This window comes from Clostridium aciditolerans, from assembly GCF_016316925.1.
GTDB classification, from domain to species: Bacteria; Bacillota; Clostridia; order Clostridiales; family Clostridiaceae; genus Clostridium_AM; species Clostridium_AM aciditolerans.
Genome location: NZ_JAEEGB010000009.1, coordinates 57,672 through 115,342, shown reverse-complemented (window position 1 = coordinate 115,342; position 57,671 = coordinate 57,672). Strand labels below are relative to the sequence as shown.

The 57,671-nt window shown below is 32.4% G+C and carries 55 protein-coding genes and 1 other annotated feature (2 of these 56 cut by a window edge); of the genes, 27 read left to right on the top strand and 28 right to left on the bottom strand.

What is annotated here, in order from left to right; genetic code table 11:
- Together I6U51_RS09460 and I6U51_RS09455 are read left to right on the top strand one after the other, a co-directional pair.
- Window positions 1-111 carry the end of a YkvI family membrane protein gene (locus tag I6U51_RS09460; RefSeq protein ID WP_211142413.1) on the top strand. Its footprint begins 936 nt before the window's first position, so the window shows 111 of its 1,047 coding nt (coding positions 937-1,047); its start codon lies beyond the left edge, outside the window; the stop codon is at window positions 109-111.
- 143 nt (window positions 112-254) lie between these two features.
- Window positions 255-1,154: a radical SAM protein gene (locus I6U51_RS09455; protein ID WP_211142412.1), complete on the top strand. Its 900-nt coding sequence runs from the start codon at window positions 255-257 to the stop codon at window positions 1,152-1,154.
- A 114-nt stretch (window positions 1,155-1,268) separates the two neighbouring features.
- Here I6U51_RS09455 and I6U51_RS09450 read toward each other — a convergent pair whose 3' ends face one another.
- From I6U51_RS09450 to murI, 5 genes are all read right to left on the bottom strand, one after another.
- On the bottom strand, window positions 1,269-3,068 hold the full coding sequence (locus I6U51_RS09450) for a heme NO-binding domain-containing protein (RefSeq protein WP_211142411.1): 1,800 nt from the start codon (window positions 3,066-3,068) through the stop codon (window positions 1,269-1,271).
- Between the two features lie 169 nt (window positions 3,069-3,237).
- Window positions 3,238-3,906 (bottom strand): helix-turn-helix domain-containing protein, encoded by a 669-nt coding sequence (locus I6U51_RS09445; RefSeq protein ID WP_211142410.1) that lies wholly within the window; start codon window positions 3,904-3,906, stop codon window positions 3,238-3,240.
- A 14-nt stretch (window positions 3,907-3,920) separates the two neighbouring features.
- Window positions 3,921-4,295: a DUF3783 domain-containing protein gene (locus tag I6U51_RS09440; protein ID WP_246517206.1), complete on the bottom strand. Its 375-nt coding sequence runs from the start codon at window positions 4,293-4,295 to the stop codon at window positions 3,921-3,923.
- Between the two features lie 27 nt (window positions 4,296-4,322).
- On the bottom strand, window positions 4,323-4,838 hold the full coding sequence (locus tag I6U51_RS09435; RefSeq protein ID WP_211142409.1) for a peptidylprolyl isomerase: 516 nt from the start codon (window positions 4,836-4,838) through the stop codon (window positions 4,323-4,325).
- 124 nt (window positions 4,839-4,962) lie between these two features.
- Window positions 4,963-5,745 carry a glutamate racemase gene (gene murI / locus I6U51_RS09430; RefSeq protein WP_211142408.1) on the bottom strand — a complete coding sequence of 261 codons (783 nt, stop codon included), beginning with the start codon at window positions 5,743-5,745 and terminating at the stop codon, window positions 4,963-4,965.
- 436 nt (window positions 5,746-6,181) lie between these two features.
- On the opposite strand from murI, the gene I6U51_RS09425 reads away from it, so the two are divergent.
- The gene (locus I6U51_RS09425; RefSeq protein WP_211142407.1) at window positions 6,182-8,083 is read left to right on the top strand and encodes a type I glutamate--ammonia ligase; all 1,902 of its coding nucleotides are present in this window, start codon (window positions 6,182-6,184) and stop codon (window positions 8,081-8,083) included.
- A gap of 34 nt (window positions 8,084-8,117) precedes the next feature.
- On the opposite strand, the gene I6U51_RS09420 is transcribed toward I6U51_RS09425, so the two are convergent.
- From I6U51_RS09420 to I6U51_RS09390, 7 genes are all read right to left on the bottom strand, one after another.
- Complete coding sequence (locus I6U51_RS09420) at window positions 8,118-9,113, bottom strand: LacI family DNA-binding transcriptional regulator (RefSeq protein WP_211142406.1); 996 nt, start codon at window positions 9,111-9,113, stop codon at window positions 8,118-8,120.
- Window positions 9,114-9,212: 99 nt separating this feature from the next.
- Complete coding sequence (gene rbsB, locus I6U51_RS09415) at window positions 9,213-10,130, bottom strand: ribose ABC transporter substrate-binding protein RbsB (RefSeq protein ID WP_211142405.1); 918 nt, start codon at window positions 10,128-10,130, stop codon at window positions 9,213-9,215.
- Between the two features lie 44 nt (window positions 10,131-10,174).
- Window positions 10,175-11,104: a ribose ABC transporter permease gene (rbsC, locus tag I6U51_RS09410; protein ID WP_211142404.1), complete on the bottom strand. Its 930-nt coding sequence runs from the start codon at window positions 11,102-11,104 to the stop codon at window positions 10,175-10,177.
- A 31-nt stretch (window positions 11,105-11,135) separates the two neighbouring features.
- Window positions 11,136-12,635 carry a sugar ABC transporter ATP-binding protein gene (locus tag I6U51_RS09405; RefSeq protein WP_211142403.1) on the bottom strand — a complete coding sequence of 500 codons (1,500 nt, stop codon included), beginning with the start codon at window positions 12,633-12,635 and terminating at the stop codon, window positions 11,136-11,138.
- Between the two features lie 22 nt (window positions 12,636-12,657).
- Window positions 12,658-13,053, bottom strand: a complete 396-nt coding sequence (gene rbsD / locus I6U51_RS09400) for a D-ribose pyranase (protein WP_211142402.1) — start codon at window positions 13,051-13,053, stop codon at window positions 12,658-12,660.
- A 3-nt stretch (window positions 13,054-13,056) separates the two neighbouring features.
- Window positions 13,057-13,989: a ribokinase gene (gene rbsK / locus I6U51_RS09395; protein WP_211142401.1), complete on the bottom strand. Its 933-nt coding sequence runs from the start codon at window positions 13,987-13,989 to the stop codon at window positions 13,057-13,059.
- A 189-nt stretch (window positions 13,990-14,178) separates the two neighbouring features.
- A complete protein-coding gene (locus tag I6U51_RS09390) occupies window positions 14,179-14,727 on the bottom strand; it encodes a 2'-5' RNA ligase family protein (protein WP_178907225.1) in 549 nt (182 codons plus the stop codon).
- 281 nt (window positions 14,728-15,008) lie between these two features.
- Between I6U51_RS09390 and I6U51_RS09385 the strand changes: the two genes are divergently transcribed.
- The 8 genes from I6U51_RS09385 (at window position 15,009) to I6U51_RS09350 (ending at window position 19,879) form a co-directional block, all read left to right on the top strand.
- Window positions 15,009-15,173, top strand: a complete 165-nt coding sequence (locus I6U51_RS09385) for a DUF1540 domain-containing protein (protein WP_178907226.1) — start codon at window positions 15,009-15,011, stop codon at window positions 15,171-15,173.
- 189 nt (window positions 15,174-15,362) lie between these two features.
- Window positions 15,363-16,625 carry a UDP-N-acetylglucosamine 1-carboxyvinyltransferase gene (locus tag I6U51_RS09380; RefSeq protein ID WP_211142400.1) on the top strand — a complete coding sequence of 421 codons (1,263 nt, stop codon included), beginning with the start codon at window positions 15,363-15,365 and terminating at the stop codon, window positions 16,623-16,625.
- Between the two features lie 27 nt (window positions 16,626-16,652).
- The gene (locus tag I6U51_RS09375; RefSeq protein WP_211142399.1) at window positions 16,653-17,438 is read left to right on the top strand and encodes an MBL fold metallo-hydrolase; all 786 of its coding nucleotides are present in this window, start codon (window positions 16,653-16,655) and stop codon (window positions 17,436-17,438) included.
- A 17-nt stretch (window positions 17,439-17,455) separates the two neighbouring features.
- A complete protein-coding gene (locus I6U51_RS09370) occupies window positions 17,456-18,022 on the top strand; it encodes a GerMN domain-containing protein (RefSeq protein ID WP_211142454.1) in 567 nt (188 codons plus the stop codon).
- The gene (locus I6U51_RS09365) at window positions 18,006-18,158 is read left to right on the top strand and encodes a CxxH/CxxC protein (protein ID WP_211142398.1); all 153 of its coding nucleotides are present in this window, start codon (window positions 18,006-18,008) and stop codon (window positions 18,156-18,158) included. The genes I6U51_RS09370 and I6U51_RS09365 overlap by 17 nt, the downstream gene beginning before the upstream one ends.
- 120 nt (window positions 18,159-18,278) lie before the next feature.
- On the top strand, window positions 18,279-18,776 hold the full coding sequence (locus I6U51_RS09360) for an SEC-C metal-binding domain-containing protein (RefSeq protein WP_211142397.1): 498 nt from the start codon (window positions 18,279-18,281) through the stop codon (window positions 18,774-18,776).
- Between the two features lie 163 nt (window positions 18,777-18,939).
- Complete coding sequence (gene rlmH, locus I6U51_RS09355; protein WP_211142396.1) at window positions 18,940-19,419, top strand: 23S rRNA (pseudouridine(1915)-N(3))-methyltransferase RlmH; 480 nt, start codon at window positions 18,940-18,942, stop codon at window positions 19,417-19,419.
- A 139-nt stretch (window positions 19,420-19,558) separates the two neighbouring features.
- A complete protein-coding gene (locus I6U51_RS09350) occupies window positions 19,559-19,879 on the top strand; it encodes a CGGC domain-containing protein (RefSeq protein WP_211142395.1) in 321 nt (106 codons plus the stop codon).
- A 203-nt stretch (window positions 19,880-20,082) separates the two neighbouring features.
- On the opposite strand, the gene I6U51_RS09345 is transcribed toward I6U51_RS09350, so the two are convergent.
- The 10 genes from I6U51_RS09345 to I6U51_RS09300 form a co-directional block, all read right to left on the bottom strand.
- On the bottom strand, window positions 20,083-21,921 hold the full coding sequence (locus I6U51_RS09345) for an acyltransferase family protein (RefSeq protein WP_211142394.1): 1,839 nt from the start codon (window positions 21,919-21,921) through the stop codon (window positions 20,083-20,085).
- Window positions 21,922-22,185: 264 nt separating this feature from the next.
- Window positions 22,186-23,406: an amidohydrolase gene (locus tag I6U51_RS09340; RefSeq protein WP_211142393.1), complete on the bottom strand. Its 1,221-nt coding sequence runs from the start codon at window positions 23,404-23,406 to the stop codon at window positions 22,186-22,188.
- 107 nt (window positions 23,407-23,513) lie between these two features.
- Window positions 23,514-26,126, bottom strand: coding sequence for a selenium-dependent xanthine dehydrogenase (gene xdh, locus I6U51_RS09335; protein ID WP_211142392.1), 2,613 nt, complete (start codon window positions 26,124-26,126; stop codon window positions 23,514-23,516).
- 91 nt (window positions 26,127-26,217) lie between these two features.
- Window positions 26,218-27,609 carry a dihydropyrimidinase gene (gene hydA, locus I6U51_RS09330; protein WP_211142391.1) on the bottom strand — a complete coding sequence of 464 codons (1,392 nt, stop codon included), beginning with the start codon at window positions 27,607-27,609 and terminating at the stop codon, window positions 26,218-26,220.
- 39 nt (window positions 27,610-27,648) lie between these two features.
- A complete protein-coding gene (locus tag I6U51_RS09325) occupies window positions 27,649-28,998 on the bottom strand; it encodes a nucleobase:cation symporter-2 family protein (RefSeq protein WP_211142390.1) in 1,350 nt (449 codons plus the stop codon).
- A 20-nt stretch (window positions 28,999-29,018) separates the two neighbouring features.
- On the bottom strand, window positions 29,019-30,341 hold the full coding sequence (ssnA, locus tag I6U51_RS09320) for a putative aminohydrolase SsnA (protein WP_211142389.1): 1,323 nt from the start codon (window positions 30,339-30,341) through the stop codon (window positions 29,019-29,021).
- Window positions 30,342-30,377: 36 nt separating this feature from the next.
- The gene (locus tag I6U51_RS09315) at window positions 30,378-31,970 is read right to left on the bottom strand and encodes an N-acyl-D-amino-acid deacylase family protein (RefSeq protein WP_211142388.1); all 1,593 of its coding nucleotides are present in this window, start codon (window positions 31,968-31,970) and stop codon (window positions 30,378-30,380) included.
- Window positions 31,971-31,985: 15 nt separating this feature from the next.
- Window positions 31,986-33,194, bottom strand: coding sequence for a YgeY family selenium metabolism-linked hydrolase (locus tag I6U51_RS09310; protein ID WP_281395946.1), 1,209 nt, complete (start codon window positions 33,192-33,194; stop codon window positions 31,986-31,988).
- Window positions 33,195-33,221: 27 nt separating this feature from the next.
- Complete coding sequence (gene dpaL / locus I6U51_RS09305; protein WP_211142387.1) at window positions 33,222-34,436, bottom strand: diaminopropionate ammonia-lyase; 1,215 nt, start codon at window positions 34,434-34,436, stop codon at window positions 33,222-33,224.
- Window positions 34,437-34,675: 239 nt separating this feature from the next.
- Window positions 34,676-36,430: a sigma-54 interaction domain-containing protein gene (locus I6U51_RS09300; RefSeq protein ID WP_211142386.1), complete on the bottom strand. Its 1,755-nt coding sequence runs from the start codon at window positions 36,428-36,430 to the stop codon at window positions 34,676-34,678.
- Window positions 36,431-36,820: 390 nt separating this feature from the next.
- Here I6U51_RS09300 and yqeC point away from each other — a divergent pair, with 390 nt between their 5' ends.
- The 7 genes from yqeC to I6U51_RS09265 all read left to right on the top strand — a co-directional run bounded on the left by yqeC (window position 36,821) and on the right by I6U51_RS09265 (window position 43,277).
- Window positions 36,821-37,555: a selenium cofactor biosynthesis protein YqeC gene (gene yqeC, locus I6U51_RS09295; RefSeq protein WP_211142385.1), complete on the top strand. Its 735-nt coding sequence runs from the start codon at window positions 36,821-36,823 to the stop codon at window positions 37,553-37,555.
- Window positions 37,556-37,581: 26 nt separating this feature from the next.
- Complete coding sequence (gene mocA, locus I6U51_RS09290; RefSeq protein WP_211142384.1) at window positions 37,582-38,181, top strand: molybdenum cofactor cytidylyltransferase; 600 nt, start codon at window positions 37,582-37,584, stop codon at window positions 38,179-38,181.
- Window positions 38,174-39,022: a selenium-dependent molybdenum cofactor biosynthesis protein YqeB gene (yqeB, locus tag I6U51_RS09285; protein ID WP_211142383.1), complete on the top strand. Its 849-nt coding sequence runs from the start codon at window positions 38,174-38,176 to the stop codon at window positions 39,020-39,022. The genes mocA and yqeB overlap by 8 nt, the downstream gene beginning before the upstream one ends.
- Complete coding sequence (locus I6U51_RS09280) at window positions 38,991-39,800, top strand: XdhC family protein (RefSeq protein ID WP_211142382.1); 810 nt, start codon at window positions 38,991-38,993, stop codon at window positions 39,798-39,800. The genes yqeB and I6U51_RS09280 overlap by 32 nt, the downstream gene beginning before the upstream one ends.
- A gap of 66 nt (window positions 39,801-39,866) precedes the next feature.
- Entirely contained in the window at window positions 39,867-40,838 is a 972-nt protein-coding gene (moaA, locus tag I6U51_RS09275; RefSeq protein ID WP_211142381.1) for a GTP 3',8-cyclase MoaA, read from the top strand.
- Window positions 40,839-40,909: 71 nt separating this feature from the next.
- On the top strand, window positions 40,910-41,287 hold the full coding sequence (locus I6U51_RS09270) for a RidA family protein (protein WP_178907253.1): 378 nt from the start codon (window positions 40,910-40,912) through the stop codon (window positions 41,285-41,287).
- A 166-nt stretch (window positions 41,288-41,453) separates the two neighbouring features.
- Entirely contained in the window at window positions 41,454-43,277 is a 1,824-nt protein-coding gene (locus I6U51_RS09265) for a DUF4434 domain-containing protein (protein ID WP_211142380.1), read from the top strand.
- Between the two features lie 41 nt (window positions 43,278-43,318).
- Here I6U51_RS09265 and I6U51_RS09260 read toward each other — a convergent pair whose 3' ends face one another.
- Both I6U51_RS09260 and I6U51_RS09255 read right to left on the bottom strand, forming a co-directional pair.
- Window positions 43,319-43,888 (bottom strand): indolepyruvate oxidoreductase subunit beta, encoded by a 570-nt coding sequence (locus tag I6U51_RS09260; protein WP_178907255.1) that lies wholly within the window; start codon window positions 43,886-43,888, stop codon window positions 43,319-43,321.
- A 12-nt stretch (window positions 43,889-43,900) separates the two neighbouring features.
- Entirely contained in the window at window positions 43,901-45,691 is a 1,791-nt protein-coding gene (locus I6U51_RS09255; RefSeq protein WP_211142379.1) for a thiamine pyrophosphate-dependent enzyme, read from the bottom strand.
- A 208-nt stretch (window positions 45,692-45,899) separates the two neighbouring features.
- On the opposite strand from I6U51_RS09255, the gene I6U51_RS09250 reads away from it, so the two are divergent.
- The 9 genes from I6U51_RS09250 to I6U51_RS09210 all read left to right on the top strand — a co-directional run bounded on the left by I6U51_RS09250 (window position 45,900) and on the right by I6U51_RS09210 (window position 54,193).
- On the top strand, window positions 45,900-46,373 hold the full coding sequence (locus I6U51_RS09250; protein WP_211142378.1) for a methylated-DNA--[protein]-cysteine S-methyltransferase: 474 nt from the start codon (window positions 45,900-45,902) through the stop codon (window positions 46,371-46,373).
- 76 nt (window positions 46,374-46,449) lie between these two features.
- Window positions 46,450-46,701: a binding site (T-box leader), on the top strand.
- A 77-nt stretch (window positions 46,702-46,778) separates the two neighbouring features.
- Window positions 46,779-48,170 (top strand): asparagine--tRNA ligase, encoded by a 1,392-nt coding sequence (gene asnS / locus I6U51_RS09245; RefSeq protein WP_211142377.1) that lies wholly within the window; start codon window positions 46,779-46,781, stop codon window positions 48,168-48,170.
- 248 nt (window positions 48,171-48,418) lie between these two features.
- Entirely contained in the window at window positions 48,419-48,664 is a 246-nt protein-coding gene (locus I6U51_RS09240; protein WP_178907259.1) for a TM1266 family iron-only hydrogenase system putative regulator, read from the top strand.
- A gap of 18 nt (window positions 48,665-48,682) precedes the next feature.
- Window positions 48,683-49,873: a [FeFe] hydrogenase H-cluster maturation GTPase HydF gene (gene hydF, locus I6U51_RS09235; protein ID WP_211142376.1), complete on the top strand. Its 1,191-nt coding sequence runs from the start codon at window positions 48,683-48,685 to the stop codon at window positions 49,871-49,873.
- A 271-nt stretch (window positions 49,874-50,144) separates the two neighbouring features.
- Window positions 50,145-50,630, top strand: a complete 486-nt coding sequence (locus I6U51_RS09230) for a dUTP diphosphatase (protein ID WP_211142375.1) — start codon at window positions 50,145-50,147, stop codon at window positions 50,628-50,630.
- Between the two features lie 100 nt (window positions 50,631-50,730).
- Window positions 50,731-51,162: a DMT family transporter gene (locus tag I6U51_RS09225; protein WP_211142374.1), complete on the top strand. Its 432-nt coding sequence runs from the start codon at window positions 50,731-50,733 to the stop codon at window positions 51,160-51,162.
- Between the two features lie 198 nt (window positions 51,163-51,360).
- Entirely contained in the window at window positions 51,361-52,251 is an 891-nt protein-coding gene (locus I6U51_RS09220) for a selenium metabolism-associated LysR family transcriptional regulator (RefSeq protein WP_211142373.1), read from the top strand.
- Between the two features lie 102 nt (window positions 52,252-52,353).
- Entirely contained in the window at window positions 52,354-53,550 is a 1,197-nt protein-coding gene (locus I6U51_RS09215; RefSeq protein ID WP_211142372.1) for a S8 family serine peptidase, read from the top strand.
- Between the two features lie 133 nt (window positions 53,551-53,683).
- Window positions 53,684-54,193 (top strand): ferritin, encoded by a 510-nt coding sequence (locus tag I6U51_RS09210; RefSeq protein ID WP_211142371.1) that lies wholly within the window; start codon window positions 53,684-53,686, stop codon window positions 54,191-54,193.
- Window positions 54,194-54,248: 55 nt separating this feature from the next.
- Here I6U51_RS09210 and I6U51_RS09205 read toward each other — a convergent pair whose 3' ends face one another.
- The 4 genes from I6U51_RS09205 to I6U51_RS09190 form a co-directional block, all read right to left on the bottom strand.
- Window positions 54,249-55,196 carry a phosphoglycerate dehydrogenase gene (locus I6U51_RS09205; protein WP_211142370.1) on the bottom strand — a complete coding sequence of 316 codons (948 nt, stop codon included), beginning with the start codon at window positions 55,194-55,196 and terminating at the stop codon, window positions 54,249-54,251.
- A 150-nt stretch (window positions 55,197-55,346) separates the two neighbouring features.
- Window positions 55,347-56,192 (bottom strand): acetyl-CoA carboxylase carboxyltransferase subunit alpha, encoded by an 846-nt coding sequence (locus I6U51_RS09200; protein WP_211142369.1) that lies wholly within the window; start codon window positions 56,190-56,192, stop codon window positions 55,347-55,349.
- Window positions 56,193-56,236: 44 nt separating this feature from the next.
- A complete protein-coding gene (gene accD, locus I6U51_RS09195; RefSeq protein ID WP_211142368.1) occupies window positions 56,237-57,112 on the bottom strand; it encodes an acetyl-CoA carboxylase, carboxyltransferase subunit beta in 876 nt (291 codons plus the stop codon).
- 119 nt (window positions 57,113-57,231) lie between these two features.
- Window positions 57,232-57,671, bottom strand: partial view of an acetyl-CoA carboxylase biotin carboxylase subunit gene (locus tag I6U51_RS09190; RefSeq protein ID WP_211142367.1) — the 3' end only. Its footprint extends 907 nt past the window's final position; the window shows 440 of its 1,347 coding nt (coding positions 908-1,347); its start codon lies off the right edge, out of view; the stop codon is at window positions 57,232-57,234.

The following is a 57,671-nucleotide window of genomic DNA, read 5'->3' as shown; positions in this document are numbered from 1 at the left end:
TCCCAAATAGGATTTGTAAATCTTATATCTGTTTTATACCCGGCTTTTGCTGTAGTAGGCTTTATTTTCATAATTCAATGCTTAATTTTTTATGTTAGGAAAAAAATATAACCTATACAGATATTTATATATAACTGTATAATTATTTAAGGCATATGAAAAGAAATAAGAGACCAAATATGCGAGAATACTGGTCTATTATTTCTTTGATTATGCCTAAGGTAATATTTTTACTTTAGATAGAGGTGTTAATAATGTTTGACTTGCTTAAAAGCTGCAGATTATGTCCAAGAAATTGTAATGTAAATAGATTAGATGGTAAAATAGGTTTTTGTAATTCAGGTAATACTGTTAAGGTTGCATTAGCATCCCTTCATTATTGGGAAGAGCCCTGTATATCTGGCAAAAATGGTTCCGGAACTGTATTTTTTTCAAATTGTAATTTAAAATGTGTATTCTGTCAAAATCACAGGATAAGTGCTGAGGGAATAGGAAAAGCTATCTCCATTGAAAGATTAAGCGAAATCTTTTTAGAGCAGCAACAAAGAGGAGCTCATAATATAAACTTAGTTACTCCAACGCATTATGTTCCGCAGATTATAAAATCACTGGACTTAGCAAAATCTAATGGACTCAATATACCAATTTTATTTAATACCAATGGCTATGAAAATGTTGAGACTATAAAAGCCTTAAAGGGATACGTAGATGTATATCTTCCGGACTTAAAATATTTTGACAACAAATATTCTACTAAATACTCTAACGCACCAGATTATTTCGAAAAAGCTTCTAAAGCTATAAAAGAAATGTTTCTTCAAGTTGGAGAACCAAAATTTGATGACAATGGACTAATACAAAAGGGATTAATTATACGACACATGATGTTACCTGGTTTATTGTTTGATTCAAAAAAAGTTATAGACTACATATATAAGAACTATGGTCACTCCGTTTATATAAGCATAATGAATCAGTATACTCCTATGCATGATGTTAAATTATTCCCTGAAATTAACAGGCCCCTTAATCCTAAACATTATGACAGTCTCATAGATTATTGTTTATATTTAGGAGTAAAAAATGCTTTTATTCAAGATTCTGGTACTTCTTCAGAAAGCTTCGTACCAGAATTTGATTTAAAAGGAATATAAAAAAACTAGCAAGAAGCCATTAGGTAGCTTCCTGCTAGTTTTTTATATTCCTCAAGTTATTTACATTCATTATTCTAAACTTTATCTCTTAACTAGGTTAATTTCGTATAAATATTATATTTTATATTTGCCTAATTCTGTTTTAAATGTTTCAGCTATATTTTTAAAATCATGAATATTTACTATGAGCTTTCTAATTTCGTTAGTGTAGTTTGAAACACTTGCACTTACTTCTTCAGAGGAAGCAGAGTTCTCCTGAGCTATAGCAGCAAGAGATTCTATGTTATCGTAAATACTTGCAATAGAGTCAGCCTCTTTGCTCAATTCGTTTATTGTTTGTATCATGGATGATGCTACAATCTGTACTGATGTTGTCGCTTCATAGCTTATATCTCTCACACTCTCTAAACTTTTAGTTTCCTCTTGAAGAACATAATATTGAGAGTCTATTTTTTCTACTAGCCCTCGGATCTCTTCTACAAATTGAATTAAATTTGTATTTATCTCTTCCACTGCATTCTTTGATTGTTCCGCTAATTTTCGTACCTCTTCTGCAACTACAGCAAAACCCCTTCCTTGTTCTCCTGCACGAGCAGCTTCAATAGATGCATTTAATGCTAATAAGTTTGTCTGCTCAGAAATACCAGATACTATGGAAACAATATGTGTAATATCCTTTGCTTTACCTTGAAGTTCAAGACCCTTATCTTTAACCTGTTGAAACTTGTCCAAAGTATCGAGTATATTTTTACTTGTATTATTTACGTTTTCATAACTATTATTTATTTTTCCTAGAGCTTTTTCTAATTCAGTTTTATTACTGTTTTCACTTTCAACGATGCTTTTAAGATTTTGAATATTATCATTAAGTACCGAAACCGCTCTTTCAGTATTTTGAGCTTGGTCTACTGCACAATTAGCTACTTGCTCAACTACATCGGATATTTCCGCAGATGTATGATTCATAGAATCAGATATTGTATTTATATTACTTACAAATGTATTCATTTCGTCTGTAACACCTTTGAATCCTACAAAATCTGCTCTGACGCTTTTTTTATGATTCTTAAGTAACCTATATATATCTTCAAAAAAGTCTCCTGTTTCTATATCTCCATCTTCAATAAAACTGCTGTTAATAATTTTATTTAAATCATCCATTATAATGGATTTAGGCCCCATAAGAGCAGATGCAGCTATCCATGAAGCTATTGCTGGTATAACTGAAACTATTATAGCCTTAACTACATTGTTAACTCCAATAATAGGAATGGATGTAGCTAGAGAAAGTATGAATGTGAACAATCCTACTTTTGCGCCTATATCTTTTAAAAATCCCAATGAAAGAAGCTTGTTAAATCTATATACTTTTTTATAATATATATCCTTTTCAAAAGTAAACTTAAATTTTACCGATTCATTAGTTTTCTCTATTTCTTCTACTTTAATCTTCTCATTAAAAAATCTAGAGGCCCCTTCAATTAATCCTGCAAGATAGTCAAACATACCTCTTTGAGATCTATAATCAAAAATAGCTACCCTATCCGATATAGGAGTTATTGTTACTAGTGGCGGCTTAGCTCCTGGGAATTTCTTCGTCATAACAACATGTATATCAAATAGTGACTTTAGGAATGAATATAGATTTTCATGCTCGAAAAATGCTGGAAAATCACTATGAAACGCACTTATATTATCTATTCCTATTTCCCTCCATAAGCTTTTAGTGTCAACCTTATTATCTTGTGCTATTAGATTAATTGCTTCCTTAACTTTTGTATCTTCTATATTTTCTGCAGGTGAAAATATTTTATTTGATCCCCAACCTACAGCTTCCATAGCCTTATCTACTGTGTCATTACCATGTAACTTTCTACAGGTTCTCATCCATGTAGCAACTACAGTCCCTTTCATATACTCCCTCCTAAACATTTACAAATTTTCATCAAAAACTACTACTTATACAAATAGTTTATATTAAAATAAATTATACAACATTAGTATTATTTTGACAAAGGTATTTATAATAGATTAATAAAAGTCTCTATTACTTAACCCAGTAATAGAGACTTTTATTAATTTATTATAATTTTATCTCGAGTCTATCAAGCTTAGCTATAACCTTGATATCTTTTACCCCAATTGTTTCTGTTTTTAAACTACCTCTATTGCTTAAAAGCAATAACTTACTATTATCTAACTTCTTTATTTGCCTCACCGTTCTCTTGTTATCATATTCTACAAGGCATACTGCATTATTTTCTACTTCATGTGTGATATGAGCAAAAGCTAAATCTCCTTTTGATATTCTAAATCCTATCATGTCATCATCTTCAATTTCCAAATATAATACCTTATCCTGAGCATAGCCATCAACCTTATTGTTTATTAATGGAAGCTGCTTAAAACTAATCGGTCTTTCCATATTATATGTATAAACAGGAACTTTTTTTAATACTGAGCCAAAGGCTTCATTCCACACATCCTTTACCTCTTCCTGTTTCTTTTTACTAGAAAACTTCTCAGTCTTTTCTTCTTTATATACTTGCTCTTCAAAGGACATTGTAATATCATTAATATCTTTCCCTAATACCTTTGATAGTCTATCAATTAAACTTTGGTTTATGACTTTTCTTCCTGATTCTATTTCACTAATAAAGCTTTCAGATACACCTAACTTTTTAGCTAATTGTTTTTGGCTCATACCAATACTAGTTCTTATATTTTTTACTTTTTCTCCAACTCTACTCATTTTTCCCCCAACTTTTACTTTCTGTAATTTTTAGCCCATTCTCTTTCTTCTATTAAGTGTTCCAATAAATTTTCAAAAGTCCACTCTATAGATGTTTCTGTAACTACAGCTAAAATAGGCTTACTTATCAAGTTAGCTCTTAAATCTTTTATGACTTTCTCTAATTCCTCATCATTAAAGTTATTTAATAATATAACCTTCTCTTGTGGAAGTCTACAATTATATATATCTAATTTTAGCCCATTCAGTATATCTTTTATTTTCATTTTTCCCATAGACTCTTCAATAACCTTGTAGTCAGGAAGATTATTTTTTTTCAGTAGGTCATGCATAATTTGTTTGTCTTCTTTATCAAAACCAAATATCAACATAGTTTTATCGTTTTCCAACAGTAGTGCACTCCCTTCTTTAATTTATTAAAGTTTTTCTGGTTCAGGGTACTCTTTTCCAAAAGTATCTACTGTAACCTCTTCCATTACTTGCTCTTCATAAGGTCTATCTCTAAAATCTGTTTTAGAATTCACTATTTCTTCTGATACTTCCTCACCTTCTATTAACTTACCAAATGATGCGTATTGACCATCTAGATGTGGTGAGACTTCTACCATAATAAAAAATTGACTTCCAGCAGAGTTAGGATTCATAGCTCTTGCCATAGATAAAACACCTTTAGTATGCTTAAGTTCATTTTTAAATCCATTGTTGCTAAATTCACCCTTTATTGAATATCCTGGACCACCTGTTCCTACTCCTTCTGGACATCCTCCCTGAATCATAAAACCAGGAATTACTCTATGAAATGTTAATCCATTATAAAAACCTTTCTTTATTAAGCTTATAAAATTATTAACTGTATTTGGAGCAATTTCTGGATATAGTTCAGCCTTCATCACTTTTCCATTGTTCATTTTAATCGTTACTATTGGATTCATATGTATTCATTCTCCCTTCATTTAACAAATCTTAATATATTATATTTGAATTATATCATAACTTTTATTATTTACTATTTTCTTCATATATAATCTATATAAATTATATAGATTAATTCAGAGACTATTCATTTAAATTTAGCAATCTATAACTTAAATTTATGATTTCATTATTATTTAGAGAATTGCTTATTTCCACCTTACCCGCTTCTTCTCTTTTACTTATAATATTATATTCTAATAGCTGTCTTTTTAATTGCTTCGCAGTCCCCATGCTTCCATCAATAATAGGAACTTTATTTTCTAATACTATAGATAACTCTTTTTTTATGAATGGATAGTGAGTACATCCTAAAACTATTGCTGCAATTCCAGTTTCTTTGAAGGGCTCTACCTTTTTCTGCAAGTATCTGTTTACTTCCTCACCTTCTATTATTCCCTCTTCTATTAATTCAACCAATCCTGGACAAGGTAATGGAGTAATCTCTGCCCTATCTCTATAATTTTCCATCAAATTATTAAACTTAGCTTCTGCTAAAGTCATAGGAGTAGCCATAATGATTATTTTTCCTCTTCTATTATATTCTACTGCTGGCTTTAAGGCAGGTTCTATACCTATTACAGGCATATGATCACTATACTTTTCTCTTAGGTCTGTTATTGCCGCACTAGTAGCTGTATTGCACGCAATAACTAATGCCTTAGCATTCTTCTTTATTAAATAATCAACAGCATTAAAAGTTAGTGTTTTAACTTCTTCTACACTTCTTGTTCCATAAGGAGCATTCTTAGAATCTCCAAAATAAATGTAATCTTCTCTAGGTAAAACCTTTATTGCCTCTTTTAATACACTAATTCCTCCTACACCTGAGTCAAAAAAGCCAATAGGCCTATTTTCTAAATTCACTTTACCACCTCATTGTGTACATATGTATATTTTATATTATATAATATACATATGGATTACACAAATTCAATAGTACATTTTGCATAAATATTCATTGAAAATGTATACATTTAAAATTAATATAAAAAAACTGAATTTTCAAATAAGTTTATTGCATTTTCTTTTTCATTATAATAATCATATTTTTAAAAACAAACCCCTTGCAATGACTTTATTTTCAAATTATTCGTGGTTCGTTTACAAACTCATCCAAATGTAAGAAATAACATACTATTGCAATTTTGTTTTATAATCCTTCATTTTTCTATTGACATATATGCATATTAATTATAAAATCATGAATATATAAAGACTTTTATACTATTCGTTTAATATTAATTTTTTAAAATATAAGAGTAAAAATATTCTTTCAATATTTTATAGGAGGTCATATATAATGGTAAAGGACTTACTCTATGTAATCCCAAAGGAAAAACATTCTGAAGAAGACTTAAAAAAAATTCTAACTTGCCATCCTGAAATAAAATTTGTATCTTTAATCGGTATAGATTTATCAGGAAATGATACAGATGAAAAAATACCTGTAAAAGTTTTTTTAGAGGACATAGACACTTTTTTAAAAGGAGCAGTTCAAACTGATGGCTCTTCTGTTGTTCTCCCTGGAATCGCAAGCCTAAATAACGCTAAAGTGGATATGTTAGCAGATAAAGATGTAAATTGGTTCGTAGAGTATAACTATGAGCATTTAGACCTTGAAACTAATAAACCTGTTGGAACACTGAGAATTCCTTGTTTCTTATATCACGATAATAAAGCCGTAGACTCTAGACACATTCTTAAACACTCCATTGAATATTTTAAATCAACTCTATTAGACTTATTTGAAAAGTATCCTGAATCACTTTCATCATTCGGAGTAAAATTTGAAGACATTGAAGACGTAGTTGCTACCTGTGCTACAGAACTAGAATTTTGGGTAAAAACTCCTAATGATAAGGCCCACGTTGAAGAACTATCTACTTCCCAAGTACTGCAAGAACAATACTGGACAAGAACTAAAGGAGCGGTTAGAACATCTCTAGAACAGACTCTCCTTATGATGGATGCTTATGGTTTAGAGCCTGAAATGGGTCATAAAGAAGTTGGTGGGGTAAAGGCAAAAATAGACGAATCAGGTAAATTTACGCATATAATGGAACAACTTGAAATAGACTGGAAATATTCTACTGGAGTTCAGGCTGCTGATAACGAACTTTTGGCTAGAAGTATAATTAAAGAAACCTTTAGAAGAAATGGGTTAGATGTTACATTCCTAGCTAAACCTATAGATGGCGTCGCTGGTAGTGGAGAGCATACTCATTTTGGCATAGCACTTAAGCTTAAGAATGGCAAAAGAATAAATTTATTCTCAACTACTCAAAACCATTTCTTAAGTACTTTCGGTTATGCTTCTATAATGGGAATACTTAAAAACTACGAAGTAATAAATCCATTTGTATCTTCTACTAATGATTCACTTAGAAGATTAAAACCAGGATTCGAAGCTCCTGTTTGTATAGTTACCTCTATAGGACATTCCGTTGAAATTCCTTCAAGAAATAGAACTATCCTTATAGGTGTAATAAGAGATTTACAAAGCCCTTTAGCTACTAGATTTGAACTTAGAGCTCCAAACCCTCACACAAATACTTATCTAGCTGTAGCTGTACTTTATCTAGCTATGATAGATGGTATAAAATATGCTGTAACTAATGGTAAAACAGAAGATGACCTTCTAGCTGAATTATCCAAGAAGCCAGAAGCTGATGCAGATTACCTTGAAAAAGGAAGGGCATATAGAAGTGAAGAGGACGTATTTGAAGACTTTACAGAGGAAGAAAGAGAGAAATTCTTTGGAAAGGCTCCAGCTACAGTTTATGAAAATCTAAAAGCATTTGATATGTATCCCGAGAAAAAGAATGTTCTTATCCAAGGCAACGTGTTAGATGAAAAGCTTATAAACAGCTTTAGATTGGCTGTAACAAAGAGATGGCTTATAGAAATAACCAATAGAATAATGTCTAACTACTCTGATGAAATAAGAAGTTGTAAAATGCTTCATTCAATAGACAAAGCATTGGATCTTGATGTGGCTAACTGGATGAAGATAAATGAATTAAGACATTATATAATGAAAGATACTTATTCTAAAAAGAGCTTATTTGCTAGAATTAAGATTGCTATAGAAGCTGAACACTATGATGAAGTATCAAATCTCCAAATAGAATTAGATGAAAAAATTAAGGAACTAAGAGATTTATATTCTTTATATAAGAAAAACTTAATAGATATAGGATAAAGTTAATACCCGCGTAAATTACGCGGGTATTATTCTATGTTTCTCTAATTATAAGCTCTGTTTCAAAATAAATCTGTTTGTTTTCAACATCTGCAGCGTCTATAACATCTATAAGTAACTTACAAGATTGTTTTCCCATTTCATAGATAGGTTGGGCTATTGTTGTTAACTCTGGCTCAAAAATCTCTGATAGTTCAATGTTGTCAAAGCCAAGAACTCTTATATCCTTTGGTATTTTAAATCCTCTTTTTAATAATACCTTTATTCCCCCTAATGCCATTGCATCATTGCTGTAAAATATAGCATCTAGATTAGTTGTTTTCTGCAATATGCTTTCTGTAGCCTTAATTCCTCCGTCTATAGTAAAATCTCCACTGAACACAAGCCTCTCATCATATAATCCATATTTATTCATAGAATATTTATAACCATCTAGTCTTTGTCTAGAAATTTCAAGGGTTTTAGGACCTTCTACAAAGGCAATTCTTCTACTTCCTTCATTATACAGATACTCTATCCCTTTCAAAACTCCATCTTTGTTTAGAGCATATACTCCGTATTCCTCTTCATGAGTATCAATATATCTATCTACAAGCACAAAAGGAATGTTATTATGCTTTAGCATTTTAACACTATTCTCGCTTTCTCCACCGGCTATGAATATAACTCCATCTACTAGTTTGCTTATTAGTAACTTAATATATTTTTCTTCCTTATTCGTCTCATTATCTGTATTGCAAAAAATTACATTATATCCTAATAAGCTAGCCTCATCCTCAATAGCTCTTGCAATTGAAGAAAAAAATGGGTTAGTGATATCCGGGAGTATTATTCCAATTGTACCAGTTTTTTTTGTGCTTAGACTTCTTGCCAAAGAGTTTGGTATATAGTTCATTTCCTTAGCCAAACTCAGCACTTTATTTCTAGTCTCCTCGCTTATACTTTGATCATGTTTACTTAAAACCATTGAAACGGTGGCCTTAGATACTCCTGCCATTTTAGCAATATCAAGCATTGTTACTTTTTTCATTACTATCCCTCGTGCACTTTAAATTTTTCCATTTATAATTATATACCTATTATACACTATACTTTATAAAATCCAGGGCAAATGCCCTGGATTTTCAAATTATTTCTTTATAAGTTTTAAATCTACTGGTATTTCTTTTTGTACGGATTCACCCTTTATAACTTTTGCAGCGTTTTCAACAGCTAAACTTCCCATTAAGTCTGGTTGCTGTGCAACTGTAGCTGCCATTTCTCCGCTTTCAACAGCTTTTTTAGCATCATCATTTCCGTCAAAACCAACAACTAAAACCTTTTTGCCTTTTAGGGCCTTAACAGCACCTAAAGCCATCTCATCATTGTGAGCGAATACAGCATCAAACTGTGGTGTAGCTTGCATTATGTTTTCCATTACGTTTAATCCTTTTTGTCTATCAAAGTCTGCTGCTTGGCTAGCTACAACCTTAACATTATCTTTGTTATCTACACCCTCATGGAATCCCTTACCTCTATCTCTAGTAGCTGATGCTCCTGGTATTCCTTGAAGCTCAACTATGTTAGCTTTGCCACCTAACTTTTCAAGAATGAAATCTGCTGCCATTTTTCCACCCTTAACATTATCTGAAGCTATGTGGGCAACAACATCACCTTTATTAGCTTTTCTATCTACAGTTAAAACTGGTACTTTCTTATCATTTGCTACTTGGATTGAGTTTCCAACTGCATCACTATCTGTTGGGTTTATAATGATTGCTGAAACTCCCTGTTGTAAAAGGTCGTCAACATTAGCTCTTTCCTTGCTTGCATCATTTTGTGAGTCAACAACTACCAAGTCATATCCTAGTTCTTGAGCTTTTTTAGTTGCTCCATCTTTCATGGATACAAAGAAAGGATTGTTTAGTGTTGATACAACCATTCCTATCTTTTTCTTTTCTCCACCTTGTTTGCTTTGCTCTGTCTTGCTGCCACATCCAGTAAACCCTGCTACAGCAATCATACCTGTCAAAGCTAATGATAACATTTTTAAACGAGTTCTTTTCATAATATTAATCCTCCTCAAATTTTATATAAATTTTTAATGTTTACTTATTTATTTTTCTTATCAAGAATAACAGCCAGTATTATTACAAAACCTTTTACTATTAATTGATAGAATGGTGATACATTCATTAAATTTAATCCATTATTTAATACACCTATAATCATTGCACCTATTATTGTTCCAATTACTGATCCTTCTCCACCTGAAAGGCTTGTCCCCCCAAGAACAACTGCTGCAATAGCATCTAATTCAAATCCGGAACCAGCATTAGGTGATGCTGACCCTATTCTGCTTGTTACTACAATACCGCTAAGTGCTGCTGTTGCACCGCATATAACATAAACTAAAGCTTTAATTTTATCTGTATTTATACCTGACAGCCTTGCTGAGTCTTCATTACCACCTACAGCATAAACATATCTTCCATATCTTGTTTGATTTAGCACATACCAAGCAGCTAAAACTACAAGTAGTATTAGAATTACCGGTAAAGGTATTCCTGCTAATTTACCATTACCTATAACAGTAAAATCTGAGCTTAAGCCTGATATAGGTGTTCCTTTCGTATAAACATAGGTTACTCCTCTAAATACAGTCATAGTTGCCAAGGTTACTATAAAAGCCTGTATTTTGCCTTTTGAAACTAGTATCCCGTTAAATAAGCCAATCAATGCTCCTATTATTAAAACTGCAATTATAGTTACAAAAGTATTAGTATTACTTTTAACTAAGGTTGCTGCTATAGCTCCTGTTATGGCCAAAGTTGATCCAACCGATAAGTCTATTCCTCCAGTTAATATTACAAAGCACATACCTACTGCAATTATTGCGTTAACGGAAACCTGAGTAAATACATTTAGTACGTTTGTGACAGTTAAAAATCTAGGAGTAATAATAGATATAACTACACAAAGTATTATTAAGCCTATTAAAGATTTATATTTAAAAAGCAAACTCTTAATATCCTTTTCCATATTTCATTCTCCCTTTGTTATAATATAAAATTTAAATGCCAACTGCATATTTCATTATGTTTTCTTGAGTAAGCTCATCTCTCTTTAACTCACCAGTTAGCTTTCCTTCGTGCATTACAATTACTCTATCGCTTACACCTATTATTTCTGCCATATCAGAAGAAATCATAATGACAGCCTTGCCAGCACTCTTTAGCTCATTTAAAACTTCATAGATTTCCTTCTTCGCTCCCACATCTATACCTTTAGTAGGTTCATCAATTATCAAAATCTTTGGTGAAAGCATAAGCCACTTTGCCAATATTACCTTTTGTTGATTTCCTCCACTAAGATTTTTAATTAACTGCTCTCTATGGGGAGTTTTAACCGAAAGTTTCTTTATATATTTATCAACTTCTTCTTTTTCTGCCTTTTTATTTATTCTTTTTAAGCTATTCTCATAGCTTTTTAAATTTGATATTGTCATATTTTCTCTTACAGACATGCCCAGAATTAAGCCTTCTTTTTTTCTATCTTCGGATAAGTAGCAAACTCCATGGCTAATTGCATCTTTAGGGGAATTTATACTAACCTTTTGTCCATCAATACAGATTTCGCCTGAACTTTTCTTGTAATCTCCAAAAATAGTTTTAGCAAGCTCAGTTCTTCCGGCTCCCATAAGCCCGGCAATGCCTAGTATTTCTCCCGCTTTTACTTCAAAACTTACATTTCTAACTTTATCTTTTAGAGATATATTATCAACCTTTAATAAGGTCTTTGTTTTATCTACTTCTTTGTAAGGAAACTGCTCTTCAAGTTTTCTTCCAACCATCATAGTAATTAAATCATCTTTAGTTACACTTTTAGTTTCCACATCTCCAACATATTTACCGTCTCTTAGTACAGTAATAGAATCACAGATTTGAAAAATCTCATCCAATCTGTGAGATATATAAATAACTGCCATTCCCTTTTCTTTTAGCTTTCTAATTACAGTAAATAGATTTTTTGTTTCTACATCAGTAAGCGCCGTAGTTGGTTCATCCATTATGATAATGCCAGAGTTTTTAGTTAAGGCTTTTGCAATTTCAATCATTTGCATTTCTCCTACATTTATATCCTTAACTAAAGTATCCGGATTTATATTGCATCCAATTTGCTCTAGAAAGCCTAAGCTTCTTTCTCTCATCCATGCTTTATTTATTCTTCTAGTGCCCTTATCAAACTTCTCATTTCCTAAAAATATATTTTCTGAAACAGTTAGGTTCGGAAGTACACTAAGTTCCTGATGTATAATTGTTATTCCCATGCTTTCAGCATGTTTAATACCCTGTATATCAACCTCGTTTCCTTCAATTAAAACCTTTCCCTCATCTTTTTTATAAACACCACTTAATATCTTCATAAGTGTAGACTTTCCTGCTCCATTTTCTCCAAGCAAGGCCACTACTTCTCCAGAATGGACTTTTAGATTAACGTCTTGTAGTGCCTTTACTCCAGGAAAGGACTTAGATATGCCTACCATCTCTAAAAGCGGCTTTTTATCTTCCATATTCTTTCCTCCTAAAAATGTTTTAAAATACAACTCCTGATCTTAAAATTATATTTGCATAAGGTGTTTGCTCTCCAGTTCTTATAACAGCCTTACATTCTTTCAATTTATCTTTAAGCTCTTCATGTGTTATGAAGGTTATTTTCACATCTCCAATTTCCTTTTTTATTTCTTCAAATAGCAATGGACTAACAGCTGCAGTTTCCTTTGCTAATTCTACTTCTTCTACTTGAAGTTCCGTTAGTACAACTTTTAATGTAGCTATAAAACTAGGAATATCTTTTATAAGAGCTAAATCTATTCTTTTGGTTTCCTCTGGAATAGGTAAACCACAGTCCCCTATGGCTAAACCATCAGTATGTCCCATTTTTGATATTACACTAGATATTTCTGAATTTAATAATCCGGTTTTTTTCACTTTTTATTCCTCCCCGTATAGCTTAATCACTTCTTCTAGATATGGAAGAGATGGTTGAGCACCTTGTCTCTGAACTACAAGTGCTGAAACTTTATTTGCAAATTTAATAGCTTTTTCAATTATTTCAAAATCTACTTTATCTTCATTTTGTAATTTACTTGCTAAAGCCCCTATAAAGCTATCTCCTGCTGCAGTAGTGTCTACAGCTTTAACTTTATATGCTGGTATAATGCTAAACTTATTATTGTTTACTAACGCTGCACCTCTCTCACCTAGGGTTATTATCACAAATTTAACTCCTTTGCCCATAAAACTATCTGCTGCTTCTTTTACACCACTTATATCTTCAACTTTAACTCCTGTAAGCTCAAAAGCTTCCGTTTCGTTTGGAATTATAATATCTGTAAGTTTTAACAGCTCATCAGGTATGTTTTTTGCTGGAGCTGGGTTCAATATCGTTGTTACCCCATTTTTCTTAGCAATTTCAAAGGCCTTTATTGTGATATCTAGTGGAGTTTCAAATTGAGCTATAAGCAATTCAGAATTTTTTATTACATTCTCAGCATCTTCAATTGACTTATTGTCAACTTCCATGTTAGCTCCAGGTACAACTATTATAGAATTACTTCCAGTATCATCAACTGTAATAATTGCCATGCCAGTTGGAGTATGCTCACTATGTTTAATGTTATTTATATCTATTTTATCTTGTTCTAGAACTTTTAAGAGTTCGCGACCGTTTTCATCTTGTCCAACTTTTCCTATAAAGCTTACACTAGATCCTAATCTTTTAGCAGCAACTGCTTGGTTTGCACCTTTTCCTCCAGGAATTTTTTTATAATCCTTTGATAAAATAGTTTCTCCTGACCTTACCATTCTATCAACTCTTAATACTAAATCCATATTTATGCTACCTAAAATGCAAACTCTATTCATATATATTCACCTCTATATAAGTAATTCTTAATCATTTAACCGGTTTATTTAACCGGTTAAATTTATTCTATATTAGCTTCAAGGATATGTCAATCATTTTTTGAAAACATTTTCATTGATGAAATAAAAAAAGAAGAACAATAACAGCTTCTGCTGCTACTACTCTTCTTTTTATTATTTAATGTTATACTAAAAATCCCTTAATGGAAAACTTTTTATTATCATTTCTTTCTTATTGTTTATAGGTTTCCAAAGCTCTATTCTATCTATCTTCGCCATCTTATGAATATTTTCTTTTTTAGCAGTGTCACAAGCTGCCACATATTCTTTACTGGACCATTCTCTTATAGCATAATTAGTATTAGCTAATGAAACATGCAAATCCCAGTTATCGATATTGTCCCTAACATTAAAACCATGTAATTTAAGTATATCATTTATATGTCTTGCTAATCTGATTATATATCCCTTATTTTCTATTTTTAAATTAACTGATTTGTATGGTGGATCAAAGCACATTGCTCCATTAATTTCAACTTTAAATTTTTTATATGGCTTTAATATATCAGAAACTATTTTATTTAGCTTTTCTATGTCAGGATCTCCTATAACTTCTAAGGTTATGTGAAGAACAGGCATATTTTTATATATTTTGTACTTTTTACATATACTTTTTTGCATTTCTTCAATGTATGAATATGATTGTTTATCAAATAAAGCTACTAAATAATACTTCATATTATTCTCAATCCCCCAAAACTAATACTTATGAGTCCATGTTATAACAACTAAATATTATTATAACATATAATTGTTCTATATAATATTTTTATACATAATATCTTCATGATAATTTATATAATTGTACTAAAAAGCAACATTTTCTTATTAAAATCTCAACTATCTATATAGTATATATATCTTTATTTAATTTTAATTCAATGTATATATAAAACTTAAAGTGAGAAAATAATATTGTTAGTTTTTTAAATATAATTAATTCATGGAGGTATTCAGTAATGATGGGAAAACACAATGATAGCATAGGATGTGTAGTTAGTGAATGTAGATTTCATGCTAAAGCTGAAGACTATTGTACATTAGAGAAAATTCAAGTTACAAAACATGAATCATTAGCTAAAACAAAACAATGCACAGACTGTGGAAGTTTCGAAAAAGAATAGTTGTAAAAACATAAGCACCCTATGGTGCTTATTATTTTTGGACTAAATTACATTAACCTCCTATTCACTTTTCTAAAATTAATGTTAAAATATTATAGAATTATGTTATAATAAACTTTGTGTAACAATTTGAATTTAAGTTTTATGAATTTATATAAATTAATAATGATGATAAGGATGGATGCGGGAATGGATAAATTGGTAATTAACGGTGGAAAACCTCTTTATGGTTGTATAGAAATAAATGGTGCAAAAAATGCTGCTGTAGCGATACTTCCTGCTGCTATAATGGCTAGTGAAGGTGTTTGTAATATAGATAATATACCTAATATTGAAGATGTTCATTGCATTGAAAGAATAAATGAAAGTCTCGGATGTACATTAGTTAGAGACAAAAATTCTGTTTCTATAGATAGTTCAAAGATAAATAGTGTTATAGCAAATACAGAAGATGTGAGAAAAATGAGAGCTTCCTACTATTTAATAGGAGCACTTTTAGGAAGGTTTAAAAAAGCTGTCGTAGAACTTCCAGGGGGGTGCCCTATTGGAGTTAGACCTATAGATCAACACATCAAAGGTTTTGAAGCCTTAGGTGCAAAGGTAGAAATTAAACATGGATGTGTAACTGCCGAAGCTGACAGATTAATAGGAACAAATATATTTTTTGATGTAGTTAGTGTTGGTGCAACTATAAATGTTATGTTAGCAGCAACCTTTGCTGAGGGGGTAACAACCTTAGAGAACGTTGCAAAAGAGCCTCATGTAGTAGATGTTGCAAACTTTTTAAATAGCATGGGCGCAAATATTAAAGGTGCTGGTACTGATGTTATAAGAGTTGTAGGCGTAGAGTCTTTAAAAGGCTGTTCCTATAGCGTAATACCTGATCAGATAGAAGCTGGTACTTATATGATAGCTGCTGCTGCTTGTGGAGGAGAAGTTACTATACAAAATGTTATACCGAAACATCTTGAGTCCATATCTGCAAAGCTTATAGAAATGGGTGCAGAAGTGACTGAAGATGGTGATTGTATTACCGTAAAATCTAGTGGTAACCTTAAAGGAGTAAACATAAAAACTCAACCTTATCCTGGCTTTCCAACAGATGTACAGCAACCAATGAGCACACTTCTAACAGTAGCTCAAGGTAGAAGTATAATTAACGAAAGCATTTGGGAAAGCAGATTTAAGCATGCAGATGAATTAAAGAAAATGGGTGCAAATGTAAAGGTTGAAGGTAGATCTGCTATAATAGATGGTGTCAGTAAACTCACAGGTGCTATTGTAAAAGCAACTGACCTAAGAGCTGGTGCAGCTATGGTTATAGCTGGCCTTATAGCAGAAGGTACTACTGAGGTAGTAAGCATTGAACATATTGATAGAGGATACCCTAATATAGAGGAAAAATTCCACGCATTAGGAGCTGATATAATAAGGGTTTTCTGTGCTGAATAGTCTTAACCTTAGAATAGGAGAATTATTATGATTTTTTGTTCTTTATACAGTGGTAGTAGCGGAAATAGCCTATTTGTATCTTCTGACAAAGCTAAAGTACTCATAGACGCAGGGCTTCCTGGAAAGAGTATTGAGAATGCCCTATTAAACATCGGGCATAACGCTAAAGACATCGATGCTATATTTGTTACTCATGAGCATATAGACCACACAAAAGGTGTTGGAGTATTGTCAAGAAAATATGATATTCCGATATATGCAAATTCTCCTACTTGGGAAGCTATGTCGGGAACTATAGGAAAAATAAAAGAACATAATATTAATGTGATAGATAGTAGCTACATTAGTGTTAAAGATATGGATGTATTAAGCTATAAAATTTCTCATGATGCTGCAGCTCCTTCTGGATATGCTTTGCAATATAAAGATAAAAAAGTTTGCATAGCAACAGACTTAGGCTTTTTTTCTGATGAGGTAAACACTGCCCTAAAGGATGCAGATGTAGTATTGCTTGAGAGTAATCATGACGTAGAAATGCTTAAATTTGGCCCATATCCCTATAACTTAAAAAGAAGAATTTTAAGTGATATTGGACATTTATCTAACGAAGACTGCGGAAAAGCCATTGTAGATATTACAAATGACAAGTTTAAAAAGATAATATTAGGACACTTAAGCAAAACCAATAACTATCCTGAACTAGCCTACCAAACTGTGCTAAATGTCTTAACTTCTGCTGGAGTTAAGTTAGATAAAGATTTAAGTTTATCTATGGCAAAGAGGGATATGCCAAGTAATTATATAGAATTTTAAATGAAATGGGTGAGGATATGAAAAAAGGTTTTAGCGTGTTCACTTGCTCTATATTAGTAGTTTCTTTATTAGGTATAACTGGATGTGAAAAGAAGGACAAGACAAGTCTAAATAATAAGGAAAAAGAAAAGAAAATAGTTTTGTCTAAGGAAAAAGAAAACACTTTAGACTTAAATATTTACTTTGATTCTTCTAAAAATGTTAATACTCCTGAAATTGCACAAGAAGAAAGAGTTTTAAAACGATATGAAATTCTTGGAGAAACCATAATTGGAGAAATTATAAAAGGACCATCAGTAAGTAGTAAGCTAAATCCTGTTTTACCTAAAGATACAAGAGTTCTAAGTTTTTCCATTAAAGACAATATTGCTTTTGTAAATTTTAGCAAGGAAGCAAACATCCCCATGACTTCTTCAAAGGAAGAAGCTTGCTTAAAAAGCATAATTTGGTCACTTTCCCAGATTCCATCTGTTGAAAAAGTTAAGATTTTAGTAGAAAATAAGGATACAGGAATTTGGGGAGAACACTTTGACTTATCAAAACCAATAGGAAAGGATGACATCCAAAATGCCAAAAGAAATTAAATATTGTTGTGAAAATCACGTAGATATAGCATTTGATGACTTTTTAGTAGAGAACGAAACCTTTCCTAACTTAGAAAAGTGTGAAAATGAGCAATGTAGCTATTGCAATAATACAGCTAAATATGTATTATCATAAATAAAATAAACTTGATTAGTATAAATATCAAAAATTATTGAAAAATGTTATAATTTCTATTATAATAATCAAGTGGTATATTTTCAAAATTAGTAATATATTTGCAAAAGGAGAATAACTATGAGTTTGTATAAAAATTGGACAGATATGGTCATAGATTTTGTTAAAACTAGAGGAGAGGCTGAATTCTGGAAAGAATATGGTTCAATTGAAAAACATATTTATACAAGAATCTTAGCTGAACATAAAGATACTGTAAGCGGTTCAATAAAGGACTTAGCAAGCAGATATGAAACTACAACAATCTTTTTCATGGGATTCCTAGATGGAATAAATGATAGTCTTGAAGAATCTCTTGACCTTGAAAGCTTAGAGGAAGATTCTGATATATCCGTAAAAATTAACTTTGAAAAGTTATATTTTAACATGTTAGATGCTAAAGCAGACTATTTGTATGGTCTTCCACAATGGGAGTCTATATTCTCACCAGAAAAAAGAAAAGAAATTCGTCAACAATGGGTTGCTTCAAAAACTGTTGTAAATAAAAACAAAGTTGGAAGAAACGATGCTTGCCCATGTGGAAGCGGCAAAAAATATAAAAATTGTTGCGGAAAATAGTACATAATTCTTAAATAATTAAATCCTTACACTACTGTGTAAGGATTTTTTGATATCAGGAAATAGTCCTTAAACCAAGTTAGCATTTATTTCTGTGATCAGGTTTTGATAAACTTATATAGAATAAGTACTTAATTTTAATTAACAAGTTGGAGGTAAACTTATGAACATATCCACAATATGTGTCGGCAAACTTAAAGAAAAATATTTAAAGCAGGCTATCGATGAATATTCTAAACGTCTATCAAGATATTGTAAGCTAGAGATTATAGAAGTTCCCGATGAAAAAACTCCTGATAATGCCTCTGAAAAGGAAGAACTTTTAATAAAAGAGAAAGAAGGTATAAATATTCTAAAGCATGTGAAAGATAACATGTTTGTAGTGACATTAGACCTTAAGGGTAAAATGCTCTCCTCTGAGGAGCTAGCAGGCTTTATAAAGGAAGCTGGAATTAAAGGTAATAGCAATATAGCTTTTGTAATAGGTGGGTCTCTTGGGCTTTCTAAAGCTGTTTTAGATAGAGCAGATTTTAGCCTTTGTTTTTCCAAGATGACTTTTCCACATCAGCTTATGAGGGTTATTCTGCTGGAGCAGGTTTATAGGGGATTTAGAATAATTAATGGGGAACCATACCATAAATGACGTAGACTCTTTTGAGTACCTGAAATACCCTAGTGAAAAAACTTGAAATTAGATAGCGAAATACAGGAAGATTTATTACTTTTAGTAATGCTACAATCAAAATATAAAATAAACTTTTACGAGGAGTGGAATTATAATTATGAGTAAAATTGGCATTATTAATTGTTATAACGAAAGTAAGGAATGTACTAGCTTCGGGTGCTTTAAAGCCTATAATGAAAGAGCAGCAGCTTTTGAGAATTATGATAAAGATTCGCAAATAATATCTTTTGTTCACTGTAATGGTTGTAGCCAAGATTCTATAGATCAGGTGCTAGATAGAGCAAATAGAATGAAAATAAAGGGTGTGGACACTATACATTTAGCTACATGCATAAAGCTTAAGTGTTCTTTCTATAATCAGTTTATTGATTCTCTAAATAAGGAGTTTAATATAATAGGTTATACACATGATATTTAGTAAAAATTAAATTATAACATTAGAAATGTATATAGCATAAGTTTAGTATAGAAGCTGTTTCAAAAGTAATTTATTACTTTTGAAACAGCTTATCCATTAGCTTTTTTAGAATTTTTTCTACCCATCTGAGACTCCCCTTTAAATAACGAACGAGTTCATTCATTCAAAGAAGACATATGGTTTATAAAAGAAAAATATTGTAACTATTTAATATTTTTATTTTCACTTAAAGCTTGATCTATAAGGGATGTTAAAGCTTCAATCCCTTTAGGCTGCAAATGCACACCGTCAGATACAAAATACTCAGGATGGTTAATTGATGAAGAATACCAATCAATTAAAGTTACATTATCTCTTTCTTTAGCTTTTTTATTTAAAGCATTATTCACTTGCTTTTCCCATTGGCGTGGTACACGTACATTTACTAAATAGATATGCGCTTTATTAAAAGAATTAAGCAGATTATCAATCTCTTTATCAGTAAAATAACCATTTGTCCCCAACTCAATAATGACAGCTTTATTTGCATCATTAAAAGCTGCATAAGTAGGTGCCAGCTCAATAGCTTGATTCAGTTGCCTTCCAACTTTTCCATCAATCGTGATGTTAGGATATACTTTATTAAGATTTGATGCAATATCTAACATGACAGAATCTCCTATAGCCAATATTTCATTGTAAGATTTAGTGGCAGCCGGAGAACTTGTCTCACTTTTTTTATCAGAGCTTATATCTGAATCTTTACTTATAGAAGATTTCTCTGTATTATTGGTAATTGTTTCAGATTGAGCTGCTTTAACCTTTTCCCCTTGCTGCTCTGCTTTTGTTGCAATGGTGCTTACAGCAGTAACCACAACAAGTACTATAGGTACAATTACAATTGCAGTCATTCTAGCCAAAGATAGTCTTCTAAAGCGAAAACCATTGATTGTTAGACATCTCCTAAAAAATCCTTTAAATCCATACTTTTGTATAGGTGTTTCTATAAAACGGTATGAAAACTCTGCAATAATAAATGTAATAGCCAGTTGCGCACATACACGCCAGCCTGTTTGATTTCCTATTTCATAAACAGGAGTACTCAAAACAATAATAGGATAATGCCAAAGATAAATACCATAGGATCTTTTACCAATCCAGCGTAGAGGCTTCCACGAAAGTAAATGACCTAAATAACTGTTAGGACTACAAACACAAGCTATAAGTATGGCTGAATTTAAGCTAAACAGAAACATACCACCCCTATATAAAAATGTTTGATATTCATTCATGAAAACTACGCTAAAAATAAAAATAGTGAAAGTAATCATACTAGTAATATTCAATGCTTTTCTTTTTCTCATAGTAGCATTATTTTGTGATAAAAATCTTTTCATTGGAAAAATCATAGCTAGCCAACCGCCTATAAGTAATTCAAAAGCGCGGGTATCCGTCCCATAGTATACACGACTCGGATCCTCACCTGGATTATACAATATACCCATTAACATAGCTGAACATACCGCTCCAATGAAAACAATGTTAGCAAACTTTGTTCGCTTTTTAAAAACCTTAAGCCCTATTATCAGAATAATAGGCCATATTATGTAGAATTGTTCTTCTATTGCTAAGGACCAAAGATTTTTAAAAGGTGAAGGTGAACCAAAACTATCGAAATAAGAGATCTTGTGAAAAATAAACCACCAATTACTTGCATAAATAATAGAAGATATTCCATCCTTTAAAACTGTAGTTATTATTTTTCGATTAAACAGTGTCACCCATGTAAAAATAGTTATAATCATTACATAAGCAGCTGGTAGCAACCTTCTAATACGTCTAATCCAAAATTCCTTCAAACTAAAATTAAAGTCACTTCCTAGTGAAGTTAATATTTGGGATGTTATAAGATAACCAGATATAACAAAAAAGATATCAACCCCTAAAAATCCACCCATAGCCCAGCTGAATCCAAAGTGATAAGCAATAACTGCTAGTACTGCAAAGGCTCGAAGTCCATCTAATCCAGTGATATATCGACGATTCTGCATATTGTTTAACATAAAAAACACCATCTCCTTTGCTAATTGTCTTTAAAAATATTTTCAATCAATATTTATCTATCCATATGTTTTCATAATAATAGACGTAGAAGTTCCGCAAAAAGTTTTAAAAGCTCTCATATTTCGTCATAAAATGCATGCCAACATTAATTTCCAACGCGAGAACAATCACCAGAGACTCTTGGATGCTACTAGAGTCCTTGGTGATTGCCTTTATGCTAGGAAATATAAATAAAGAAATTAAAATAGGGTGTTAGTAACACCCTATAGTATATTATTCTTTATTATTTCCCCTTTAAAGACCACAGCTTTTCTTTCAGTTCTTCTAGCCACAGCTTCTGCTGAACAGGATGCTTTCGTCAAAACAAAACTAGCATCATCTCCTATTTGTGGCCATATTCTATTTCCTTTAGCATCTAGAATCGTCTTTCCACCTGTAATAAAACTAATTCCTCTAGATAATGAGTATTCATCTATCCAGCCAAACCTTTCACATAATCTTGTTGCTCTTTCAAGCATGTCTCCAGTTCCAAATGGAAACCAATGATCTGTAATACTATCATTTACAGCTGCAACCTTCACGCCTTTTTCATGAAGCATAGGTATAGGTATAACTGGGATATCTATTGGAATTGAGGAAGATATGCTTATTCCACTAGCTGCCATAGCCTCAGCCATCATCGAAGCCTCTTCACTAGAAACATGAGCTAAGCAATAGCAATGACTTATGTTGACTCTTCCTTGCCACTTTGCTTCCTCTACAAGCCTTATTAATCTCTTTATCGTAAAGATACCTAGACTACCACCATCATGTAGATGAATATCTATATCCGAATCAAAATTAGTTGCAATATCCATTATAGTATTTAGAGATTTATCTATATCTCCATCAACATTAGCAGGGTCCAGTCCTCCCATTACATTGCCCCCCATATTCATAGCCTCTTTTATAAGTGACACCGTATTACCTTTTAAAAGGCCATGTTGTGGGAATGCTACTATATCATAAGTCATCTTATTGTTGAAAGATTGGAGAGCCTTTAAGGTACCTTCAACATTTTTTAAACAGCATATCTGATCTACATTACAATGAGTACGAACATGCACTGCTCCGTTATCTGATAAAAGCTTTAACACTTTTTCAGCCCTATCTACTAGTGTTGGAAATTGATCAACTAAGAGTGTTTTTTCTTCTTCTATACGCCCTGCTACACCCCTAAAAGGTTTGCAAGCTTGCCATTCACTACCATAATAAGTCTTATCTATATGTATGTGATTTTCATGAAATCCAGGGAGAATAAGTAATCCTTTTCCATCAACAATATTTATCCCTTCACAGTTTATTTCTCCTTCTACAAAGTCCTCTACCTTACCATCCTTAATAAGAATATTATAAATAGATGTTTTGGTACCTACTATATCACTTTTTTCATATATAAATCCATCTTCTAGTAATACATTCTTTAACCAATAATTATTATTCATTCTCTAATCTCCAAATAATTTTATTTTATTACATCTTAAATTTCTGAGATATCAATAAAGGACATCTACAATGTTTAGATGTCCTTTATTGATATAAGTTATTATGTCTACTTTTTCTTTCTGTAAGCAGTATCTTCAAGAGGATAATTATATCTGAATTCGCCGTCTTTTTTGTAGTACGCATTTTGACATGCTGGTGCAGCTACACAGCATACTATTTCACCGATACCCTTACCACCATATGCAACGGAATTAGGATCATTTTTCTCAATTAAATGAGTTTCAACATGTGGCATTTGACTTGACTTTAAAAGTCCTATAGTACCTAGTTTTACTTGAGGAACCCCCTCTTTTAGTGGGAAGTTTTCTGTTAAACCATATCCAAGCCCCATAGCTACCCCACCTTCTACCTGACCTTCTGCAGAAAGAGGATTAATTGCTCTACCAATGTCATGTGCAGCAATAACCTTTACTAGCTTTCCTTCCTTATCGATAACAACAAGTTGTGTTGCATATCCATAAGCAACGTGGCTTACTGGATTAGGTTTATCAGAACCGATTGGATCTGATTTAAAATCAAATTCTCCAATATATTCTTTGCCCTCTAAATCTTTTAATGTATTTCCTTTGTCTAAATCAGCTTTTAATTGCAATGATGATTGATGTGCTGCTTCCCCTGCAAATACAGTTTGGCGAGACGCTGTTGTAGTTCCTGAGTCAGGTGTATACTTAGTATCAGGATGTTCAACGACAATTGTATCTGGAGCCAATCCTGTTGTTTCAGCTACCATCTGCATTAACACAGTTTGTAAACCTTGTCCAATTGCAGCAGCAGAAGATCTTACATAAACTTTTCCATCTATTACTTTTAGGTTACAACGTCCGGTATCAGGGACACCTACTCCAAGACCTGCATTTTTCATTGCTGAAGCAATTCCTACATAGTAATTTGGATCTGCTTCATACTTTTCAAATTCTTCTTTTACTGCTTCTAATGTTTCTGCCATAGCAGTTCCTTCATCTGCTATCTGTCCATTAGGTAGTGATTGTCCTGGTCTAATAGCATTTCTATAACGGAACTCCCATCCAGAAATTCCAACCTTCTCTGCAAGCTGATTTATAAGTGGCTCTACTGCTGCACAAGACTGTGTTACTCCAAAGCCACGGAAAGCACCCGCAGGTGGATTATTAGTATAGTAAGCATTTCCTTCAATGTCCATATTTTGATAATTATAAGGGCCTCCTGCATGAGTACAAGCTCTTTGTAGAACTGGACCACCAAGAGAAGCATAAGCACCTGTATCAGAGGTAAGTCTAGCTTTCATTCCTTGTAATATACCATTTTCATCGCAACCAACTTTTACGTAAATATCCATTGCATGACGTTTTGGATGATAGTTTATACTTTCCTGACGGCTAAGCCATACTTTTACTGGTCTCTTAGTCAAGTACGCACAAAGTGCTGCTTGATGCTGCACACTCATATCTTCCTTACCACCGAATCCTCCGCCGACAAAAGCACTTTGTATTCTTACCTTTTCCATTGGAAGTCCAAGATAATTACTAATTTCATGATATTCATCATAAATACCTTGTCCACCAGTTATAACCTTTACGCCATCTCCATCAGGTAATCCAATTGCAGTTTCTGGTTCCATGAAAGCATGTTCTTGTGGTGGAACGTGAAAAGTACCTTCCACTACAAACTTAGAATTTGCAAGTGCAGTTTCCGCATCTCCTCTTTTTACTTCTTCATGATCCAATAAGTTGTTTTCTGGAATTCTAAACTTACCGAATTGCATAAAGCCTTCTCCATGTACTTGGTGAGCTCCTGGAACAGCAGCCTCCTGTGGAGTACGAATTGGTTCTAATTCTTCATATTCTACTTCCACGGCTTTTACAGCTGCCACTGCCTGTTCTTTTGTTTCAGCAACCACCATTGCAAGAGTATCACCAATGCATTTAGTTTCCTCTCCTATATCAATCATACCTGGCCAGTCTTGTGCTAAGTGACCAATATATCTCTTTCCTGGAATATCCTTTGCCGTGTATACAGCAACAACTCCTGGCATTTGAAGAGCCTTGCTTGTATCGATAGATAATACTTTTGCACGAGCATACTTACTGAATACATTCTTTCCGTAAAGCATACCCTCAAACTCATAGTCATCCACGTATTTTGCTGTTCCCAATGTCTTCTCACGAGCATCCACACGGCAGACTCTCTCTCCAACCTTACCTGTTTGTTTTAATTCAGGGATTTCCAAGTTTTCTCTTAGCATTTTTGCAGCTAAAAGAATACCTTCTTCAATCTTAGCATATCCAGTACAACGGCAAATATTAGTACGAATAGCCTGTTTTATATCCTCGCTTGTAGGATCTGGATTTTGATCAATTAAACATTTACCGCATATAACCATACCTGGAATACAGAATCCACATTGTACAGCTCCTGCAGCAGCAAAAGCATATACAAATACGTCCCTCTCTCTTTCTGTAAATCCTTCTATAGTTTGTATCTTCTTTCCTTCTAATCTAGAAAGCTTTTGTACGCAGGCACGAGTTGTTTTTCCATCAATAATAACAGTACAAGTTCCACAAGCACCTTCTTTACATCCGTTCTTTACTGATGTTATTTTTAACTCATCACGTAGGAAATCCATTAATGGCATGTCTATTTCAGATTTATAACACTTACCATTTACATTTACTTCAAACATTTTAAATTCCTCTCTCTCTATTAAAGGCATCTTCAAAAAAATATTCAACCTATTTTGGGTCTTATTATTTTCTTTCAGATGCCTTACCTAATTATTTTTTGGAAAATGGTTTTCTATGCAAGTATATTCCATCAGGGGATTTTGACACTATATTTGAATTAACAACAATTTGTCCCCCTCTTAAAAATACATGAAGTACTTTTCCCCTTTGATCAAAGCCTTCATAAGGATTATAGTCAACATTTTGTATTTGATTCTCAGCAGTTATTACTCCTCTATATTCTGGATCCCACACAACGATATCTGCATCGCTTCCTACCTGTATTGTTCCTTTTTGTGGGAAAAGTCCAAATAACTTTGCAGCATTTGTTGATGTCAATGATACCCACTGATTTTCAGTTATTGCTCCAGTAGCTACTCCATAGGTATAAAGTAAAGCCATTCTATTTTCTACTCCAGGAGCTCCATTTGGTATTTTACTAAAATCTTTAATTCCTATATCCTTCTGCCCTTTGTAATTAAATGAACAATGATCTGTGGCCACAGTATCTATTTCATTGAATTTAAGCCCCTTCCAAAGTGACTTCTGATCATCAGATTTTCTTAGAGGAGGAGACATTACATATTTTGCTCCACTAAACTCATCTTCCCCTTTTGGATCATAATATGAGTCATTTAATAATAAATACTGTGGGCAAGTCTCCACGTAAACCTCTGCTCCTCTTTTTCTTGCTTCCATAGCAATACTAAGTGCTTCCTTTGAGCTTAAATGTACTATATAAACAGGTACACTTGCTAATTCCCCAAGCTGTATTGCTCTAAATACTGCTTCTTTTTCTGCCTCTGCCGGCCTAGTTTCTGAATGATATTTTGGTGATGTGTTCCCCTTACTTTTAGCTTCATTCACCAATACATCTATTACATCTCCATTTTCACAATGAAATCCGATTAAAGCTCCTATTTCGCTGCTCTTTTTTAATGCCCTAAAGATAGACCCATCATCCACCTGCAAGGTATTTTTGTATGCCATATACATCTTAAAAGAAGGTACACCTTCTTTTATCATATCGCCCATTTCATTACATATACTTTCATTCCAGTCAGTTATCGCCATATGGAAGCCATAATCGCAATAACACTTCCCCTTCGCTTTTTCGTTCCAATTTTGTAATGCCTTTTTTAAAGTTTCCCCTTTGTTTTGAGTTGCAAAATCGATTATAGTAGTTGTTCCTCCGACTATTGCAGCTCGTGTTCCACTTTCAAAGTCATCTGCAGTAATAGTAGAACCAACATCTAAATCAAAATGGGTATGAGGATCTATACCTCCTGGAAGGAGGTAGCAGCCCGCTACCGAAACTACCTTGTCTCCTTCACATTCTAGGTTATCTCCTATAGCAACAATTTTTTCCCCTTCTATTTTTATATCTGCTTCATAACTATCTGCTGCAGTTATAATCCTTCCACCTTTAAGAACTATACCCATTGAAAAATCTCCTTCCAAATCATTATCTACTACTGCTGGTTAAGCTTGTTTGTTTTCCTTTTTCCCTATCTCATTAAAGAATATATTTAGAAGTACTGCTGCCAAGCTTCCTGTAGTTATACCACTATGGAAAATTGTTTGCACCCAATTTGGAAAGTTATGATAAAATCCGTCATTTGCCACTGGAATCATTGCAAGCCCTACACTAACTGCAACTATTACTGCGTTTTTAGTTCCGTCATATTGAACTTTTCCTAGAGTTCTTATACCACCAACCAAGACCATACCAAACATAGCAAATCCAACCCCACCTAATACTGGCTTCGGTATAGCTACGATTAATGCACCAAACTTAGGAATAAAACTTAAAACTAGTAGTATCACTCCAGCATATATAGCTACGAATCTTGACTTAATACCTGTAAGACTAACTAACCCTACATTTTGTGCAAATGGTGTTTGTGGGAAACTGTTAAAAATACCTGCAAGAAGAGTTGAGATACTATCTGCCATAAGTCCTCTTGTTATATTTTTTCCTTCTACAGGCTTATCAACCATTTCATGAACAGCCATCATGTTACCTGTAGATTCCGTCATTAGCACTAGCATAACTAATCCAATGGAGATTATAGCTGAAGGATCAAATCTAGGTGCTCCAAAGTGTAAAGGCATATTTACACTAAACCAACCAGCTTGCATAACAGGTTTAAAATCTACCATTCCAAACATAGCTGCAAGTATTGTTCCTAAAACTAATCCAAATAATATAGCCGCACTATTCCAAATTCCCTTTAAGATCTTAAATAGTAATAATGTTATTCCTAAAACCGATAAAGCCAAATATAGTTGTGATGGAGTTGCAGGCTTTACCGCACTATTTGTTATCCACTTAACAGCTGTAGGTAATAGAGATATACCTATTGTAAGTACCACTGTACCAGTAACTACCTTAGGAAAGAACCTTATTAATTTTCCGAATAATGGAGCTAAAACAATTCCAACTAAACCAGCTGCAATTACCGCTCCATAAATCGTTGTCATAGCCAAAGTTGAGTTTCCCTTGTAGGTACTAGCTATAGCTGCCATAGCTGCTACAGCAGCGAAACTTGTACCTTCTATAACTGGTATCTTAGCTCCTAGGTATCCCTTAACTCCAGCACTTTGGATTAATGTTGCAATACCAGCCATAAATAATCCAGCGTTGATAAGAAAAACTATTTCCGCTGGTGACAGCCCTGCAGCACCTCCTACAATTATTGGCACTGCCACAGCACCAGCACACATTGCAAATACGTGCTGTATTGAAAATATCCATGCTTTCCCTAAACTCATTGGTTCATCAACAGGTGCAATATTAACAACATCATTTTTAACTTTTTCTTCTACCATTTTTCCACCCCATAAATTTATTAAAATCTATCCCATAATTTTGCTGCTAATTCTCTTGATTTAGCATAAATTAATTCTTCATCTATTCCTGTTATTACTCTATCCTTCATAAGAACTTTTCCATTTACTATAGTTGTGTCAACACTTCTTCCAGTCATTCCAAATAGAATATGACCATTGTAATTATTTTCATTCATTATAGTATGCGGAGTATAGTCCACTATAATTAAATCAGCATAAGCACCCTCTTCTATACTTCCAAGAGTTTTCTCAAAATACTTAGACGCTATTGCTTTATTATTATTAAATAACATAGTAGGAACTTCTCCCCATGCTACACTTGGATTAGAAAGATTATGCTTGTGCAGTATATTAGCTACCTTCATAGATTCAAACATATCACTAGTATATCCATCAGTGCCAAGTCCTACAGTTATTCCCTTATTCATCATTTCTAATACAGGTGCGCATCCTACTGCATTTCCCATATTAGATTCAGGATTATGCACTACATTGGTTTTGGATTCCTTTAAAATCTCCATTTCAAAATTGTTTACATGAATACAATGAGGAGTAATAGTTTTTTCGCCTAACATATTAAAATCCATAAGTCTTTGAACTACTCTTTTACCATATTTATTTAACGAATCATAAACATCTGCTATTCCTTCAGCAGTGTGTATATGATATCCACTATTTAAACCAACCATAGCCTCAGCACATTTTTCCATTGTCTCATTAGAAAGTGTCATTGAAGCATGTAATCCAAACATTCCCTTTAGCATGTCGCTATCATCAGCATTAGCATGTTTTATGAAGTTAACATTCTCTCTTATGCCTTCTTCCATTATTTCTTTTCCATCTCTATCTGAGACTTCGTAGCAAAGACAACTTCTAACGCCCATTTCCTTTGAAGCTTCTGCCATTGTAAACAAACTGTTTGTAATAGCCATTGGGCTTGCATGGTGGTCAAATATAGTAGTTGTTCCATTTTTTATACAATCTATTATTGTAATTAAGGCACTATATTTTACATCCTCAAGTGTAAGGACTTTATCAAGCTTCCACCAAAGATTTTCAAGTATTTCTACAAAATTATATGATGGTGCTGAGGATATTCCTCTAGCAAAGGAGCTGTAAAAATGCATGTGAGTATTTATCATACCAGGCATAATTACTTTTCCCTTAGCATCTATGAATTCTGCATCTGGATATTTTTTTCTAATATCTGCTGTACTTCCAAATTCTTTTATAATATTCTCTTCTATTGCTACACAACCGTTTTCAATGTATGGTGCTTTATTATTTTGTGTAACTAATCTTCCATTACCTACTAACAGCATCCTTGTGCCTCCTTGCTAAACTATTATTAAGTTGTCTTAGGACCTAGCTTTTCTTAATACCTTGCCTGCTAATACTTTTTCATACTTTCCATCATCTATAACTACGTTTCCATTTATAATGACGTATTGAATTCCTTCTGGATACTGAATAGGATCCACATAAGTCCCCTTATCTTGTACAGTTTCTGGATCAAATATAACTATATCTGCATAATTGCCAGCTGTTAAAGTACCTCTCTCTTTAAATCCAAAAGCCTCTGCAGGTTTTTTTGTCATTTTATAGATAGCTTGCTCAAAGGTTAACGCTTTCTCTTCCCTCACGTATTTTCCGAGAACTCTTGGAAATGCTCCAAATACTCTTGGATGAGGTTTTCCTGCTAAAAGACCATCTGTACAAACATTTTGCTCTGGTCTATTTAGGAATTTTATTACATGCTCTTCGAGACCATAGAAATCTACCATTCCAACAGCATTTTCTTCTTCATAAAGAAGATTGAAGGTAGCATCATAAGGGTTTTTACCTCTTATTTCTCCTATTTCTACTAAGCTCTTTCCTACTAAATCCTCGTTCTTTTCTGTTTTTACACTTGTAACAAAAATTTGATCCATGCCAGCAAAGTCAACGAAGTTATCCCAACCTGGTATACCATTCTCCATATCCTCTACCATCTTTGCTCTCATTTCTGGATTCTTAAGTCTTTCTAGAAGCTTATCAGTTCCTCCATCATGAGCCCAAGGTGGAAGGATAACTCCAAGCATTGTGCTTCCAGCTACATATGGATACTGGTCAAAGGAAACTGTTATTCCCTCAGCCTTTGCCTTTTCAAGAAGTTCTATTACCTGATCTATATATTTCCAGTTTTTCTTTCCACAAACCTTGAAGTGTGAGAAGTGAATTTTTACACCAGACTTTCTACCTATTTCAATAACTTCTTCCATTGAATCTAATATAGTGTCTGCTTCACTTCTTTGATGGACAACAAATACCCCATCGTACTCAGCTACAACTTTACACATTTCAATTATTTCATTAGTCTGTGAATATGCACATGGCATATATATGAGTCCAGTAGAAAGTCCATAAGCTCCAGCTTCCATTTCTCTTCTAGTAACTTCACACATCTTTTGTATTTCTTCAGCATTTGGTTGTTTGTTGTCTAATCCTAAAACTTCCATACGAACATTTCCATGTGGTACTAGATAACTTTGGTTTAATCCAATACCCTTTTGTTCCATCATTTTTAGATAGTTGTCAGTAGTTTCATATGTCCAATCTATTTCATTGCTGTCACCATCTAATCCTGCTAGATTTTTTCTCCAAGGACTTATATACTGCTTTGGAAGCGGTGCCATTGATATACCATCTTGTCCTAAAACTTCTGTTGTTATACCTTGTCTTATTTTTGTCTCGTTAAAAGGATTTACAAGTATTTTAAGGTCAGAGTGGCTATGTGTATCTATAAATCCTGGACACACTATCATTCCCTTTGCATCAATTGTTCTGTCAATGCTACTCTCTTCTAGTTGACCTATTTTTGCAATACGGTCATTTTCTATAAGGAGATCGGCCTTATAGGCCTTATCTCCTGTTCCATCTATAACTAACCCATTTCTAATTATGGTTCTCATTATTAATCACCTTCATTATTTACTATATACTGATTTTAATATTCCGTAGTATCCTTCTGCGCCTTTGTATAACTGCTCTTGCTCAATATATTCATCTATTGTATGTGCAAGATTTTCTTTTGAAGGACCAAAGCCTATTGTCTTTATTCCCTTTTCTCCTGCATAGTGGCTTCCATTTGTACAGAATGAGTAGTGTGCAATCTCTGGATTAATTCCAACATCTTTTAATCCTTTGTAAGCAGCTTGTACAAAATCATCCTCTTCATCATATAACCAACCTGGGAAGAATCTTTCTCCTTCAATAACTTCTCCAGTAAAGCATCTTTCTTTACCTATAGCATAAGATACCTTTGCATCTAATTCTGGATCTTGCTTCTTTAACTCTTCAACTAATGCTATAACTGGTGCAAGTACAGATTCTTTAGTTTCTCCTACAAGAAGTCTTCTATCAAAAGTAGCCTTACAGTAATCTGGAACTACTGAAGCTCCTGGATATGGAGAAGATTTTATGTCTGTAAGAACAAGTATTCCTTTTCCTAATACTGGTTGCTCTATAGTTTCAATATCCTGAACTTTTTCAATTATTTTTGACATTTTATATACAGCGTTTATACCTTTTTCTGGGTTAGCTGAGTGTGCTGGCTTTCCGAAAGTTTCTATAACTACTTCAGCACGACCACGTTGTCCTCTCTTAAGGTTAAGCTCTGAAGCTTCTCCAATTACAACTAAATCTGGATTTATAGCTTCACTTATTTTACGAGCAGCAATTCCTTCAAATATTTCTTCATGAACAACTCCTGCTACATAAAGGTCTCCTGCAAAATCTTTCTTTGTATCTTCAGCAAAGTATGATACTGCAGCTATCATTGCACTTACTGCACCTTTCATGTCTGAAGCTCCACGACCATATATTTTTCCATCTTCTATTTCTCCACCAAATGGTGCATGTTTCCACTTTGAATCGTCTGGAACTGGAACTGTATCTATATGACCATCAAATAGTATTGATTTTCCTGGTTTGTTTCCTTTTATGTGTCCAATTACGTTTCCATAAGCATCTACGAAACAGTCATCATATCCCATTTCTTTAAACGCTTTTTTTATAGCCTCTACTACTTTATCTTCTTCCCCAGAAACGCTTGGATTACGTAATAATTCTTGACATAATTTAGTTAATTGTTCTTTTCTTTCATTAGTTAGCATATTGCTTTTCCTCACCTTCATTTTATTTTAACTTTAAACTTATTTTAATTAGTAGCTTCCGTATTCTCCATCCCATACTATACTTCTGTATTTATCAGGATCAGTGTCTCCCTCTGTACTAAATAAAAGTACTCTTGAATTTTCATTTAAGTTTAATTTTTCTCTAAGCTCTTTCATATCTTCTCTAGTCATTATTGATGCTATAAGTCCCGCTGTAACTGCACCTGATTCTCCTGAAACAACCTTGTTATCACCTTTTAATGGGTTACCTAACATTCTCATTCCCTTTGCTGAAACCCAGTCAGGGCATGATACGAATACTTTGCTATATCCTTTTAATACTTCCCATCCTATAGTGTTAGCTTCTCCACAAGCTAGTCCAGCCATTATAGTTGGCATATCTCCTGTAACTGCTCTAGCTTTTCCATCTCCAGCTACTGCTGATTTGTATAAACAAGCTGCTTCATCTGCTTCTACTATTACAGTAGTTGGACATTCAGCTCCAAATACTGATGCAAAGTAACCTTGAACAGCTCCTGCTAAAGAACCAACTCCAGCTTGTACAAAAATATGTGTAGGTCTTTCAATATTTAATTCTCTTAACTGTTCTAAAGCTTCAGATGCCATAGTTCCATATCCCTGCATTATCCATGTTGGAATTTTTTCATATCCTTCCCATGCTGTATCTTGAACCATAACTCCATCGTGCTCTTCTGCATATTTTGCTCCTAATCTAACTGCATCATCATAATTCATATCAGTTATTGATGCCTCAGCACCTTCTGCACGAATGTTTTCTAGACGAGTTAATGATGATCCCTTTGGCATATATACAACTGATTTTTGTTTTAATTGATTAGCTGTCCATGCAACTCCACGACCATGATTTCCATCAGTAGCAGTTACAAAAGTAATTTCTCCAAGTTCTTTTCTTGTTTCATCAGAAGTAAGTTTTTCAAAATTAAGTTCTGAAATATCTTTGTCTAATCTTTCTGCTAGATATTTAGCCATAGCAAAAGATCCTCCAAGAACCTTAAATGCATTTAATCCAAAACGATATGATTCATCTTTTATATAAATTCCACCTAATCCTAGGTTTTTTGCTAAGTTATCTAATCCTACTAATGGGGTTCTTGAGTACTGCGGAAAGCTTTCATGAAAATTTCTAGCCTTCTTTATTTCTTCATGTCCTAAAAAGTCAACAGATACCTTATTATTCTTTGATAACATATTATTTTCTTGCCATTGTATTTTACGGTCCATATTAATACCTCTCTCCCTTGATTTTTTCTACACAACTACTTCATAGCAATTAGCGTGCCAAAACTCGATTTTTTTCATGAAAACTTTTTCATAAAATCAGACTATTAGCAAATATCAATACTTTAAGATTATAAAAAAATTTTTAAACACAAAAAAATATGCATGGATCTACATTTTACTCCATGCATACTTTTTACTCATAATCTATTTTTTTACATTTTTCGTTATCAAATTGATAATTACTTAATTCCTTCTAATTTTCTATAGAGAGTAGCTATTCCAATTCCTAATTGCTTAGCTGCCGCTTGTTTGCCTTTTGTGTCATCACCATAAATCTCAATAGCTTTTAATATATATTCCTTTTCTATATCCTTAAGTTTTCTTATAACATTTTCTTGATTTTGCTCACTGTCCTCAGTGTTTTCATAATCTACAATATTCTGAGGCAGCATTTCTAACTTTAATACTCCACTTTCATCTGCCATATTTATCATAAACTCTATTGTGTTTTCTAGTTCTCTAACATTACCTGGCCAAGAGTAATTTATAAGCATTTGTTTTGCCTGATTATCTATTAAATGGACAGATTTATCAAATAGCTTATTATACTTTTCCACCATATTCATAGCTATAGGCTCAATATCTTCCCTTCTTGCTCTCAAAGGTGGAATCTCCATTGGAATAACATTAAGACGATAATATAAATCCTCTCTAAATTTATTTTCACTTATAAGCTTTCTTATATCTTTGTTTGTTGCAGCAATCACCCTGATATCTAGCTCTATAAGTTGATTTGAACCTATTCTGGCAATTTTTCTTTCTTGAAGAACCCTCAAAAGCTTAACTTGAAGATAAAGTGGCATATCACCTATTTCGTCTAAAAATATTGTACCTTTATTAGCTAATTCAAATTTCCCTATTCTACCGCCTGGATCAGCGCCACTAAATGCACCTCTCACATACCCAAATAGCTCACTCTCTAGCAAGGTATCCGGTATTGCACCACAGTTAATTGCTATAAAAGGCTTGCCATTTCTATCACTCTCTGAATGGACAGCTCTTGCAATAAGCTCTTTACCAGTACCACTCTCCCCTGTAATAAGCACTGTAGACTTTGAGGATGCTACCTTTTTTATTTTCTCCTTTAGCAGTGTCATAGCTCTAGATGTTCCTGCAATATCCTCAGTTTTAATAGGTTTCCATGCATAAGCTGTTTCATATATTTCTGTTTTTACCTTCTTTAGCTCATTAAAAATAAATATCTTATCGTATTCTCCCAATATAGGATAAACTGGTATCAATCTTCCCATAAGATTAATCTTTCTTCCATCTACATTTATAGTGTACATTTCTCCACCCATTATATATTCACTAGTAGCATTTATATCTATTACTTTATTTAGATGGGCTGCTGTAAGCTTTAATTGTTTCATAGCACTACTGTTCATGTGCACAATTTCACTATCATTATTTATGATTAGAACACCTTTATCTACACTATCGATAACCTGCTTTAAAACTTCTACCATCATCTGATCTCGTTTATTTTCTGAGTATTCATAAGCCTTGGCGCTAATAAACTCTCCTATTTGAGATAAAAACTCCAAATAAAAGTCTAAATTTCTAATTAGATGTTCTTTTTGATCTTCATTTGAACAAATTAGGCCTATTACACCTATTATTTCATTGTTTAACTTTATAGGATTACATACCTGCATTTTTTCAATACAGCAATCTTTGTCAACACATTCCTCACATAGATAATGGGCTCCTGGGTTTTTTACAATGTGATTTTCTCCTGTTGTTAAAGTATGTTTATAGATGTACCCTTTCTTTGATATATTCTCATTGATTCTATTCTTATAAATACCAGTACCTGCAATTCTGATAAGGTTTTTATCTACAATCTCGACTTCAACTTTTATTATAGTAGAAATTACATTTGCATATTTTATAACAGTGTCTTGTATATGCTTTAATATCGAAACTTCCATAGTACTCCCTTCTCTATTCTAATTTATAATTTATTTTAAAATTCATACAACTTTTATCAAAATGATAACACATTTTGTCGAACTTTAAAAGATAATATGCTATAAATGTATTATAATATATTATTATCAAAACGATAACTTTTTATCAATATGATAATGAAAATTTCAATTATTTTTCACAATATTACTTATCAGTAATTTTTATCCAAGCAAATTTTATAACTATTTATGATTATAAAATTTTTGTAGCGGCTTAAATGTCGCTATTTTACTAACTAATTTTATATTAGCATGTCTTTAATTAAGATTTTTTGTTTTTCCTGGCACATTAGTTGCTTGTAATACTTTATACAGAATTATAAATTAACTCCATCATGCATGAGGTAAGGTATGAAATTAAAAGAATTACTAGATTTAAAGAAAGAATGTATAGTTTCTATTGTAGGAGCTGGAGGCAAAACCTCTCTTATGTTCAATTTAGCTGAAGAGCTAAAAGAAGAAAGCAAAGTATTAGTAACAACAACTACTAAAATATTTCTTCCAAATAAAAATCAATATGATTATATGTGTCTAGATAAAAAAAATTATGGATACTATAGCCAAGTTAACAACAAAGGTATTTACATTTTTGGTAATTCCTTAAACGAGGCTGGTAAAGTTGTTGGTTTAGATAGTAACACTATAGAAACGATTTCTAAATCTTTTAATTATACGTTAATAGAGGCAGATGGATCTAAGATGAAACCTATCAAGGGGTGGAATATTAATGAACCTGTAATATGCAAAAAAACAAATAAAACAATTGGAATATTAGATATAAAAACAATAGGCAAAAGGATTAATGATACTAACGTTCATAGGCTTGAAGAATTTTTAAAATTGACAAATTCAACAATAAATGAACCTATAAATATGCAGCATCTTATTTCTTTAATACTTCATCCAAATGGATTATTTAAGAATGCCTTAGGAGAAAAAATACTTTTCATTAACAAAATTGAAAATGCTGATGAATTACTAATAGCAAATAAGCTTTTGGAGGCCCTGCTAGAAAATAGCAATATTTGCTTCAACAAAGTAATTATAGGAAGCTTACTGAGTAAAAAATATCAATTAGCTTTTTAGCTGTAACTGGCTTAGGAGGATACTAAATGATTAATGCTATTATTTTGGCAGCAGGTTATAGCAAAAGAATGGGTGAGAATAAACTTTCCTTAAACCTTAATGGACAGTCTATAATTGAACATGTTATGGATTCAGTGTTATCTTATAATTTTAATGATATCGTTTTAATTGGGAGAGATGAAAATGTATTAAAATTGTCCCAAAAAAGAGGCATTAAAACTATTTTTAATGATAAAGCCATTTATGGTCAAAGTGAATCAATTAAACTTGGAATTATTAACTCTTGTGATACTGATGGTTATATGTTCTTCACTGGTGATCAACCTTTTATAGATACAGATACAATAAGACTTTTAAATTATGCCTTTTATAAATACAAGCATTCAATTATAGTTCCTACTTTTGATTCCAGAAGAGGTTCTCCCGTCATCTTTCCTAAAAGGTTTAAAGATGAATTACTATGTCTTCAAGGTGATACTGGCGGTCGAATAATAATAGATAAATACAAGAATGATGTGCGTTTTATAAAGCTAAATAGTCAATTACCTTTACTTGATATTGATACACCAGAAGATTATAAAAATATATTAACTATAATAAATAGAAGGACGGTTAGATATGTTTAATGAACTTGTAATTGTTAGAGGCGGAGGGGATATAGCCTCAGGAACAATCCAAAAACTACACAGAAGTGGATTTAAAGTTCTAATACTAGAAGTATCAACTCCTACCTCAATAAGAAGAACTGTTTGTTTCAGCGAAGCCATATATGAAGGACAAATCACAATAGAAGGTATTACTTCCATTTATGCATGCAATGTTAAAGAAGTTAAGAAAGCATGGTTAGAAAATAAAATACCAGTGGTTGTAGATCCAAATGGCCTATATATAGATGTTTTTAAACCTCAAATTGTAGTTGATGCGATTTTAGCAAAAAAGAACTTAGGTACTACTATGGATATGGCTGATATAACTATTGCCTTAGGACCAGGCTTTGAGGCTGGAAAAGATGTACATGCTGTAATTGAAACTATGAGGGGCCATAATTTAGGAAGAGTGATATTAGAAGGCTGCGCTAAAAAAAATACTGGAGTCCCTGGTAATATAATGGGCTACTCAAAAGAAAGAGTAATATATAGCCCTTGTGCTGGCATTATTAGAAACGTTCGGAACATTGGTGATATAGTTGAAGTCAATGATATAATAGCTTATGTAGACGATATGGAAGTTAAAGCTAGTATAAATGGACTACTGAGAGGAATTATAAGGAATGGAAGTAATATAACTGCAAAATTTAAAATAGCAGATATTGATCCAAGAGCTACGGAAAAGGAAAATTGTTACACAATTTCAGATAAGGCAAGAAGCATTGGCGGCGGAGTATTAGAAGCTATACTATACTTAAAAAATAATAAAAATTATGGAGTGTGTGGCTATGGACGAAAAGATATTAAAAGAAGTATATGAGAGTTTACGCAGTGGTGAAAGAGTTGCCCTAGCCACTATAACAGATTCATTAGGATCTGCTCCAAGAAAAACAGGATCTACCATGGCAGTATGGAAAGATGGCAGAATATTAGGTTCTATTGGAGGAGGTATAGTTGAGCATAAGGTCATTCTTAAAGCTATAGAATGTATTGACCAAGGCGATGATAGTAATTTTGAATATATATTAAATGAAAAAGGTGGTCTAGATGCACAGTGTGGTGGTCAGGTTAAAGGTTTTATAAAAGTTTTTAATCCCAGTCCTAAACTACTTATAGCTGGTGCTGGTCATATAGGTCAACAACTTCATAAATTAGGGAAAATATTAGGCTTTTATACAGTGATTTTTGATGATAGGGAAGAATTTGCAAATAGCACAGTGTTTGATGATGCAGATGAGATTATTATAGGCAACATAGGCGATACTTTATCTAAATATAAATTTGATGAAAATACTTACGTAACCATAGTTACAAAAGGCCATAGATCCGATAGTGACGCGCTTATGGCCTCAGTATCTAAGGGCGCTGCCTATGTTGGAATGATTGGAAGTACTAAAAAAATACTTTTCATTATGCAAAACTTAATGAATGCTGGAGTTCCTAAGGAGGAGTTACAAAAGGTGTTTACTCCAATGGGGCTAAATATAGCTTCAGAAAAACCTGAGGAAATAGCGCTTGGTATTTTAAGCGAGATATTGCTTATTAAAAATAAAGGTTCATTAGATCATTTAAAGAATTTAAAAAATATAAATATTTAATTATGTTTAAGTATAACAGTGCTTTGCTTGTTGCAACTAATATAGATATAAAAGGAGGTGGATATAGTGCTAGATAACTGTGGGAGAAATATAAACTATCTTAGAATTTCAGTAACAGATAGATGTAATCTAAGATGCATATATTGTATGCCGAATAAAGGGATAAAGTTTATGCCTGAATCCAACCTGCTGAAGCTTGATGAGATTCATAGAATCGTCAAATTGACCTCCGAGCTAGGTATATCGAAGATAAGAATAACTGGAGGAGAACCTCTTGTAAGAGAAGGTATTGTGGATCTTATAAAGGATATAAAATCTTTACCTAACATAAATGAAGTCTGTATTACTACTAATGGAATACTTTTAGCTCAGCATCTAACCTCTCTAATTAAAGCTGGCCTCGATAGAGTCAATATTAGCTTAGATACTCTGAAAGAAGATGTATACAGTAATATAACTCGTGGTGGTGATCTAAAGAGCGTAATTAATTCTTTAAATTTTGCTGTAGATAATGGTCTAAAGGTTAAAATAAATACTGTCATTATGGAGGGTTTTAATAGCAATGAAATTATGGATTTTGTTGCTATTACAGAAAACAATCCTATAGATGTTAGGTTTATAGAACTTATGCCTATAGGTGAAGGTAAAAATTTTAAATCTATATCCACTCAACAGCTAAAAGATATTATTTCAAAAAATTCTTCTTTGACAACCTGTGATAGTATAACTAACCATGAAGGCCCTGCTTCATATTTCAAAACTGAAAAAGGAATAGGAAAAATAGGATTTATAAGTGCTATGAGTCATTCCTTTTGCGAAAACTGTAATAGAATTCGCCTAACCTCTGAAGGTTTTTTAAAACAATGTCTTCATTGGAATTCAGGAACAGATTTAAGGAGTCTAATTAGAAATGATATAACTGATGCTGAATTAAAAGAAGTAATTAAGAGGGATATTTTTAATAAACCTATAAGACATAAATTTAATGATAATGATAATAACTCCGACAATAGATTAATGTATCAAATCGGAGGCTAACGTTTACCCTCATAAAGTAATTATTACTTTATGATTTATTTAATAAAACAATTTACAGGAGGATTAACAACATGGAAAAAAAGATAATAAGCACAACAAATGCTCCAGGAGCAGTAGGACCTTATTCTCAAGCAGTTAAAGTTGGGAATTTAGTATTTACATCAGGACAACTCCCATTAGATCCAGTAACTGGAGAATTAATTGGAGACGTTAAAAAAGCTACAGAAAAATCATTAGAAAATGTAAAGGCTATTCTTGAAGAAGCAGGAACATCTTTAGATAAAGTTATTAAAACAACTGTTTTCGTAAAGAATATGAGTGATTTCGCTGCTGTTAACGAAGTTTATGCAAAGTATTTCCAAAAAGATATGCCTGCAAGATCATGCGTGCAAGTAGTACTTCCAAAAGATGCTTTAGTTGAAATAGAAGTAATAGCATTAGCTGAATAATAACATAAAAAGAGTGAACGGAATGTTCACTCTTTTTATGTTATATTATTAAATATATGTATAATTTAAATAGCTTAAATTTGAGTTATTGTCTACAAACGCTTATAATTTATTATAGCATTTACTTACTATGATAATTATGTAGAAAGGAACTTTGTAAATAATTATGTTAAATAGAAAAGCAATGATAAAGTTAGGCTCTATAGTATTTATTATTGGCATATTTATATTTATCTATTTTAATAGTCCAATTAAGTCTTATAAAAATTCCCCAATAGCAGATGGAACTTTCATTCAATTAGATCTTGCTCAAAATTGGGATGATTCAAAATGGAAAAGCGAGCTTCAATACTTGAAGCAAAATAAAATGCACTTTCTTATTATTACTGGTGTTTCTTTCTCTAGTGGAAGTGAAACAAAATCTGTTTATAACAGCACCATACCTGGATTTACAAAAATTTATGGACAAACAGACCCTATTGAGCTTTGTTTAAAAAATGCTGAGGAGTTAGGAATAAAAGTTTTCGTAGACACTTACTTTAACAGTGATTGGTGGCAGAAATCTGGTGATGACCCGGAGTGGCTTTATGGGCAAATGCAAAAAATAAATCAAGTATCTGATGAACTATATGTTAAGTACCACTCTAAATATCCAAAGGCCTTTTATGGTTGGTACTTTCCATACGAAGTAGACAACGCTAAGTTTGCCAATACTAATCAGTTTGCTGTTTTATCTAATGCATTAAATATTAACCTAAGACATTTAAAAGATAAAAATGAACGTCTACCTATTTTGCTATCTCCTTTTATGAATTCCTCTTGTAGTACTCCTAAAGAATATGCTGATAACTGGTCATACTTATTTGCGCATACGGACCTAACAAAAGGCGATATTTTCTGTGTTCAAGATTCTGTTGGAAGTGGACGTATAAGCATTGATGAATCTAATTCTTGGTTTACCGCTCTCAAGAAGGCTGTAGATACCAAACCTGGTCTTTCATTTTGGGCGAATGTTGAAACTTTTGATTATGTAAATAATTCAACTGCTCCATTAAATCGTTTTATTAAACAATTAAAGTTAGTAAGTCCTTGCGTTGATAACATAGTCTGTTTTTCTTATAGTCATTACTATAGTCCTAACAATATTAACAATGGTTTTCAAAATGCTTATTACAAGTATGTGAAAAATGGGGTTCTTCCATCTAATAAACCTGACAAGCCTCAAAACTTAACCGTAGAAACTATAAATAAAAATGAATTTGCTCTTTCATGGATTGAACCTAAAAATACTAAGAATATCTGCGGATATAATGTATATCGTAATGGAACGCTAATTTTCAGCACAATATCACAAAGAAAATATGGCGGAGACTTAAAAGGCCTTTACATGAGTTATACGGACAGACCTCTTTTGGAAAGCAGTATAACCTCATATAGCTATGAGGTAAAATCCTTTGACTTTTCAGGAAATCTTTCTGATGCTTCTAATTCTATTAAAGTTAGTACAAACCCTGATAAGCCTTTAGCTAAGTTGCTTTCCACAAACTGTACTTATACAACTTTTCCTGCACCAGATTATACTTATGGTGATACAAATTCTAAAAAACTTACAGATGGAATCTATTCAAGTATAAACTCTAACAAAGATAAATCTTTTGTAGGTTGGTATAATGATCCTATTGATATTACTATAGATTTAGGTAAAATAACAGATACACAGCAATTTGCGGTGAACTACTTAAGAGAACCAATTCCTTGGGTTCAGTTGCCTTCTAAAGCATCAATTGCGGTTTCTAGTGATGGGATAAACTTTCAGCCGGTAGGTCTTTTAAGAATTCCTACAATCCCATTTTCAGAACGCAGTGGTTCTAAATATAAAATATACTTAACCTTAGATAAAACAATACCCGCAAGGTTTATAAGACTTTCATCCTTTACAACTCCTTTCACTTACACATTTATAGATGAATTTGAAGTACGAAGCAATTAAATACAGGGGTATGTCAACATAGATTGACATACCCCTATACATTAAGCTCTACCTTGCTTAAATGCTTTTATATTTACATCTATGGTGCTTTTAGGCACATTATCTTTAATTACTTCAATCCAACTTTCCTCTTTAAAAGGCAAAAGTTTTGATAAGCATCCTAATAGTACTATATTCGCAGTCTTTATATTCCCTGAATCTTTTGCTATTTTATTAGCCTCTATAGGAATTACATCTAGACCTTTACTCTTAACTTTGTCTTCTATATTCTCAGGATATTCTTCTTTTTCAATTAACACCCTGTTAGGGAATATTACCTCATCATTTATTATAACCTTAGCTCCATTTCTTAAGCTTTTTACCCATCTTAGTCCTTCAAGCTTTTCCATAGCTACCAATATGTCACCTTCACCTTTTGGTATGATTGGGGAATAAACTTTTTCACCAAACCTTACACTTCCCCAAACCATCCCCCCTCTCTGAGAAAGCCCAATCACGTCACTAGTTCTAATATCGTATCCTTCTCTAAAAGCAGTTTCAGCTAATATCTTAGTTGCAACAACAAGTCCTTGACCTCCAACTCCACTAATCAATATATTTGTTATACTCATGACTATCCCCCCTTAACTATTTGCCTCTGAGCTTCTTTTTATAGCTCCTACTGGACATACCTGTGAACAAACAGAACACCCTACACACATATCCGGATTGATATAAGAATTTTTCTTATCCTTACCTGGATATTGTTTCATGGATATTGGCGGACAGTTAGTTCTAATACAACTCCTACAGCTTATACATATATTTTCATCAACGTAGAAGTGAGGTTGTTTTATTTTAAAGTTTAAAGCACATGGTCTAGTTGTAACAATTACGGATAATCCTTCTCTTTTCATTGCAGCATGTATTGCTTCTTTAGTTTCCTTATATTTAAACTGATCTACTATTGTAACATCCTCTATTCCAAAAGCTTTTAATACTTCTGGGATACTTATACTATAGCTATCTCTATCTTTAAAATAATCTCCAGTTGTAAATGTCTCTTGACCTCCAGTCATCGCAGTGGTTCTATTATCCATTACAATAACAGTAATATTCTCTTTAGTTTTCGCTAGTTGAAGCATTCCTGTCATTCCAGAGTGAAAAAAGGTTCCATCACCAATCGTAGCAACTATTGGCTTTTTCTTCCCTGACCTATTCTGAGCTACTGCAACTCCTAAAGCATTTCCTAAGGAAGCTCCCATACTTATATTAGTTTTATGAACCTCAAAAGGCTCTAATATACCAAGTGAGTAGCAGCCTATATCGCCCATAACAGTGGCATTAGCCATTTTTAAAATGTGAAATATTGGTCTATGAGGACATCCTGAACATAACATAGGTGTTCTTGATGGAATTTCTTCAGGCTCAACATCTGTTTCGTTAACATCTGTTTTTGATATAATGTCTAACTTTTCTAAGCCTTTTCGTATTTCATCTATTGTAAGCTCCCCGGTAAATGAAAAATATTCTTTACCCTTAACCTCTATTTCATTTATTTTTAAAGCTTCCTCTATATATGGCATGAGCTCTTCAATTACAATTATTTGTCTATACTTATTGCTTAAATTTTTAATTTTTTCTATAGGTAATGGCCATACCATTGCAAGCTTTAGAATGGAAGCTTTAACATTTAACTCCTTCAAACACTCGTAAGGCATACCACTGCTAACAATTAAGGTATCTGAACCTTCAACTTCATCTAATGTATTTAAATCTAGTTCATTATTAAATACTTTAAGTTTTTCTATTCTTTCCTTCATAAAGTATTGCTGTTTATTAGCATGCGGAGGAAGCATACAATACCTTGATTGTTCTGCAACAAATCCTTCTATTTCCTTCTCTTCTCTATCAGATAGTTCTACAATTCCTCTACAGTGGCACAGCCTGCTAGTCATCTTTAATAATACAGGAGTATTAAATCTTTCACTGACATTAAGGCCAATCTTTACAAAATCTTTAGCTTCTTGCGGATTAGATGGCTCAAATACAGGTATATTAGCATACTTTGCCCAAAACCTACTATCTTGTTCATTTTGTGAACTTGTAAGTCCAGGATCATCACCTACTACTAATATAAATCCTCCCTTAGTCTTTATTTGTGTAAATGTCATGAATGGATCTGCCGCTATGTTTATACCAACATGCTTCATAGATACCATGCTTCTAGCTCCAGCAAAGCTTCCTCCCATGGCTACTTCAAATGCAACCTTTTCATTTGTTCCCCATTCACAGTAAACTTCGGGATAGTTCTTTAAAGACTCTAGTATCTCTACTGTCGGTGATCCCGGATAACTTGAGGCTACTACACCTCCCGCTTCCCAAAATCCTCTGCTTATTGCTTGATTACCTGTTAAAACAACTTTTTTATTCAATAATAACACCCCCATTTAATTTATGCTCATTATGTAAATATATATTACTATAATACAATTGAAAAATATTCCTTATGCAATAATATTTATTATTTTATCATAATTATTATTGATTATCAATAAAATATTTTAAACTAATGTAGACAATTACATTGTCCTTATTATAAACTATTAATATAGAAAATTTATTTTGATTTAGGTGAACATTATGGATAAAATCTATACTTCGTATTACAAGTCTCCTATTGGTACTATAGAACTTAAGGGCAATAATGATGGTGTTATTTCCTTATACTTTATAGAAGAAGACGTAACATCTTTTGAAACTCCTAATTGTTTAGTTGAATGTGTTAATCAACTTGATGAATATTTTAAAGGTGTTAGAAAGAATTTTTCACTAAAACTAAATATCAGTGGAACTGAATTTAGAAAAAAGGTATGGAATAAACTTCAAGATATACCTTATGGAGAAACATGCTCCTATTTAGATATAGCCAAAGCTATAGAAAATGAAAAAGCTGTAAGAGCTGTAGGTGGTGCTAACCATAATAATAAAATAAGTATAATTATTCCTTGTCACAGGGTCATCGGAAGTTCTGGGAATTTAACTGGATATGGTGGCGGGCTATGGAGAAAGGATTGGCTGTTAAAACATGAGAAAAAATTTAAAGATGTAAAATAACGAGCTAATAATTATTGACATATAATTTTATAACTATTATAATTTTAAGATAAAATATTATCATTTTAACATAATATCTAAAACTATGATGAGAAAAGTACATATAGAACTTATTTAAAGCGAGTTGATGATGGTGAAAGATCAATAATCAAGTCTGTGTGGAAGAACATCTCTGAGTTTCTAACCGAAATTTAAGTAAAAGTAGGCTTAGAGGTATCCAATACCTTATAATTGGTAAGCATAAAATCATTTATTTTTTGCTTTTAAAGTTGGTCATATTTATGACAAATTGGGTGGTACCGCGGAACTTAAGCCTTTCGTCCCTTTGTGGATGAAGGGCTTTTATATTTATACATATTTGGGTAAAATATCATAATATGATAAAAAATAAGGAGGATTTATAAAATGGAAGTAACATTAGTTAAACAACTTTACAGAGAATGTGAAAAATTTGCTGATAAAGATGTAAAAATTTCAGGATGGGTTAGAACAGTAAGGGATTCTAAAACATTTGGCTTCGTTGAGATAAACGATGGAAGCTTCTTTAAAAATGTACAAATAGTTGTTGAAGATAGTTTAGATAACTTTAAGGAGATCACTAAGCTTCCTATTAGTACATCATTAGCTGTAGAAGGTACAGTAGTTCTTACACCAGATTCAAAACAACCTTTTGAAATAAAAGCAAAAAAAATATCAATAGAGGGAACTTCTTCTTCAGACTATCCTCTACAAAAGAAAAGACATACTCTTGAGTACTTAAGAACTATAGCACATTTAAGACCTAGAAGTAATACATTTTCAGCTGTGTTTAGAGTTCGTTCAATAGCTGCTTATGCAGTTCATAAGTTCTTCCAAGAACAAGGTTTTGTATATGCTAACACTCCAATAATCACAGGAAGTGACTGTGAAGGTGCTGGAGAAATGTTTAGATTAACTACATTAGATATGCAAAATGTTCCAAAGGATGATAAAGGAAATATAGATTTTTCTCAAGACTTCTTTGGAAGAGAGACTAATCTTACTGTAAGTGGTCAATTATCTGCAGAGTGTATGGCTCTTGCTTTTAGAAATGTTTATACCTTTGGACCAACATTCAGAGCAGAAAATTCAAACACAGCAAGACATGCTGCTGAGTTCTGGATGATTGAACCTGAAATGGCTTTTGCTGAATTAAAAGATTATATGGATGTAGCTGAAGGTCTTGTTAAATATGTTATAAAATACGTATTAGCAAATGCACCTGAAGAAATGGAGTTCTTTAGTTCATTCGTCGATAAAGGATTAATGGATAGATTAAATAATGTTGCTAATTCTGATTTCGGAAGAATAACTTATACTGAAGCTGTTGATATTCTTGAAAAATGTGGTGAACAATTCCAATATCCAGTTGAATGGGGAATTGATCTACAAACAGAACATGAAAGATACTTAACTGAAAAAGTATTTAAAAAGCCAATATTCGTTACAGATTATCCAAAGGATATCAAAGCATTCTATATGAGATTAAATGAAGATGGAAAAACTGTTGCTGCAGCAGACTTATTAGTACCTGGAGTTGGCGAAATCGTTGGTGGAAGCCAAAGAGAAGAACGTCTTGATGTTCTTGAAAAGAGAATTGAAGAAATGGGTCTAAATAAGCAAGATTATTGGTGGTATTTAGAACTAAGAAAATATGGAGAAACTAAACATTCAGGTTTTGGTCTTGGATTTGAAAGAATTCTAATGTATATTACAGGAATATCTAATATAAGAGACGTAATTCCATTCCCAAGAACAACCGGATCAGCTGAATTCTAATATATAAAAAATATGCGACATAAAAAACTGTGTCGCATATTTTTTTATTATTTGACATGTTTATTATATAAAATTATAATTAAGATAATTAATCTGATTTAATGGAATACTCCGTTATTTTAGATTTTTGAAATTTAAAATTTTATTTGACCTAATTGCAAGGATTTTTCTAAGCAAAAGGGAAGGAGGGATACTTAGTAAATATCTTTGGCCTTTTGCCAAAGTTTTTTTGTTTTGGAGGTAAAGCTATGGAAAAAAGAATAGGCGTTGTTGGTATTGTAATAGAAAATCTCGAAAGCGCTTCAAAAGTTAATGATATATTACATTATCATGCAGAGATTATAGTTGGAAGGTTAGGAATTCCATACAGAGAAAAAAATCTATCTGTTATTTCACTAATAGTAGATGGCACATCGGATGAAATAAGTGCTATGACAGGAAAACTCGGAAAAATTGATGGCGTAAACGTAAAATCAGCAATAACTAAAAAATAAAATTTTAGGAGGATAATTATGCAAGATACACCTAAAGCTAATAGGCTTCATATAGCTATTTTCGGTAGAAGAAATGCGGGCAAATCTAGTTTAATAAACTCTTTAACTGGTCAAGATATTGCTCTCGTATCAAACCTTGCGGGAACAACTACTGATCCTGTATATAAGGCTATGGAACTTTTACCAATAGGTCCTGTTGTAATTATAGATACGGCAGGTCTTGACGACACAGGTGAGATAGGAGAACTTAGAGTAAAGAAAACAAAAGACGTCATGGAAAAAACGGATTTAGCTTTGTTAGTTTTTACACCTGACTCCTCTGATTTTTCACTTGAATGTGAATGGTTTGAAGAACTTAAAGAAAGAAAAATTCCTATCATAGGCGTTATAAATAAAATAGACCTAGTTGACATGACTGTTGAAGACTTAAAAAGCACTTTTGATATACCTTTTGTAAAGGTTAGTGCAAAGGATAAAAAGAACATAGGAAAACTAAAAGAATTTATACAAGTTAATGCTCCTATTGATTTTGAAAAATCAACTATAGTAGGAGATATATTAAAAGCTAAGGATAAAGTAATCGTGGTTGCTCCCCAAGATATTCAAGCTCCTAAAGGAAGGCTTATTCTTCCTCAAGTGCAGGTAATTAGGGATATACTTGATAATGATGCTTTGGCACTTACAGTTAAGGATTCTGAACTTATTGATATTCTTCAATCCTTAAACACAAAACCAGATTTAGTAATTACTGATTCTCAAGTATTTAAGAAAGTAAATGAAATAATACCTGGTGATGTTCCTTTAACTTCTTTTTCTATACTTATGGCTAGGTATAAAGGGGATTTGGACATATTAATTAAAGGTGCAAAGGCCATTGATAACTTAAAGCCTAATGATAAGGTTCTAATCGCAGAAGCTTGCACCCACCATGCTCTTAAAAATGACATTGGAAGAGAAAAACTTCCTAATTGGCTTAAAGAAAGAGTTGGCGGAGAGTTAAATATAACAGTAAATGCAGGTGTAGATTTCCCAGAGGATTTATCTGACTATAAGCTTATAATTCATTGTGGGGCTTGTATGTTTAATAGAAAACAGTTTATGTCTAGACTTATAAGAGCCTCAGAGCAAGGTATACCTATAACTAATTATGGGACAGCTATTGCTCACATCAATGGTATCCTTGATAGAGTGACCAAAATATTTTATTAATAATATTTAAGAATTAATTTATTATTAAAAAGCAGAAATTTACCAATCATAAATTTGGTATTTCTGCTTTTATTTTTAATATATAATAACATAATAATAGTCAAGTAATAAATTTTTTAAAATTTTTAAAAAAATTTCATGTAACCGATTACGTATTATTTCAATATTTAACGTTTTTCGTTAAAATATATAGGTAGGAATAAGCCATTATTAAAAATTTTTTATTTCGATTATATTTAATTATAAGGATATGGAAAGGCGGCCTTATTATATGAATTTCTCAAAACTATTTAAATTGCAAGAAAACCTAGATAATCGTATTTTACAACAGAGGGGACTTGATAATAAATCTTTAACTTCAAAGAAAATATTAGCCTTACAGGTAGAAATAGCTGAGCTTGCAAATGAAACACGATGTTTTAAGTTTTGGAGCGACAAGGGACCTTCAAATAAAAGTATTATTTTAGAGGAATATGTTGATTGCCTTCACTTTATATTAACGCTGGGTCTTGAGAAACAATTTAATGCTATTGAAGTGGAAATCAGAGATCTTCAATATGACATTACTGCACAATTTTTAAATCTTTATGTAGATATAAACGACTTTATAGTTTCTTCTTCTAGAGACCATTACTTAACTCTGTTTGAAGACTTTTTAAGTCTCGGTAAAAGCTTAGGATTTTCTATTGATGAGATTGAAGAAGCTTATATTGAAAAAAATTCTATTAACCATAAAAGACAGATTGAAGGATATTAAAATAAAAAGTCTATGATTTTATATCATAGGCTTTTTGCTTTATTTCATTAATAATAAGTACATACTATGGTTAAACTAGTTTTGGGAAGGTGATAATTAAATGCTTGGTATAATAACTTCATTAATAGCCGGAATATGTATGAGTTTTCAGGGAGTTTTCAATACACGTCTCTCTGAAAAAGTAGGTTTATGGGAAACTAACGTTATAGTTCAGGCAAGTGGACTATTATTGACAGTAATAGCAGTACTTATCTTCGGAACTGGTGGTTTTAAAAACATAAAGAATTGTAATAAACTTTATCTCTTAGGTGGAGCTTTGGGAGTTATAATAATATATACTGTTATGCAGGGGATTAAATCTCTTGGACCAACTTGCTCAATTTCAATTATTCTTGTTGCACAACTTACTTCTGCTGCTATAATTGACGCTTTTGGTCTTTTTGACTCTACTCAAGTCAAGTTTGGAATGACCAAAATTATCGGAGTTATAATAATGATAGTAGGTATACTAATATTTAAATATAAGTGTTAATAAATCAAGGCTGATATGAATCTTCAGCCTTATTTTATTGTTAAAAACCTTTATAAATAATTTTCATTTAATACTGAATCATGCAGCTTAAGAATTATTTATTAGACTATTTAACAATATACATATATAATATATTGTGGTTGTTAAATTTATGTTATTATTTTAATAGAGAATATTTTATCTTTGGGGGGTAATTTAATGGATTTTAAGCAAATAGAAGCCTTTATAAATGTAGCAAAATTTAAAAGTTTTTCTAAAGCAGCAAATTCTAGTTTTTTATCACAACCAGCAATTAGTTCTCATATAGCAAGTCTTGAAAAAGAGTTAAGTATTCAGCTTTTTGATAGGACTTCTAAGGAAGTTCTTCTTACACCTGCTGGAGAATCATTTTTAAAATATGCTATAGATATATTAAATACCCGTGATAAAGCAATATCACATCTAGCAAACTTCAACGGAAATATTAGCGGGAAACTTAAATTAGCTGCTAGTACTACACCCTGCAATACCATTCTTCCTGCCTTACTCAGGCAGTTTCATTTGTTATACCCTGAAGTATCTTTTGATATAGTAGAAAATAATTCTGGTGAAATTATTGAAAATATTATCAAATTTGATTACGAGTTAGGTATGGTTGGAGAGCCAATTAATGATGAAAAGGTTAAAAGTTATGAACTTATACAAGATGATCTAGTGGTAATATCCTCTCCTGAATTAGATGTTCCGGATACAATTAGTGTAGATTCTCTTCTTAAATATACATTCATAATGCGTGAGGAAGGTTCTGCTACACGTAGAACTTTTGAAGAGGCTATTCAAAAACATGGACTTGGCATCTCTGCTATAGACGTATGTTTTGAAGTAAATAACTTAGATGCAATATTTCAATGCGTAAAAGAGGGGCTCGGAATATCTGTAGTTTCAAAGCAGATTTCTAAGAACTATTCTAGCATTGGACTTATAAAAGAGAGTTCCATACAAGACCTCTCCTTAAAAAGATCTATTTACCTAGTTGTAAGTTCTAAGAGAACTCTTACTCCAACTGCTAAAGCTTTTTTTAAGATGTGTAAGGATCAGTTTAAATTTTAATAATAATCTTTATTATGCTCCTAAAAATTAATTTTATCTTAGCACATATATTGTAATTTAATATTATAATATATAATGTAATTAATTTTTAAGGAGCTTTAAATGTTTTCTATTAAAAATAAATTAGATCCTGATTTGAGGATGGCTATAGATAAAAAATATTATAAGAGCTATAGAGTACTTATTTATTGCAAACACCTACCAGAAGTTATAGAAAAGAAAATTAAATCCTATAAAGGCAACTTAATTCATTTCATTCCTTTTATAAATTGTATATGCGCAATTCTCTCTCCAAATGCTATAGATAGAATATTAGAATTTCCTCAGGTAAGCTATATCACTTTTGATAGTCTAGCGCTGTTATGCGGAAAAGGCGTACTAGCCTCCAATGGCGTAGTATTCCAAGAACGATATAAACTTACAGGTAAAAATATATGTGTAGGTATAGTAGATAGTGGTGTTTATCCTCACCCGGACCTCTTAAATCCTAAGAATAAAATTAAGGGTTTCATTGATTTGGTAAACAACCTTAAATATCCTTATGATGATAATGGCCATGGAACTTTTATGAGCGGAATAATATGTGGTACTGGCCACTTATCTAAAGGAGTATATAAAGGTGTGGCAGAAAATGGTTCCATATATTCAATTAAAGCCTTTAACAGCATAGGAAAAGGGTATGTATCTAATATACTATTTTCAATACAAACTTTGATTGAAAATAGCACTGAATATAATATAAAAGTTATATATCTTCCTTTTGAATTGGCTTCAATCAATTATTTTGTCATATCACTATTTTCCAAAATGTTCGACATAGCCATAAAAAATAATGTAACTATAGTTGTTCCATCAGGGCATAATGGAAATTCTGAAGGTAGTATTTCTGGTATTGCAACTTTGGAAAATTGTATTACCGTAGGAGGTGTCGACACTACTAATAATTCGATAAAGCCATACAAGTATTCCTCCTCTGGTCCTTTTGCCAAATTAGAAAAACCAGATTTGTCAGCGTCTGCTGTTGATATATGCTCTCTTAATTCAAATACTAAGTATATCTCAGAAAAAAACGGGATGAAGCTATATCCTCAGGCTTTGGAAAGTCCTTACACTCACTACAGTGGTACATCTTGTGCTGCAGCCTATGTCAGTGGGATTTGTGCACTTTTATATGAAAATAACCCTGAGCTAAGTTTTAAAGATTTAATTTCACTGTTAAAAGTATCTTGCAATCTCAAAGATATGTCCAAGTGGATTCAAGGAGCAGGCACTATTGACTTAAACAAATTACTTCCTTAACAAGTCAAATATTAATTACAAAATCATTAAATTTACAAAAACATATTCAAAAAACACTTAACATATGTTAATATATTCTAAAAACTTAGTTAATTTATGTAACTTTGTAAATATAAACTTAGGAGGTAATATTATGTTAAGTGATAAACTTATGAATGCCATAAATGATCAAATAAACTATGAATTATATTCTGCTAATGTTTACCTTGCAATGCAAGCATATTTTGCATCAAATGATTTAGATGGATTTGCTAATTTTTTCAAAGTTCAAATCCAAGAGGAGACTTTTCATGCGAACAAATTTTTTGATTACCTAAGTCAAATGGGTGGTAGAGTAATTATTAGTGCTATGCCTGCTCCTCAAAGTGATTTTGAATCCGTATTGCATGTATTTAAGGAAGCTTTAGCTCATGAAAGAACAGTTACTCAAAGAGTCTATAATCTAATGGATATTGCTACTGAAGAAAGGGAGCATGCAACTATAAGTTTACTTAAGTGGTTTATAGATGAGCAAGTAGAAGAGGAGACTAACTTTGGAGGTATTGTAAAAAGACTTGAAAGAATGGGTGAAGATTCTGCAGCTCTTTATATGCTTGATGCTGAATTAGCATCAAGGGTATTCACTCCTCCAACTAATGCATAATTTAAATTTAAAACATAAAAAGTAAGGCAGATAATCATAGTTATCTGCCTTATTTTTAATAACCTTTATTTATATCTATTATATTAACTAGTTTTTCATTTTTCATATATCTTTTCATATTATCATATATCATATTAAATCTTCGAATATTCCTCATTTCAGATATCCATGAATTATGAGGTGTTATAATTACATTTTCTAAGTTCCATAAAGGGCTGTCCGGGTGCAGTGGCTCATCTTCCACTACGTCTAAGGCTGCACCATAAATTTTACCTTCATGGATGCTTTTTATTAGGTCTTTTTCATTTATTATAGAACCTCTGGCTACATTTATAATGCATACACCTTTCTTCATACATCTGAACTTTTCATCATCTATTAAGTGATGTGTCTCTCTTGTATATGGAATTGTAACAACAACTATATCGCTAGCGGACAGCATTTCATTTATATCTTTTAATCCATAGCATTTATCAAAGTGATGAACCTGCCTTCCAGCAGTATTTAATCCTAAAATTTTTACATCAAAACCTGATAATCTTTTTGCCGCTTCTTCAGCAATACTTCCTGTTCCTATAAAACCTATGGTCTTTCCACAAAGTTCCAAAATAGTAGAATCCATTTTCCACAGTTTGTTCTTTTGATTTTCATATAATCTATGGCTGTGTTTTAAAAGCTCTAATATTTTTAGTACAATCCATTCCCCCATTGGTACGCTGTATCCGCCTCTATTATTAGTTATTATAACATTGCTAGTTTTTACATAATCCAATGGTAATTGATCTATTCCTGCACTAGATAATTGAATCCACTTCAGCATTTTCATTTTGCTTATATCTAGAGTTTCAAATGGATTATAACATACTAAAACTTCTGTATCCTTTAGTAATTCACTATAAACAGCATTTTTTTCGTTTATAGTTATAATGTCATATCCTAAGCTCTTAATTTTATTCATATTTTCTTGTCCATAGTCATAAGTAAATAATGCTTTTATGGTCATTTTACTCCACCTCGATTTACCTATAAATATAAGGTAGCCTTTAGTACTAAAGGCTACCTTATATTTATGTTATATATTATATTTTATCATCGCAACCACTTAATTACAATATTTACCTATAACTTGTGAAAATAATAAGTTAAGTATCTATTATTCTATATACTTACCCATAGCTCTAAATTTATTATATCTATTTTCTACAAGCTCTTCTAATGGTTGTTTTTTTAACATATTAAAAGATTCTATTAGCTCCTTTTTTATCAATGCAGACATTTTATCTACATCCTTATGAGCTCCTCCATTAGGTTCCTTAAGTACCCTGTCAATAATTCCATACTCTTTTAAATCTTTTGCTGTTATCTTCATAATTTCAGCAGCTTCTTTAGCTCGAGAAGCATCTTTCCACAGTATGCTTGCAAATCCTTCAGGAGATAGTATTGAGTATACAGCATTTTCTAGCATCCACACTTCATCTGAAACAGCAAAGGCTAATGCACCACCGCTGCCGCCTTCTCCTATAACTAGGGAAATAATAGGAGTTTTTAAGCTTGACATTTCTAAAAGATTTCTTGCAATAGCTTCTCCCTGTCCTCTTTCCTCTGCTCCTGTGCCACAAAATGCACCTTGAGTGTCCACAAGACATAGAATAGGCCTATTGAACTTTTCCGCCTGTTTCATAAGTCTTAAACCTTTTCTATAACCTTCTGGGTGAGGCGATCCAAAATTTCTCTTTATTTTTTCTGCGGTATTTCTTCCCTTTTGATGCGCTATTATAGTTATAGGTTCACCATTTAATAAAGCTATTCCGCCAACAACAGCTGAATCATCGCTAAAATATCTATCTCCATGAAACTCTATAAAAGAGCCAAATATTTTCTCTATATAATCAAGAGCAGTAGGTCTTTCAACCATTCTTGCTAGAGATACTCTTTCCCATGCAGTTTTATTATCAAGTTTTTGAGTTATTATTTTCTGTACCTTTTCTAACTTTTCCATATGAGCAGCTTCCTTTCTTTAGAAATATAAATATGCCCAAATACTTATACGTTTCTATTGTGAATTACAAGTATTTTCTTTAGTACACCTTTTAATTCATTTCTAGAAACTATTTTATCTATAAAACCATGCTCTAATAGAAATTCAGCCCTTTGAAAACCTTCAGGTAGCTTTTGTCTTATAGTTTGCTCTATAACTCTTTTACCTGCAAATCCAATTAATGCACCTGGTTCAGACAAAATTATATCCCCAAGCATAGCAAAACTTGCAGTAACTCCACCTGTAGTAGGATCTGTAAGTACAGTAATGTATAGTAGTCCTTCTTTATCAAGCTTACCTAGTGCAGCACTTACCTTAGCCATCTGCATAAGTGAGAACATACCTTCCTGCATTCTTGCACCACCAGAAGTTGTGAAAATAATTATTGGTAATTTTAACTCAATAGCTTTCTCCACAGCTCTAGTAATTTTCTCTCCTACTACAGATCCCATACTTCCCATCATGAAGTGGCTATCCATTACACAAATAACTACATTTTCATTACCAATGCATCCTCTTCCAGTTACCACAGCCTCATTCATGTCTGTATTTTCTCTCATCTTTTTTACTTTTTCTTCGTATCCGTTGAACTCTATAGGATTATCAGAAATCATATTTTTATCGAATTCTTCAAAAGTATCCTTATCTATTATAAATTCTATTCTCTCTCTTGCTGTCATTCTAAAGTGGTGATTACATTGGCTGCACACTTTATTATTTTCTTCTAAGTCATTATTATATATTATTTTACCACAACTATCACATTTTACCCACATACCATTAGGAATGCTAGGCTTCTGTTCTAAAGTATCTTCAGCTTTTCTTAATGCTTGTTGACTAACAGTAATGTATTTAGTTTTCTTGAAGAGATTATTCAACAAGTTAGCTCACCTCCAGTCAAATTCACAAGGATATTAATATGAAACTCCTCTTCATAAACTCTGAGGAGTACTCGCTGAGTAAGCGACCATATCAAAATCTAAAGATTTTGGTTCTCTGCTTACGAAATATTAAATCTGTTTTCAATAAATCTAGTATCATAATTACCGTTTATGAATTCTTCGCAATTTATAAGCTCAAATTGAAAATCTATATTTGTACGAACTCCATCAATTATAAATTCTCCTAAAGCTCTTCTCATTTTTTTGATAGCCTCTTCTCTATCCTTTCCATGTACGATGAGTTTAGCTATCATTGAATCATAATATGGAGGTATTACATATCCTGAGTATACCGCACTGTCAACTCTAACATTAAACCCTCCTGGTACATACATATCTTTTACTTTACCTGGACATGGCATAAACCCTCTGCTAGCATCTTCAGCATTTATTCTGCATTCGATAGCATGCCCATTAATCCTTATGTCTTCCTGTAAAAAGCTTAATTTTTCACCTGCTGCAATTTTTATTTGTTCTTTTATCAAATCTATTCCTGTAA

Excerpts from the sequence above, each read along its gene's own strand:
- I6U51_RS09310 (WP_281395946.1), bottom strand. The coding sequence starts at position 33,194 with ATGAAGGTGAGGAAAAGCAATATGCTAACTAATGAAAGAAAAGAACAA.
- I6U51_RS09325 (WP_211142390.1), bottom strand. The coding sequence starts at position 28,998 with ATGGTAGAAGAAAAAGTTAAAAATGATGTTGTTAATATTGCACCTGTT.
- I6U51_RS09390 (WP_178907225.1), bottom strand. The coding sequence starts at position 14,727 with ATGAAGTATTATTTAGTAGCTTTATTTGATAAACAATCATATTCATAC.
- I6U51_RS09250 (WP_211142378.1), top strand. The coding sequence starts at position 45,900 with ATGGATAAAATCTATACTTCGTATTACAAGTCTCCTATTGGTACTATA.
- I6U51_RS09370 (WP_211142454.1), top strand. The coding sequence starts at position 17,456 with ATGAAAAAAGGTTTTAGCGTGTTCACTTGCTCTATATTAGTAGTTTCT.
- I6U51_RS09420 (WP_211142406.1), bottom strand. The coding sequence starts at position 9,113 with ATGAAAAAAGTAACAATGCTTGATATTGCTAAAATGGCAGGAGTATCT.
- I6U51_RS09340 (WP_211142393.1), bottom strand. The coding sequence starts at position 23,406 with ATGAATAATAATTATTGGTTAAAGAATGTATTACTAGAAGATGGATTT.
- ssnA (WP_211142389.1), bottom strand. The coding sequence starts at position 30,341 with ATGCTGTTAGTAGGTAATGGAAGATTAGTTACACAAAATAATAAAGCA.
- rbsB (WP_211142405.1), bottom strand. The coding sequence starts at position 10,130 with ATGAAAAGAACTCGTTTAAAAATGTTATCATTAGCTTTGACAGGTATG.
- I6U51_RS09380 (WP_211142400.1), top strand. The coding sequence starts at position 15,363 with ATGGATAAATTGGTAATTAACGGTGGAAAACCTCTTTATGGTTGTATA.
- asnS (WP_211142377.1), top strand. The coding sequence starts at position 46,779 with ATGGAAGTAACATTAGTTAAACAACTTTACAGAGAATGTGAAAAATTT.
- xdh (WP_211142392.1), bottom strand. The coding sequence starts at position 26,126 with ATGTTTGAAGTAAATGTAAATGGTAAGTGTTATAAATCTGAAATAGAC.
- rbsC (WP_211142404.1), bottom strand. The coding sequence starts at position 11,104 with ATGGAAAAGGATATTAAGAGTTTGCTTTTTAAATATAAATCTTTAATA.
- I6U51_RS09425 (WP_211142407.1), top strand. The coding sequence starts at position 6,182 with ATGGTAAAGGACTTACTCTATGTAATCCCAAAGGAAAAACATTCTGAA.
- I6U51_RS09405 (WP_211142403.1), bottom strand. The coding sequence starts at position 12,635 with ATGGAAGATAAAAAGCCGCTTTTAGAGATGGTAGGCATATCTAAGTCC.
- dpaL (WP_211142387.1), bottom strand. The coding sequence starts at position 34,436 with ATGGACCGTAAAATACAATGGCAAGAAAATAATATGTTATCAAAGAAT.
- hydA (WP_211142391.1), bottom strand. The coding sequence starts at position 27,609 with ATGGGTATAGTTCTTAAAGGTGGAAGGATTATAACTGCAGCAGATAGT.
- I6U51_RS09455 (WP_211142412.1), top strand. The coding sequence starts at position 255 with ATGTTTGACTTGCTTAAAAGCTGCAGATTATGTCCAAGAAATTGTAAT.
- I6U51_RS09230 (WP_211142375.1), top strand. The coding sequence starts at position 50,145 with ATGAATTTCTCAAAACTATTTAAATTGCAAGAAAACCTAGATAATCGT.
- mocA (WP_211142384.1), top strand. The coding sequence starts at position 37,582 with ATGATTAATGCTATTATTTTGGCAGCAGGTTATAGCAAAAGAATGGGT.
- I6U51_RS09205 (WP_211142370.1), bottom strand. The coding sequence starts at position 55,196 with ATGACCATAAAAGCATTATTTACTTATGACTATGGACAAGAAAATATG.
- I6U51_RS09385 (WP_178907226.1), top strand. The coding sequence starts at position 15,009 with ATGATGGGAAAACACAATGATAGCATAGGATGTGTAGTTAGTGAATGT.
- I6U51_RS09260 (WP_178907255.1), bottom strand. The coding sequence starts at position 43,888 with ATGAGTATAACAAATATATTGATTAGTGGAGTTGGAGGTCAAGGACTT.
- yqeB (WP_211142383.1), top strand. The coding sequence starts at position 38,174 with ATGTTTAATGAACTTGTAATTGTTAGAGGCGGAGGGGATATAGCCTCA.
- I6U51_RS09220 (WP_211142373.1), top strand. The coding sequence starts at position 51,361 with ATGGATTTTAAGCAAATAGAAGCCTTTATAAATGTAGCAAAATTTAAA.
- I6U51_RS09210 (WP_211142371.1), top strand. The coding sequence starts at position 53,684 with ATGTTAAGTGATAAACTTATGAATGCCATAAATGATCAAATAAACTAT.
- I6U51_RS09350 (WP_211142395.1), top strand. The coding sequence starts at position 19,559 with ATGAGTAAAATTGGCATTATTAATTGTTATAACGAAAGTAAGGAATGT.
- I6U51_RS09375 (WP_211142399.1), top strand. The coding sequence starts at position 16,653 with ATGATTTTTTGTTCTTTATACAGTGGTAGTAGCGGAAATAGCCTATTT.
- I6U51_RS09300 (WP_211142386.1), bottom strand. The coding sequence starts at position 36,430 with ATGGAAGTTTCGATATTAAAGCATATACAAGACACTGTTATAAAATAT.
- I6U51_RS09360 (WP_211142397.1), top strand. The coding sequence starts at position 18,279 with ATGAGTTTGTATAAAAATTGGACAGATATGGTCATAGATTTTGTTAAA.
- I6U51_RS09365 (WP_211142398.1), top strand. The coding sequence starts at position 18,006 with ATGCCAAAAGAAATTAAATATTGTTGTGAAAATCACGTAGATATAGCA.
- I6U51_RS09200 (WP_211142369.1), bottom strand. The coding sequence starts at position 56,192 with ATGGAAAAGTTAGAAAAGGTACAGAAAATAATAACTCAAAAACTTGAT.
- I6U51_RS09315 (WP_211142388.1), bottom strand. The coding sequence starts at position 31,970 with ATGAGAACCATAATTAGAAATGGGTTAGTTATAGATGGAACAGGAGAT.
- I6U51_RS09450 (WP_211142411.1), bottom strand. The coding sequence starts at position 3,068 with ATGAAAGGGACTGTAGTTGCTACATGGATGAGAACCTGTAGAAAGTTA.
- I6U51_RS09215 (WP_211142372.1), top strand. The coding sequence starts at position 52,354 with ATGTTTTCTATTAAAAATAAATTAGATCCTGATTTGAGGATGGCTATA.
- rlmH (WP_211142396.1), top strand. The coding sequence starts at position 18,940 with ATGAACATATCCACAATATGTGTCGGCAAACTTAAAGAAAAATATTTA.
- I6U51_RS09445 (WP_211142410.1), bottom strand. The coding sequence starts at position 3,906 with ATGAGTAGAGTTGGAGAAAAAGTAAAAAATATAAGAACTAGTATTGGT.
- hydF (WP_211142376.1), top strand. The coding sequence starts at position 48,683 with ATGCAAGATACACCTAAAGCTAATAGGCTTCATATAGCTATTTTCGGT.
- yqeC (WP_211142385.1), top strand. The coding sequence starts at position 36,821 with ATGAAATTAAAAGAATTACTAGATTTAAAGAAAGAATGTATAGTTTCT.
- rbsK (WP_211142401.1), bottom strand. The coding sequence starts at position 13,989 with ATGAATAGAGTTTGCATTTTAGGTAGCATAAATATGGATTTAGTATTA.
- I6U51_RS09225 (WP_211142374.1), top strand. The coding sequence starts at position 50,731 with ATGCTTGGTATAATAACTTCATTAATAGCCGGAATATGTATGAGTTTT.
- I6U51_RS09435 (WP_211142409.1), bottom strand. The coding sequence starts at position 4,838 with ATGAATCCAATAGTAACGATTAAAATGAACAATGGAAAAGTGATGAAG.
- I6U51_RS09270 (WP_178907253.1), top strand. The coding sequence starts at position 40,910 with ATGGAAAAAAAGATAATAAGCACAACAAATGCTCCAGGAGCAGTAGGA.
- I6U51_RS09345 (WP_211142394.1), bottom strand. The coding sequence starts at position 21,921 with ATGTTAAACAATATGCAGAATCGTCGATATATCACTGGATTAGATGGA.
- I6U51_RS09265 (WP_211142380.1), top strand. The coding sequence starts at position 41,454 with ATGTTAAATAGAAAAGCAATGATAAAGTTAGGCTCTATAGTATTTATT.
- I6U51_RS09240 (WP_178907259.1), top strand. The coding sequence starts at position 48,419 with ATGGAAAAAAGAATAGGCGTTGTTGGTATTGTAATAGAAAATCTCGAA.
- I6U51_RS09280 (WP_211142382.1), top strand. The coding sequence starts at position 38,991 with ATGGACGAAAAGATATTAAAAGAAGTATATGAGAGTTTACGCAGTGGT.